Raw genomic sequence first — 57,671 nt, 5'->3', positions numbered from 1 at the left:
CGATCCGCGTCCTGGCAGCGATGCTTCGGGCCAGTAGCTCCTCTGTTTTGAAGTCGGTGAGGCAGACGACTGTCCTTTGAACTGCTCGCGTAATCCGGTGCCGTGCCGGCGGAGCCGCCATAGTCTACCTAGGTAATCAGACTGGGTGTATCCAGTCCGGTGGTATTCTCGATGGATAATAGATCTTCCGCCGCATTGATCAATGGCGCGAGAACCTGTTGCGGATCGGCATTCAACCGACCTGAGCCGTCAACGTGGCGGTCAAAATAAAGGCGAAGGGTGGCACCCTGCGTGCCAGTACCCGATAGGCGAACCACCAGACGACCTCCATCATTGAAAAAAATCCGCACCCCCTGACCCTGAGACAACGAATCGTCGACGGGATCCCGATACGCGAATTCGTCCGCATCGATGATTTGCAAACCATTGATGTCCTTGCCCCTCAGGTTGGGTAACACATCAATCAAGCCTTTTATCATGGTGCCGGCAGCATCACTATCAATGCCTTCGTAATCGTGTCGGGTGAAATAATCCCGGCCATACTGCGCCCAGTGGTCCCGCACAATCGCCGCCAATGATTGCTCTCGCGCCGCAATCAAATTGAGCCAGAACAACACCGCCCAGATTCCGTCCTTCTCACGAACGTGATCCGACCCGGTACCAAAGCTCTCCTCGCCACAGAGAGTAATTCGACCGGCATCGAGTAAATTGCCAAAGAACTTCCAACCCGTGGGTGTTTCGAAAACCGGGACACCAAGATGATCGGCGACGCGATCAACCGCTCTACTCGTCGGCATAGAGCGCGCTACCCCGGCAATGCCATCTGCATAGGCAGGGACCAGCGTTGCATTGGCGGCGAGCACGGCAAGACTGTCGCAGGGGTTCAGATAAAAATTCTCGCCCAGCACCATGTTTCGATCGCCATCACCATCAGAGGCTGCGCCAAACTGCAGCGCATCGTCCCCTGAGCACAGGGCCACCAGACCTGCAGCGTGGACTTGATTGGGGTCGGGGTGACCGCCGCCAAAATCGGGAAGTGGTATGGCATTGATGACCGTACCCCCGGCTGCTCCCAGCCGTCGCTCGAAAATCTCGATGGCATAGGGACCGGTAACCGCATGCATGGCGTCAAAGCGCATCCTGAAACCTGGCGCGCTCAGCAATGCCGCAATAGCCTCGAAATTGAACAGTGAGGCCATAAGGTCTGCGTAAGCCGCGACCGGATCGATGACCTCGACGCGGGTCTCACCCACCTGAACAGTCGCCAGTTCATCAATCGACATCGCCGGCATATCAACTCGCCAGTAGTGATCGATAGTTAGCGATGCACTGTGGATCGCGGCAGTCATCTGCTCGGTTGCAGGCCCGCCATTGGCGGCATTGAACTTGATACCAAAATCACCGTCAGGGCCACCCGGGTTGTGGCTCGCCGACAAAATGATGCCACCACAGGCGCCATACTCTCGAATAAGATGCGACGCTGCAGGGGTAGATAGAATGCCATGGCGCCCGACAAGCACCCGAGCAAATCGATTACCCGCCGCAAGGCTGACGATCCGCTGAATGGCCTGGTCGTTTAAATAGCGACCGTCACCGCCAACGATCAGGGTTTGGCCTTCGCATTGCCCGAGAGTAGAAAAGACGCTCTGGACAAAATTTTCGAGGTAATGAGGCTGCTGAAAAACAGATACCGCCTTTCTAAGCCCCGAGGTGCCGGGCTTTTGATCGCTAAATGCTGCTGTTTCCACGCGTTGTAGGGTCATGGCATCTCCAGAAATTCGGTCATCGCCGATCGGCCACGCGTGGCGATATCGAGGCAGCTCTGCGCAGACTCTTGTTCCCTTTGAAGCGGGGCTGCTGAATTGACTACTCGCTAGTGGACACCTTGCGAGTAATAAAGGCGGAACTGCCAAAGGCGCAGCTTGGAGCCGCCTCGGAATCCGATATCTTGTAGTCGGGCAGGCTCTCAATAGCTCGCTTCAACTCCTCGCTCCAGACATCCGCGATGCTTCGCGCCACCGGGTCGTCCGCTTCAACACGGCCAACATGGCCGCAGTTCAGGCTGCCCGCGCGGTAGAAATGGTAATCGAAAGGCGCACCGACGGTCAGGTTTGCCTTGACCGTGGAATCAAAACTGACCAGCAGCAGTTTCATCGCTTCATCAAAAGACAGCGCGGGATCGTAGGCCCTCACCAGAATCGGGCGGCCGTACTTCATCTCGCCAATCTGGAAAAACGGGGTATCGGTGCCGGCCTCGATAAAGTTACCTTCAGGATAAATGAGAAACAGGCGAGGCGGCCCACCCAAAATCTGCCCACCGAGAATAAACGTCGCCGAAAAGGCGCTGTCGGCGGACTGACCAGAACCTTTGTGTTGCTCAATAACAGAGACCAGGGTATCCCCGACCAGACGCGCCGCCTGAAACATGGAAGGCACGTTGAGCAGACTGGGCTCGCGCTCAGCTGTGGGGCGGGTGCGATCATCGAGCAGGCTCAGCACGGCTTGAGTGGTCGCGAGGTTACCCGCCGCCACGAGGGTGATTACCCGCTCTCCGGGAGCCTCCCAGATGTGCATTTTTCGATAGGCGGATATGTTGTCGAACCCGGCATTGGTGCGGGTATCGGACATAAATACCAGGCCCTGATCAAGCTGCATTCCAACGCAATAAGTCATCGCCGCAGTTCCCTCACTGCTGCGTCACACTAATATCGACGGTAAGGGTCTCACCCTCGCCTCCGATTTGCATTCCGCGGACCGGCGCCGCTTCGCTATAGTCGTTGCCGACGGCGACCGTGACATAACGTTTGTCAGGAGAAATAACATTGGAAACGTCGAACCCCACCCAGCCGAGATCGCCCACAAAGGCCTCGACCCAGGCATGCATGGCCTCCTGGTCTTCCATACCATCCAGGCTGAGATAGCCCGATATGTATCTTGCCGGATAGCCCATTTCTCGCGCAGCGGCTATAAAAACGTGGGCGTGATCCTGACAGACCCCGCGGCCCTCGGCCAGAACTGCCTCTGCGTCCCATTCCATTAATGACACCTTTTTCTCGTAGGCCACGGCATCGCGCACCGCCACCGACAACGCGTGCATCGCCTCCAGCCCTTCCATTCCCTTGAATTGTTTAACAAGTGCACGAATACCGGGACCACAACGTGTCAGGGTGGTCGGTTTCAGGAAATACCACATCGGTGCCGGTGCACTTTGCTTGCCGGTTATACCGTGGATGTCTTCCCGCTCAACCTCACCTTCACTGGTGACAATCATCTCGTGAGTGTCGCTACCAAAACTGATCAACTCGACGATGTTGCGGTGGTGATCCTCGAAAATAAGCTCCTTGGCCCCACCCTCGATCGTCGTGCTCCAGGACAGGACCTGCTGTCCATTGATATTTCGCGGCGTCTTACGCAATTGCTGTAAGGCGTAGGTCACCGGCGAATCAAAATGATATCGGGTCTCATGGCGAATCTTCAGGCGCATCAATTACTCATAGAATCGGTAGTCCTGTTCAATTTGAAACCCGAGAGCCGTTATCTCACCGAGTGTCTGTTGCGTATGCTCATGCAGGCCGAACTCAAAAATGGTATCGATATCGTTGACGTTATAAAACTCATCGAGGTCGCTCGCCATGGCTAGCGAGGGCTTCACTAACCCGTATTGGTCACGCAGTCTTTCAAGGTTTCGGCGCAAGCGCCGGGCACAAAATGCCAGACTTCGTGGCATTTGCTTGTCGAGAATGACAAAGCGGGCAATCTCCCGGGGCCCCACCGCGCTACTGTGCTGCATCCTGAATCCACCATGGGCAGATACCGATCGCAAAATAGTATCCCACTGCACGTTATCGAGGGAGGATCCAACCGCAGCAACCGAAGGCAACAGCACGTAGTATTTCACATCGAGAATGCGAGCCGTGTTATCGGCACGCTCCAGAAAAGTGCCCAACTGGGTGAAATCGTAGATGTCATTACGCAACATGGTGTTGTGTGTCGCGCCCTGCACAAGAGAAGCCAGGTCGCGGACCTTATCGAGCACCGGTGGCACCTCGCGCTCACTGAGCTTTCGCGCAAGCAGCTCACGAACCCGCATATACGCGTAGTTGGTGGCCTCCCAGACTTCGGGGGTTAATGCCGTACGCACCATTCTTGCATTCTGGCGCGCATTAGAGATGCAGGAGAGTACCGAGGACGGGTTGTCCTTGGACCGCATCAGCCAGTCCACCGCGGCCGTCTTGGTCAGGTCCTCCTCGTACTTCCTGAAACCCTCAAAACTCCCTGCCGAGAGTAATACTGAACGCCATTCATCGTCTCGGGTACCCGAACGGGTCAGCGCGATTCGCTGGCCAGTCTCGACCAGTCGTGCGGTGCAGTCGGCGCGCTCGAGCAACCGATACATCCAAAACAGACCATTCGCAGTTTTACCCAGCATCAGTCTTCCAGAACCCAGGTGTCTTTGGTTCCACCACCCTGCGAGCTATTCACCACCAGCGAGCCCTTCTTCAGCGCCACCCGCGTCAACCCCCCAGGTGTAATACGGATACCCCCTGGGCTGACCAGAACATAGGGCCTGAGATCGACATGACGCGGTGCAAGACCGCGGTTGGTAAACACGGGAACCGTCGATAGCGACAGCGTCGGTTGCGCGATGTAATTGGACGGCCGCGCTTTCAGTTTGTTGCGGAACGCCGCCAGATCTTTCTTGGTCGCCGTAGGGCCAATCAACATGCCATAACCGCCCGAACCGTGGACTTCCTTCACCACCAGTTCACTCAAATGATCAAGGACATAAGCGAGAGCATCCGGCTCCGAGCAGCGCCAGGTTGGCACGTTCTCGAGTATGGGCTGCTCACCGGTATAAAATTCAACAATCTCCGGCATGTAACTGTAGATCGCCTTGTCGTCGGCAATACCGGTCCCCGGTGCATTGGCAATGGTAATCCGGCCCGCGCGATAAACATCCATAATCCCGGGCACACCAAGCTGACTCTCGGGGTTGAAATTGAGCGGATCGAGGAAATCATCATCGATTCGACGATAAATCACGTCGATCGGCTGATAACCGCGGGTAGTACGCATCGCCACACGGCCATCGACAATGCGCAAATCATGGCCTTCAACCAGTTCGACGCCCATTTGATCGGCCAAAAATGCGTGCTCGTAGTAGGCCGAGTTAAAGATACCGGGCGTTAAAACCGCAACAACGGGAGCATCAGCAGCACCACTCGGCGCACAGGCGGCCAGAGAGCGACGCAGGTCGCCAGGATAGTTTTCCACGGGCTGCACACGATTTTTGAGGAATAGTTCGGGAAACATCTGCAGCATGGTCTCGCGGTTTTCGAGCATGTAGCTCACACCCGAGGGCGTTCTGGCGTTGTCTTCCAAGACATAAAACTGGTCCGGACCGGTTCTGACCAGGTCGATGCCTACAATATGTGTATAAACACCTCCAGGAGGGTTCACACCAAGCATTTGCGGCAGAAAAGCCGCATTGTTGCTGATCATTTCCTCGGGAATACGACCGGCGCGAACAATTTCCTGACGATGATAAATATCGTAGAGGAAAGCATTGATGGCGCGAACACGCTGCTCGATACCACGACTCAATCGCTGCCACTCCCGACCGGTGATAATTCGGGGAACGATATCGAAAGGAATCAGGCGCTCTTCGGCTTCTGCACGGCCATAAACGTTGAACGTAATACCGGTCAGGCGAAATAAATCATCGGCCTCGCGCTGTTTGGCGCGAAGCGTTTTTGAGTCCTCTTTCTCAAGCCAATCGTTAAAACGCTTGTAAGGACGGCGAAGACGCTCATCGCGCCCCCACATCTCGTCGAAGATGGACTCTTCAGTCATAGTAACCAGCAAACCGCAGCAAGGATTTCTCCGGGAAGTAGAGAAGTCATCCTCGGATCATACCGTGAAACAGTGCGCTGAAGCACGTGTAGATCACGCGGTAAATCTGGGAGCCAAAAAGATCTACTGGGACGGGGTAGGCTGGGGCTACAATGACCGGCAGAACCTGGGAGGAGTTGAAAAATGAGCAATTTCGGCATCGGCATACTGGTCACCCTGTTTGTGGTGGCCGTGATCATCATCTCGATTTACAACCAGCTCGTGACACTCGCCAACCGTTACAAGAATGCTTTCGCGCAGATCGAAGTACAGTTAAAACGGCGTCACGACCTCATCCCCAACTTAGTTGAAACCGCCAAGGGTTACCTGAACCACGAGCGGGAGACGCTCGAGGCAGTGATCGAGGCACGAAACGAAGCGTCATCCATTCTGCAAAGCCTCGGCGGCGGCAACATTGATAATGCCTCGATTGGCAAACTTGCCGGCGCCGAAACCGCGTTGACCGGAGCACTAGGCAAGCTCAACGTCGTTATGGAGGCCTACCCCGACCTGAAAGCGAGTGCAAACATGCAGCAGCTCTCGGAGGAGATTACGACCACAGAAAATCGGGTGTCCTTTGCCCGACAGGGCTTTAACGATGCGGTGATGGCCTACAACACCTATCGCCAGAGCTTTCCGCCTGTACTGTTTGCCGGATTCTTCGGCCACCGAACCGATGCCGAACTACTGGAATTTGAAGACAGCGCCGCTATTCAGGCGGCACCGACAGTCAGCTTCTCCTAAACCTGGGCACTGCCTGGCTGCCCATTGGATTTCTTTCGCGAACAGGACCTGGCCCGGCGCAATACCCGGCTACTGGTCCTGCTTTTTATTCTTGCGGTCATAGCCCTGATAACCCTGGTAAATCTGCTCGTCATGGGCACTCTGTTCTATCAGGAGATGCAACACACCCAAGGGAGCCCACTGGCCGGCATCATGGCCACTATCGACTGGTCACTCTTCGCGACCTGCGGCCTCGCGGTTTCAGCCATCATCGGCAGCGTCGTCGCGGTGAATTGGTGGCGTTTTGCAGAGGGTGGAAAGCCTGTGGCGGAGGCGCTGGGAGCCCGCCCCGCACTGCCCTCCTCTGACAACAACGCCGAGCGTCGCGCCCAGAATATCGTGCAGGAGCTGGCACTCGCCGCCAATATACCGGTCCCACCGCTCTATATTCTCGACGATGAACGGGGCATCAATGCGTTTGCAGCCGGTATCACGCCAGCCAACGCGGTGATCGCAATCACCCGTGGCGCCATGGTGCATTTGACCCGAGAGGAGCTGCAAGGCGTCATCGGCCATGAATTCAGCCATATTCTCAATGGCGATATGCGACTCAGCATCCGCATGGCGGCAATGATGCGCGGCATCACCTTCATGGGTGATATTGGTAGCTTGTTGTTACGCGGCGGCGCGCACCGTGCCGTTTACAGCACACGAAAAAAAAACCGGGAAAGCCAGGCAGGTCTTCTGGCACTGGGTGTCGGCCTTATGGTCATCGGCTATTTGGGTGGATTGATTGCCGGCCTCATAAAATCCGCCGTCAGCCAGCAAAAGGAGTACCTCGCGGATGCCTCCGCCGTGCAATTCACACGCAATCCGGACGGCATTGGCGATGCACTCAAAGTGATTGGCGGCTATACGCCCGGTACGCTGGTTCACAGCGCGCGGGCCGAGGAGCTCTCGCATCTGTTCTTTGCCCAGGTAAAACATCGGCTCTGGTTGCTATTTGCCACGCACCCGCCGTTGGCAGAGCGCATTCAACGCCTTGACCCCCGTTGGGATGGCGATTTCATCCACAGACGTCCTGACCATCGCAGTCTGGAACCCGATGGCAGTCGGGAATCCCGGGCGGACCAGGCCCGCCGGGCACTGGTGGCCGCCGGTGTAACCGGCACCCTTCTGGACCCCATAGATCTGGACGCGGCACCTGTCGCGGTGGAAGTCGGGATTCCGTTGGAAGAACGCCCACTGCGCCTCGCCGAGGGAGTTATTGCCGCCGCCGAAGATCCCCTGGGTGCCATGGCCCTACTACTGGGTCTGCTCTGGTGTAACGAGCGGCATAGCGAGAAGCAGCAGGCTTTGATTGATCAGGCGGGCTTCAGGGGTCTGTCTGATCTCGCGGCCCAACACGGTGAAGATCTATCTGATTTGGAGCCCCAATTGCGACTGCCGCTGGTTGAGCTGTGCCTGCCCGCGCTGAAGCTGATGTCGCCGGCGCAGTACCGTAGGTTCAAGCGACTCATGCTGGGAATGATTCGTGCCGATGGCGAAATCACTTTGTTCGAGTGGTCCCTGTATCAGTTGGTGCGCCACTATCTTGATCCCGAACTGGCCCAGGTGAGTCCGTCAAAGCCCCGATATCGAAAGCTGAGACTCGTTAAAGACAGCCTCGCAGTAGCGCTTGGAACGCTGGCAACCCTCAGCGACGACGATACCCGGACGGCCTTCGAACGCGGTGTGAAATCACTGGGAATGCGCCTGGATCTGCCTGACACCGAGGCTTTGGGCGTTGCCCAATTTGGGCGCGCCATCGATCGTCTGGCTGATTGCTACCCCCTGCTCAAAGTCGATGTGCTCAGGGCGCTGGAGGCGGTTGCCACGGCAGATGATCGACTGTCGCCGGCCGAACTAACGCTGATCAAGGCCATAGGGGCGGTTATCGACTGCCCGATACCCAATCGACTGCTGGATGCCGGTGGCCATTTGATCGCCGACCGCCAATAACCACTGTGGGGCCCACGGCGGAAAGGGCTGGATTTTTTTTAAAATCGGGGTATATTCGGAGTGTGGCGTCAAGGAAGACGGCACATCGTGATACCAGCGTCGGCGACGGACAGCCGTATAAAGCTAAAGCTGGTGGAGCGAACAATCAGGGCTGGCGCCCGCATCAAACGACAAGGAGGTCGATTATGTTGCATAAACCCCATTCCGGCACGTCTACTGAAACACTTTCATTCCACCCGTCTTTGCTACCGCTTGTTCCGCGGGTGCAGCTGCCGTCTCGCGATGGTGAAAGCAGCCCCACTAACGAACTCGCCCCCCCGGCGAATCGCTCCAGGACCGCTGCCCTGATCATGCGCATGCTCCTCAGCGGCGATCTATCTCGACTCCGCTCTGAGACCGTGGCCGATGAACTCGGGATCAGCCCGACGACACTGAGGCGGCGCCTGAGGGCAGCTGAAACCAGTTACCAGCAGTTACTCGATCGCGCACGCCAAATTCGATGTGAAGCCCAGTTACAGGAACGCTGGTTGCCTGGGAAGACCATTGCCTGGGAGCTGGGCTATGCTGAGGTGAACAGCTTCTATCGCGCCTTCCGCCGCTGGACCGGAGTCAACTACAGCGACTTCAAACAGCAGGTGGCGTGACCGCGCGAGCTACGGGCGCGCCTGGCTAGAATTTTCCGGTCAGGTCATAAACCCAATACCCGACCCATTCGTGCACCGCGCGGGTGGATCGGGCCAACCGATCCGCGGTAGGCAACCAGCCTGGTACCGTCGGCGCATATCGCGGGATTTGGTGGTCGGTAGCCACCGCCGTGACCTGCAGTCCAAAGGCCTCAAACAGGGCGACGGCCCGGCGCATATGCGCGCCACTGGTGACCAGGAGAATATGCCGGTAATTTCTGGCGTTTAGCATGTCAGCACTGTTGACCGCATTATCAAATGTCGTACGACTGGCTGGTTCCAGCAGCATGGCGCTCCTGGGAACACCCATGAATTCGAGCTTTTCCGCCATCAAATCAGCTTCAGGTCGCTGCCCCGAAGGGGCTCCGCCCGACAACAGCATATAAGGCGCCATTTTTCGCGCATAGAGTTCAGCCGCCGTGAGCAAACGATCTGCAGCGTGAGTGGCATCACCGCCCCGACCGAAACGAGATTCCCCATCGATGGCGCCGCCGAGGACCACAATCACCTCGGCCTTGGGCAACTCCTCAGGGGCAAACGCGGGATACCGCGCTTCCAGGGGCTCCATCAGGGTATTGGCACCAAATTCGGTGGAACAGAAATACACCAGTGCAAAGGCGAGGAAAGACCACAAGAATGCGCCACCTCGATTGCCCCGGAGCTGGGACAGCAGCGAAAACAGCAACAGAAGCAGGCCCAGTGAAACCGGGTAAACCAACAGGCTCAGTAACTTGGTAGTGAGTAACATAGCGCGAGCTTACCCGAAGGGATGACGCAGGACGATGGTCTCCTCACGATCGGGGCCGGTAGAGATGATGTCGATCGGCGCACCTACGAGCGTCTCGAGTCGCTCAATATAGGCTCTCGCATTGGCGGGTAATTGCGCGAGCTCCTTCAACCCATAGGTCGATTCACTCCAACCGGCCACGGATTCATAGATGGGGGTCAGGCGCTCATAGTCACTGGCATCTACCGGATTTTGTACCGCGTTACCGTCTTCGCCCTGGTAGCCTACACAGATCGAAATTTCTTCCAATCCGTCCAGCACATCGAGCTTCGTCAGACACAAACCCGAGACCGAGTTGATGTTTACCGCGGTGCGCAGTGCCACTGCATCAAACCAACCACAGCGGCGAGCCCGCCCAGTCGTCGCACCGAACTCGTGCCCCCGCTCGGCGAGACGCTGACCGATCGCATCAAATAACTCGGTAGGGAACGGCCCTGAACCCACGCGGGTGGTGTAGGCCTTGGTGATGCCAAGTACGTAGTCAAGATACAGGGGGCCGAAACCAGAACCCGTGGCAGTGCCGCCAGCTGTGGTGTTGGAACTGGTAACGTAGGGATAAGTACCGTGATCAATATCAAGCAATGAGCCCTGCGCGCCCTCAAACAGCAGCCGACCGCCGTTTTTCCGGTAATCATGAAGCAGGCTGGTGACATCAGCCATCATGGGCAGCAGTTGTTCCGCCTCGGAGATACTCTGAGCTAATACCTGCTCCGCATCGAGTGCGGGGGCACCGTAATAATGAACCAGCGCATGGTTGTGATAATCGAGGACCTCACGAAGAATCGACTCAAAGCGAGACAAATCGCGCATATCCCCAAGGCGGAGACCACGTCGTGCGACTTTATCCTCGTAGGCAGGCCCAATGCCTCTGCCGGTGGTGCCAATTTTCTGCGCGCCTCGTCGAACCTCTCGCGCTTTGTCCAGTGCAACGTGGTAAGGCAGTATCAGCGGGCAGGCCGCCGAGATCTTCAGGCGCTCGCGAACGGGCACACCGCGGGCCTCAAGCTCCGCGATTTCTTTCAGCAATGCCTCGGGCGACAGCACCACGCCATTGCCAATAAAACAACTCACACCCTCGCGCAGGATTCCAGAGGGAATCACATGGAGCACGGTTTTTTCGCCGTCAATCACCAGGGTATGTCCGGCGTTGTGCCCGCCCTGAAAGCGAACAACGGCATCCGCCTGTTCGGTCAACAAATCGACAATTTTGCCTTTGCCCTCATCGCCCCATTGGGTTCCGAGTACAACCACGTTCTTATTCATCAGGACTCCACACCATCGAGCGGCAGTACCACCCAAGCCTCGTTTTGTCGAACCAATCGATGGGAGCAACGGCTATCGGCATTACCCGCCAGTTCCCGCAATACGGTATGCCCCTCGCCACGGAGTTGATCAATCGCCTGTGACAGGGCTTCATCACCGGCCGATGGGGCAAGCACCACCTGCCCGGAGGAGGTCGCACCATCCACTGCCGCCGCGAGCGCTTTCACATCGATCGCGAAGCCGGTAGCGGGTCGCGATCGCCCAAACACAGCACCGACGTTATCGTAGCGGCCGCCCTTGGCCACCGCGGCGCCGATCCCACTGAGATACGCGGCAAACACCAGGCCGGTGTGATAACGAAAGCCACGGAGCTCGGCGAGATCAACATAAATTGCCAGTCCGGGAAACTGCTTGCTCACCCGCGCGACGACGCTATCCACCTGATCCAGCGCGGCTAGGGCTGCGGGGGATCGACTCAGGAGCTCCCGCGCCTGGGGCAAGACGTCAACGCCGCCGTGCAAATCCGCGAGGGATTGAATACTGGCCGCGGCATCCGCGGTACAGCGTGATAAGGCCTCGGCCAAATCGGGCGCCGACTTTCGCTGCAGCGCATCGAAGACCGCCTGCTCGACGTCCTCACCCAGGGCGGCATCTGCCATCAGCGCCTGATAGACACCGATGTGGCCGATATCGAAAGTGAGTGCCCGGTGCTGTGAAAGTAGCAGTGGCGCCGCGCCGAGCAGCGACAGCATCAGCTCGATCACTTCCAGATCGGCGTCGAGATCAGCGCAGCCAAAACACTCTGCTCCCAGTTGAATCGGAGAACGACCTGACATAACCGACTGCGCCGTGCTGTGTAGCGTTGAGCCGGTGTAGCACAGACGCGTTACCGCATCGTGCGGCATGCTGTGGGCATCAATTCTTGCCACCTGGGGAGTGATATCAGCGCGTACACCCAGCGTCCTGCCACTCAACTGGTCGGTGAATTTGCAGGTGAGGACGTCGAGGTCGGCACCCAGGCCCACCAAAAGGGAGTCGGTGAATTCTACCAGCGGGGGAATAACGTACTGATAGCCCCACGACGCACAGGTATCGAGCAGTGACCGACGCAGCGCCTCGACGGTAGCGGCGCGTTCGGGCAATAGTTCATCGATGCCGTCGGGCAGTAGCCAGCGGTTGTTGGAAGTCATATGAAAACCCCGTCGCGAGACGGCAACGGTCCGGTGAATCAAACGCCCGGAAGTTTACCACATCAAACCAGCGGCGTGGCTTGCCGGCCTCCCTCGCGTTGCGACGGAGGCCGGATCAAATCACTACTTACCGGATCGTTCACCCGAGGAATCACCCAGGTATTTGAAGAACTCGCTATCGGGTTGAATCAGCATGATATCGCTGCTGCCCTGGAAGGTCTCCTGGTACGCTTTCAGACTGCGCAGGAAGGAATAAAATTCCGCGTCCTCATTAAAGGCCTGCGCGTAGATACTGGTCGCCCGGGCGTCTCCTTCACCGCGGACAATCTCCGCCTCTTTCGCCGCATTCGCGGCAATGACGGTGACTTCCCGATCGGCTGCAGCACGGATCCCCTCAGCCAGTTCCTGACCCTGAGAGCGCAACTCACGCGCCTCCTTTTCCCGCTCCGCATTCATCCGGCGATAGACCGAATCGGATACGTCAGGGGGCAGATCGATCTTTTTCACACGAACGTCGATGATCTCAACACCGAGTTCGTCAGAGGCGGTATCGCTGAGCTGCCGTATAATCGCCGACATCAGTTCATCACGCTGACCCGATACCACCTCCTGAACGGTGCGGGTCGCCACCTCGTTACGGAGGCCGTTGTTGATACGCTGAGCCAGCAAGCCGGCAGCGCGAGCTTCCTCGCCGTTGGTCGCCGTATAGAACGTCGCCGTATCCTTCACCCGGAATTTGGCGAAAGAATCGACAATCAACGCCTTTTTCTCCTGGGTGAAAAATCGCTCGGGGCTTGAGTCAACGGTTAGTATCCGGCCATCAAAAATGCGGACATTGTTGACAAAGGGAACCTTGAAATGGAGCCCTGGCTTAATGTCGGGGTTAACCACCTCGCCGAACTTGAGCAAAACACCGCGCTCTGTCTCTCTGACGATATAGATGGAGTTACTGGCGACCACCAAAATGACCGCCACCAAAATTCCGAGCCAAAGTTGTCTTGGACTCATTATCGACCTCCTCGGCGGCTGGATGCATTTTCTGCTTCACGACGAAGCTGTTCAGCCACAGCATCGGTGAGTTCGCGCATCTGGCGATCACTGATGCCGCTGCGACCCGATGATCCTTCGCTACCGCCCATCGTGCGCGGTGCCAATTTGTCGAGGGGCAGGTACATCACGTTATTTCCGCCCTCGACATCAACCAGTACTTTGTTGGTGTTGGCGAAAACCGTCTGTACAGCGTCGAGGTAGAGGCGCTCACGGGTAACCTCGGGGGCCTTACGGTATTCCGTCAGTAGCTGGGTGAACCGTTCAGCCTCACCTTCAGCCAGTGCTATTACCTGGTCACGGTAAGCACTGGCCTCTTCCAGAACGCGTTGGGCACGACCTCGCGCCTCGGGAACAATACCGTTGGAATAAGACTGCGCCTCGTTCTTGACACGCTCCTCGTCCTCGCGGGCCTTGATCACGTCATCAAACGCGCCCTGTACCTGCGAGGGCGGCTTGCCTTCGTCGATATTGACCTTGGAAACAAGAATGCCGGTACCGTAGCTGTTCAGGTAATTCTGTAGCCGCTGGGTCACCTCTCCGGCGATGGCCGCACGGCCCTCGGTCAGCACGAGATCCATCGTGGTATCACCGACGACATGACGCAGCGCACTCTGTGCCGCGTGCTGTAACGAGATCTCCGGGTCGCGGACCTCGAGAATAAATTTCTCCGGATCGTCGATGATGTATTGCACCGACATGCTCACCTCGACGATGTTCTCGTCCTTGGTCAGCATCACCTCGCGGAAACCGGCGGAACGGACCTTAGTGGTGTTGACGGTAATCACCTGGTCGATTATCGGCGGATTCCACTGCAGGCCGGGCTGAAGTGTTGCGTGGTACTTACCGAAACGGAGTACAACCGCACGCTCCTGCTCGTCGAGCTGATAAAAGCCCATAACGGCCCAAACGACCAACAAGGCACCGCCAATGACACCGAAGACCGCGCGCGGAATACTACCGCCGCCACCTCCGCCGCCACCGGGCTTACCACCGAACAGACCGCGAAGGCGGTCATTGATCTTTTTGAGGGCTTCATCCAGATCCGGTGGTCCCTGATCATTGCCGCCCCAGGGGTCACGTGGGCGATTGTTATCGCCGCCGGGCTCGTTCCATGCCATTGATAAAATCCTTAGTGAAAAACGTAGAGCAGTCTAGCAAACCTGCCCGCGCATAGTAATGAAATAGCGCCGTGAACTAATTTTTCAAGCGCTCCCAATCTTTCAGCGGCAACCGAATTCGCAAACGGTTGTCACCATTGCTGTCCCACGATTCACGCTCCACAGCACCCACGTCGTAGAGCGCTGCGCGCAATCGACCTTCCGAGGGTGCCAGCGTAATTTCGTCCTGAAAAACCTGGTCCTGCAGGCGCTCGCTCAATGCCAGCTCGAGCAGGTCAATGCCGGCGCCCGTTCGCGCGGACAAATAGACGGCTTCGATCACTCCCTGCTCGTTTCGCAGTATTCGCGGCGACTGCTGGGCCAGGTCGAGTTTGTTGTAAACCCGCAGCTGTGGAATATCACCCGCGCCAATCTCAGCCAGCACCGATTCGACTTCGTCAACCAGATAATCCCTGTCCTCGGCCACGATATCGATAACATGCAGTAGCAGCGTCGCATTGAGGGTTTCTTCGAGAGTTGCCTTGAACGCCTCGACCAGCGTGTGGGGCAGATGGGCGATAAAGCCTACCGTATCCGCCAGCACCACCTTCCCCAGGTGGTCAATCTCGATCCCGCGCAACGTCGGATCGAGCGTCGCAAACAGCTTATCCGCCGCATATACCGCGGCCTCGGTAACGCGGTTAAACAGACTGGACTTACCCGCGTTGGTGTAGCCGACCAACGATACCAGCGGTATTTCGGCGCGCTGCCGGGAGCGCCTGCTCTGGGCACGCTGGGAACGGACACGCTCGAGTCGCTGCTCGATAGTGCGAATACGGGCACGCAGTAAGCGGCGGTCGGTCTCCAGCTGGGTCTCACCCGGGCCGCGCAAGCCTATGCCGCCTTTCTGTCGCTCGAGGTGGGTCCAGCCCCGAATCAGGCGCGTGCTCATGTGCCGCAACTGCGCCAGCTCGACCTGTAATTTGCCCTCATGGGTTCTCGCGCGCTGGGCAAAAATATCAAGAATCAGCCCGGTGCGCGCGATCACACGACAGCACAGCTCCTGCTCAAGGTTGCGCTCCTGACTCGGTGAGAGTGGGTGATTGAAAACCACCAACTCCGCCTCGAACGCCTCCTTGGCTTCCCGGATTTCATCGAGCTTGCCCGACCCTACAAAGGTTTTGGAGGTGGGCGCCCGGCGATGTCCTGAAATAAAAGCCACGGGCTCTCCCCCCGCAGAGACAACGAGCTCTTCAAATTCGCGTGGATCCTGGGCAGGAGCGCCGTCATCAAGCGACAGCTGAACCAATATGGCGCGCTCGCCACTTTCATGGCGTTCAAAAAACAACAGCTGACCTCGCTAACACCAGTATGGGAGAGGTCCCGGAGGACGCTCAGGCGTCGTCGGTGCCTTCTTCGTCGCCTGGCTGGGGTACCCGAACGTTTCGTGCCGGCACCACCGTAGAGATTGCATGCTTATAGACCATTTGCGACACGGTGTTCTTGAGTAGAACAACGAATTGATCGAAAGATTCAATTTGCCCCTGCAGCTTGATGCCATTGACGAGATAAATAGAAACAGGAACTCGCTCTTTTCGCAAAGCATTGAGGTAAGGGTCTTGTAACGTGTGCCCTTTTGACATGATAACTCCTTTGGACCGGCGCATAATTACGGATATGGGCCCAGTCGCCCACACCAATCAGCCCGCTAGTCTACAACTAACCCAGGACTTTTGCAGGACTTATCAGCAAGGTTTGGCACAACGACCCGAGATCGTCACCCGAGAGGGGTTTGCCACCGCTCAATGTGGAGTACAGCTTGCCCGACTGATCGACCGTCAGACGCATTAAATCCGGCCATTTACGTAACCAGGTCAGCTGGCGCTTGGCGAGCTGCCGGGTGGCTGCCCGCGCAGTGGCGCAGGCGGTCTCCCAGTCGACTTCCTGGTCGAGGTAGGCCCAGAGCTGGCGGTAACCCACGGCGCGCACGGCGGGCAAATCCACATGCAGCTCCGAACGCCGATGCAGGTTTCGCACCTCGTCGAGCAATCCCGACGCCAGCATCGCGTCAAATCGCGTCGCAATACGCTGATGCAGATCAGCACGCAGCGCAGGTTCCAGCGACAAGCTGCGAAAATCAAATTCCCCGCTGGTGCGCCCTCCTGATTGCCATTCACTCAGCGGCCGCCCGGTGAGTAACACCACTTCAAGCCCCCGACTGATCCTCTGGGAATGATTGGGATGCAACCGCGCAGCGAGTACGGGGTCGAGCTGTGCCAGTCTTTCATGCAGCGCAGGCCAACCCTGAGCCTGGGCGTCGGACTCGATCTCGGCACGCAGCCGCGGATCACTTGCAGGCATATCGTCCAGCCCGTAGAGCATCGCCCGGAAATACAGCATGCTGCCGCCCACCAATATGGCCAACTTACCGCGCTCATTGATCTGCCGAATTACCGCGCTGGCATCGGTGGCGAACTGGGCAGCGTTATAGGGGTCATCGGGCTCGCGGATATCGACAAGGTGGTGGGGATAGTCGGGCTTGGCAGTGCCGATATCGAAGCCGCGATAGACCAGGGTCGAATCAACACTTACCAACTCCCCGTCCAGTCGCTCGGCGAGATCGATGGCCAGCGCTGTCTTGCCAATCGCCGTTGGGCCCATTAAACAAAGCACCGGTATGCCGGCTTGAGGCATCAGCGACCCCGCAAAAACAACTTATCGAGCTCCGCCAGCGTCAACTGAACCCAGGTAGGCCGTCCGTGATTGCATTGGCCAGACCGCTCGGTATGTTCCATGTCCCGCAGCAATGCATTCATTTCAGTAATGGTCAGGCGCCGATTGGCACGAATCGATCCATGGCAGGCCATTGTTGAGAGCACGTCATCAAAGTGCCCACGGATTCGCTCGGAAGAGCCGTACTCCACCAGGTCCGACAATACGTCGCGAACCAGCTGATCGACATTGGAACCCGCGAGTACTGCGGGTAACTCCCGCAGCACGACCTGCTCTTCACCCACGCCATCGATCACCAAACCCATCTCGAGCAGTAGCGCCTGGTGCTCGGCAACCATACGCGCTTCCCGCGGCGAAACCGCCAGCGTCTGCGGCACCAGTAACGGCTGCCTGCGAATACCCGAATCCGCGCTGCGCTGCTTGAGGCGCTCATAGGTGATGCGTTCATGGGCTGCATGCATATCCACCAGCACCATGCCATGAGCATTCTCGGCAAGAATATAAACGCCGGAGAGCTGCGCCAGTGCAAATCCCAATGGCGGCACCTCTTCCTCACCGGAATCAGGCTCCGCAATACTTGACGGCAGAGCTCCCCGGTCAGCAGCCGGCATCGGCCGCGCATACAGCGCTGACAGCGCGCTCTGCTGGGCGGCCACCAGTTCAGGGTCCACTGCAGCCGGGGTGGGTATGTGCATGGCCGCCTGCTGCGGTGCCGCGCCCGACGACAGCGCCGCAACAATGTCCGGAGCGACCGACGGCGCCGACTCTCCGGGGCGAATATCGGCCAGCGCGCGGTGCAAGGTACTGAACAGGAAGCTATGCACTTCGCGGCCATCTCGAAACCGCACTTCGTGCTTGGTGGGATGGACATTGACGTCTACCCGTGCCGGCGGTAACGATAGAAACAGGACGTAGGCAGGATGGCGCCCATGAAACAGCACATCGCGATACGCCTGCTTGATGGCGTGACTGACCAGCTTGTCGCGTATGACACGGCCGTTGACAAAAAAGTACTGGAGATCCGCCTGACTGCGGGAAAAGGTAGGCAGGCCTACCCAACCCTGCAACATCAGCGCTCCCGCCTCGCGCTCGATAGACACGCACTGCGCCATGAACGCCTCACCACAGACGCCGGACAGACGTCTCAACAGCAACCCATCGTCGTCGGCGGCGGGTAGCGAACGAACAACCTTGTTGTTGTGGCGGAGCGTAAAACTCACGTCGCTACGCGATAGCGCCTGACGCCTGACCACCTCATCGATATGACCAAACTCGGTTTTCTCCGTTCGGAGAAACTTGCGGCGCGCCGGCGTGTTGTAAAACAGGTCCCGGACCTCGAGAGACGTCCCCCTGGGATGCGGTGCAGGGCGCAGCGTCACCGACATATCACGACCCTCGGCAACAGCGCAGCAACCATCGCTTACCGAATCGCTGGCATTCGAGGTCAATGTCATCCGCGATACCGAGGCAATGGAAGCCAGTGCCTCACCGCGAAACCCCAGCGTCGCCACGGCCTCGAGATCTTCAATGGTAGAAATCTTGCTGGTGGCATGGCGCTCAAGCGCGAGGGTCAGATCGTCGCGTCCGATGCCCAGACCATCATCGCGGACGCGAATCAACTGGCTACCCCCGGCTTCAATGTCGATATCGATTCGCCGGGCACCGGCATCGAGACTGTTTTCGAGGGCTTCCTTGACCACCGAAGCGGGTCTATCGACCACCTCACCGGCAGCAATCTGATTGGCAATGCGGGGATCCAGGCTTCGTATGCGACTCACCAAATACCTCTAACCACCCGGGATCACGAGTTTCTGACCGACTTTGATGGTGTTGCTCTTCAGGCCATTGCGGTCCTTGATGGCGCTCACACTGACGTTAAACTGCTGTGCTATCCCAGAGAGCGTATCCCCACGGGCAATGGTGTAGCTCTGGTTACCGTTCGATCGCTTTGACGCCAGCAACGTACCGGCTGGAGGGTGCGAGCTAAACCAACGTACGATACCGCGCTCGATAGAGCGTGCCATCTTATCCTGATAACTCGCACTCGCCAGGCGCTGCTCCTCCGAGGGATTTGAAATAAAACCCGTTTCTACGAGTATCGACGGGATATCCGGTGACTTCAGCACCACAAACCCCGCCTGCTCCACCTGTTTTTTATGCAGGCGGGCAATCGCGCCGATCTCCTTCAGCACGAGGCCGCCAAGATTGATACTGTTATCCAGCGTCGCCGTCATCGACAGGTCTGTGAGAACCCCAGCGAGGACATCATCCTTATCGGACAGGCGAACCCCGCCCACCAGATCCGCCGCATTCTCGCGATCGGCCAGGTATTTCGCCGTGGTTGAAGTGGCACCGCGGGTGGAGAGGGCGAACACCGACGCGCCGTGAGCCTGGGGCTTGGTAAAGGCGTCGGCATGAATCGATACAAACAAATCGGCCTGGCTCTTTCGCGCCAGTGCCCGGCGCCCGCTGAGACTGACGTAATAATCCCCTTTGCGGATGAGAAAGGGCTTGAATCCCGGGGTTCGCTTGAGTCGAGCTTCGAGCTTGCGTGCAATGGCCAGCACCACCGCCTTTTCCTTGACCCGACTGGGACCCGTCGCACCAGGGTCCTCGCCGCCGTGCCCCGCATCGATGGCAATAATAATGTCGCGCTTGTCCGATAACTGATCAATACTTTTGATAACCGGCCTTTTTTCGATGGCACCATCGGCACCGACATCGAAAAGATCGATCACCAGGCGATGACCGGTCTGCTCACTGGGGGCCAAGGCGAAGCCCTTGGGGCGCACCTCGGCGGAAAGGTCGAACACCAGCCTGAGATCAGACCCTTTGCGAATGCCAAAACGAACCCGATTGATGGGCGTATTGTCGATCGGCAGGTCATTGAGCGCGCTCTCAAAACGCGTATTCGGAATATCGACGACCAGCCGTCGAGGATTCTTTAATTCGAGAAAGGAATACTCAACCGCTTCGCTGAGATCAAGCACCACGCGGGTGTGATCTGGCGCCCGCCAGAGCCGCACATCCTTGACCTCCGAAGCCAGGCTGTTACCGCTGAACGCGGCATACAGAAGCGCCAGGGTAGCCAGCCACAAGGGATAGCGCTGAACCCGTTGAGAGCCCTCCCTCGGCGATGGCGTTTCAGACCTCATACAGCGGCTTGCCCCAGCATCAGCGACACGCTGGCATCGTAAATCTCGATATCCGCCACACGCCCCTCACCCGATGGCCGCAGGCAAACACGAATATCCGCCGCGGGCAGCCTGTGGGCACCGCGCTCCGGCCACTCGATGACCAGCACACCCTCGCGGGAGGAATAATCCCGCATACCCAAATACTCCAGCTCCTCAGGGTCGCCGAGCCGATACAAATCACAATGATAAACAGGAAATTGTTCCAGCTCGTAGGGCTCCACCAGAGTATAGGTAGGACTCTTAACGCTACCGACATGGCCAAGCCCCCGCAACAATCCTCGGGCAAGCGTGGTTTTACCGGCCCCCAGATCACCCTCCAGGTACATCACCGCCGGCGGCTTGAGCGATGCAGCCAATGCATTTCCCAGCGCGATTGTTGCGGCTTCATCTGCCAGTGGCACGGAAATCCTCGATGGCGTTTTGCGATTCATGGCGACAGTTTACTGGTTTAGATCCTGCCAGACCCCGGAATCTGTCACAATTTCCCTATGGACGCGACTGTAAATGAGCGACAAATTGAACAGCTGGTGCCGACGCTGCGCCAATGGGCAGCGGAACTCGGCTTCCAGCAACTCGGCATTACCGGGATCGACCTCAGTGAGCATGAGGCGGTACTTGAGCGTTGGCTGGCCGCGGGCTATCACGGCGATATGACGTATATGGCGCGGCACGGGACCAAGCGCAGCCGCCCATCCGAGCTGGTACCCGGCACCTGCAGTATTCTTTCCCTAAGAATGGATTACGACCCGCCCGCCGTTCCCGCGGATCAGGTATTGGCGCGCAGCGATCGCGGTTTCATATCGCGCTACGCGCTGGGCCGGGACTACCACAAACTCATGCGCAATCGTCTGTCGAAACTGGCAAAGCGGATCGAAAGCGAACTCGACGGTGGTCAGTTTCGGGCTTTCGTCGACAGTGCGCCCGTGCTTGAACGGGGAATCGCGGAGAACGCCGGGCTGGGTTGGATCGCCAAGAATACGATGCTGATCAATGAAAAGGCAGGATCCTGGTTTTTCCTGGGTGAAATCTACACCAGCATCCCCTTCCCCACCGATCCCGCCAAAACCGAAAAGCACTGTGGCAGCTGCCGCGCCTGCCTCGATGTCTGCCCTACCGCAGCCTTTGTCGGCCCCTACGTGCTCGACGCAAGGCGATGTATTTCCTACCTCACCATTGAGCACCCGGGCAGCATTGACCCTGAACTTCGGTCACTCATGGGCAATCGTATCTATGGCTGCGACGACTGCCAGCTGGTGTGCCCCTGGAATAAATTTGCGCAAACCTCGAGCGAGACCGATTTCGCACCCCGGCACCAGCTCGATGACGCGGCACTGGTCGATTTATTGGCGTGGGATGAAACGACCTTCGAGGAGAAGACCCTGGGCTCGCCGATTCGACGAATTGGTCACGAGCGCTGGTTACGGAATATTGCGATAGCGCTGGGCAATGCCACGACATCAGATGACATCGTGAACGCGTTAAAAAGCCGGTCTGACCACCCGTCCGCGCTTGTTCGGGAGCACGTTGCCTGGGCACTGGCCCAACATCAGGTCAGTTCACCCTGATGAAGTGCTCGCGATAGTGGCGTAATTCCACAATCGATTCCCGGATGTCCTCGAGCGCCTGATGCGTACCGGTCTTGGGCGCCCGTGGCAGGTCGGGGCGCCAGAGGTTGGCCAGAATCTTCAATGTGCTGACATCCAGATTTCGGTAATGAAAATACGCTTCTAGCTCCGGCATGTGCCGCGCCATAAAACGTCGATCCTGACAAATCGAATTGCCGCACATGGGCGATGCACCAGCGGACACCCACTCCTTCAGGAATGCCAGGGTTTCGCTAACGGCAGCGCCTTCATCCAAACCACTGGATTTCACGCGATCCACGAGGCCCGATCCGGTGTGAGTATTGACGTTCCACTCATCCATCTTGCTCAGTTCCGCATCGCTCTGATGGATTGCCAGCACAGGCCCCTGTGCCAGCTCATTGAGCGCGGAGTCCGTCACAATGGTGGCAATTTCGATAACCCGATGCTCTTCGGGCACCAGCCCGGTCATCTCAAGATCAACCCAGATGAGATTTTGCTCAGCCGGCATAGCGCACTCCGTGGATGTCGATCCACAGATTATTGCACACGCCAGTTCCGCTAACGCAGTACACTGGCCGCATGTCGAAACGCCGACTCAGCAAACAACAGCAGCGCCGAATAGCCGAGCGTCACCGAGAGGCGAGATCGGCTTCCCTCGACGATGCTGAAACCATGCAGCCCGGTGTGGTGATCGCGCGCTACGGCAAACAGGTGCTGCTTGAGGACGAATCGGGTACGAGGCGAACCTGCCCTATTCGCCCCAATGTGGAGGATTTGGTCGCAGGCGACCGCGTAGCCTGGCTACAGGAGCAAGATACCCCGGTCGTCGTCGCCAGACAGCCGCGACGCAGTGCATTGAGCCGACCCGACGCCCGAGGACGGCCACGCACGGTTGCTGCGAACGTCGACCTGATGCTGATCGTCATCGCACCCGAACCTGAACCCCATGCCAACCTCATCGACCGCTACCTGGTCGCGGCGGAAGACGCGGGAATCGATACGGCCCTGGTGCTCAACAAAGCCGATCTTATCGACGATAACAATCCTCTGCTTGCACTGATGGATCGCTACCGCGCACTGGACTATCCCTGCGTCGTCACCGGCCGCCAGGAACCGGATGCCCAGCAGCTCGAGGCATTGATCGATGGGCGAACCCTGGTGCTCGTGGGCCAATCGGGGGTCGGTAAATCCTCACTGGTGCAACGCCTGCTCCCCGATATCGATATTCGTGTTGGTGAGCTCTCCGCAGCCATCGCCAAAGGTCGACATACCACGACGACCGCGGCGCTCTACCATCTTCCCTCAGGGGGCCATTTGATTGACTCCCCGGGTATCCGGGAATTCCACCTGCACCACCTGCCTGCCGACGCCGTAGCGCCGGCTTTTCCGGATTTTCGCCCCTTTCTGGGCCACTGCCGCTTCCGGGACTGCCAACACAGCAAGGAGACGGGATGCGCCATTCTTGAGGCGGTTGAAGCAGGACGTATCGCACCGGAACGTCTCGACAGCTATCGGGCGATCATCAGCTCGCTGGAAGCTTGATTTTGGTGTATCGCAGGATAGCGGGGTCAAAGCGTGCCCGGTGCCTAAACCCCTGCGCTTTCAGCCATTCGCTGATGACCACACCCGCTATCTTGATATCGGTGAGACAGACGGCAGTCCTTGGAGCTGCTCGCGTAATCCGGGGCTGAGCCCCCGGGCCAAGTATGACTTCATACGCGAAGCCTATGCAGGAAGATGGACGATCCCTGAAATACGCGATGAATCTTAAGTCTCAGCGCTGTCGCTCGCTTTAGCGTCTCGTCTGAGCTCCTCCATCAGGAGAAACTCGACGCGGAGCTTGATTTGCCAGGCACCTCGACGGTCATCAAAAGGCTCGTCAATTCGCCAGTTGTAGGTGGGCTCGACTTCGAAAAACAGGTAATCCCGGTAAGCCTGAAAGCGAAAGCGGGTGCCGACTTGATAGTTCCGGACGTAATCGTACGGTTTGGTACGACCCTCTGCGCCAACGTAAAAAATGGATGCCCGCTCCTCATTGGCACGATCTGACCAACGGCTGACATAGGAAAGGTTGGCGTTCCACTCGAGGCCTTCGGTCTCCTCTCCCCACACCAGCCGAGAATTGGCACGCACCAGTTCAGACGCGCTAAGGTCGTGATCGAGATAGATTTTGGTCGTCGCAAACGCGCCGTCGTCGATCTCGTATTGCATGCGCTGTATGAATCGGTAGCGGGTTGTATCCGTGATATTGTTCCGGTAGCGAAATTTCACCCCCGGCCTGGGGCCTGAAGAGCTAAGGCCCATCGTCAGATCAAACCGGTAGTTTTTCGGGTCCTGATTGCCGACCTGAAATTCGACGCCCACCGTGCTTTGAGCGGGATCCGGGTCGTTGGCGAGGTCGGTGCGCTCCTCATCCCCGCGAAATACCAGATTTAGCCGCTTCGACACCTGTGGGAGTTTTATATTGCCACCGAGGCGTATCCGCGTATCAAGCCCGAAGCGTTCATCCCACTGCTCGGTGACTCGTAATCGCAGCCGCGATGTGGGCGCTTCCGCATCCCACTCGGGGTCGCCGAAAAAATCATCGGTCCAGCGGGTTAGCGCGGTCGCGCGCTCGGTCACATAGCCGTGGCCGCGATCAACCCAGCTCTCCTGCGCCTCGGCATCAGGTACCACCGACCGGGTCTCGATCTGCTCAGTGCTCTTGTCATCAGGTGCCGCATCGCCAGCAGCAGCCGAATCCTGAACGTCGGGCTCCTGTTCCGCGGTCTGAGCGCGTACACTAGGCGCCAGTGACAGCATCAGACAGCCGAACATGATCAGCAACATTCGCGGGGAGAACCGGCTCAAACTGATCTCTCCAAAGCGCAGAGCACCATCACATTCATAAGGCCCTACATTACCCGTGATGAAACGACTATTCATTGGTTTTCAAGCGTTAATACCACAACACGCACTGTCGCGTCTGATTGGCAGGCTGGCAAGCCTCGAACGCCCTTTTTGGCTCAAAAATACCCTGATTTGGCTGTTCATGCGGCAATATGGTGTCGAATTACGCGATGCGACTACAGAAAACCCCGAGGCGTTCCCCACCTTCAATGCGTTTTTTACGCGTGATCTCAAGCCCGACGCCCGCCCACCCGGAGACAGCCGCTACCTGCAGCCCGCTGATGGCGTGCTCAGCCAGCGGGGCTCGATAGACGATGGTGCCGCCATTCAGGCCAAGGGCCGGCACTACAGTATCGCTGCCTTATTGGGTGGATCTGACGAGAATGGGGCGCGCCGCTTCGCCGAGGGATGCTTTGCCACGGTCTACCTGTCGCCCCGTGACTATCACCGGGTTCACATGCCCATTTCGGGCACGCTAAAAAAAACCCGGTATATCCCCGGGCACCTGTTTTCGGTCAACGACACCACCGCAAACGCCATAAACAACCTGTATGCGCGCAATGAGCGCCTGGTGTGTTTTTTTGATACTGCCGACGGCGAGCTTGCGGTCGTCCTCGTCGGCGCAGTGATCGTCGCGGGCATCGAAACCGTATGGGGTGGCATCGAAGAACCCGGCGGTGACGCCCCACGAGAACGCCGGTTTGATGCGGCCGAGGCTCCGACACTGTCAGCTGGTGAAGAACTGGGGCGATTCTTTCTCGGCTCCACGGTCGTTCTGGTCACCAGCAACCCCGCATTGGAATGGCTGGCGCAGACCGGACAATCGGTCAGGGTCAAAGCGCCGCTGGCTAACTAAGAGCCCCGCTCGCTCACTAAAAAGACGCTACAAGTTCTCTTCGGCAAAGGCCGCCAGCCGCGAGCGAACAATGCCCGCGATAAACATAATGCCCGAGTGGGGGTAGTCCTTGGTCTTTTCCACCAAGTAGGTGAGTCCGGAAGTCAGTGGCGAGATGTATTTATTGTCGATCTGGGCAAGGTTCCCCAACACGACGATTTTCGAGTCCGCGCCCACTCGGCTGATGATGGATTTGAGCTGAAACTGGGTCAGGCCCTGCGCCTCATCGATGATGATATAGGCGTTATTGAAAGAGCGACCACGCATAAAGTTGAGCGACTTGAACTGGATATTCGCGCGCTCCTTCACGTAATCGATGCTGCCGTTGGAGCACTCGTCACCCCCGTGCAAAATCTCCAGGTTGTCATCAAATGCCGCCAGCCAAGGCGCCATTTTCTCCTCCTCGGTGCCGGGGAGAAAGCCGATGTCCTCAGCGATGGGAGGCGTCGATCGCGCGACGATCAGCTTGCTGTATTTTTTCTGCTCGAGAATCGCGTGAAGCCCGTAGGCCAAGGCCAAGAGTGTTTTTCCCGATCCCGCAGGGCCGGTTAAAACGGTCATGTCGATATCGTCGTCATCCAGCAATTTCATTGCCATCGCCTGCTCGAGATTCCGGGGCGCCAAGCCCCAGAACCGACGATTCATCAAATTGTCCCGGCTGTCGACGGCGAGATAGACATACTCGTCATCGACATGATGAACAAAGGCAATAAATGTTTGCTCATCGATGACGAACTCATTGGTATAGGCATCGGGCAATGCCGATCGGGGGATGCGATGCAGGGTAACGTCACCGTCACGCAGGGTATCCACGTCGTCGATACGCGACCAGAAATCGCCCTCTGTGTGGTCGGTACCGGTAGCCAGTAAATCGATATCGTCCAGTACGCGGTCGTGACGGTAGTCCTCGACCTGGCGCAGGCCCGACCCCTTGGCCTTAATCCGCATATTGATGTCTTTGGTGACGAGACAGATGAACGCGTCCGGGCTTTCCGACTGGAGACGCAGGGCCACGTTAATAATGCGATTGTCGTTGGCCTGGTCCGGGGTGCCATCCAGGAACGGAACCTCACTATGCTCATCCTTGATCAGCTGATCCGCGTAAATCGCCAGCTGTCCTTTCGGCCCCGATAGGGTCGAGCCGGGAATGTCGACGCCCTGCTGAATTTCATGCGGGCCGGCTGACCCGACCATCTTGTCAATCAACTGGATAGCGATGCGCGCCTCGCGGCTAACGGCTTTATCCCGCCGATCCTTGATGTGATCAAGCTCCTCAAGCACGGTCATCGGAATGACCACTTTATGCTCGGCGAAGGCGGATAGGGCCATCGGATCGTGCAGCAGGACATTGGTGTCGAGCACGTAAATCTTGTTACTGGCAGGGGCGGGCTGAGGTGGATTTACAGGCACTACGGCAGGTGATTCCATCAACGAATCCTCGACGGGTGGGGGACGGGTATCGGTGCTGATACACGTCGGGGGTAATGAGCTTCAGGCACGGGGCCGATTGGAATAAACGGTGTGTTCGGTGGGGTGGCAACGCTGTTCGCATGCCTAAATGCAGGTTGGGTGACCGTTTCCTGGTCTGGTATCAAGGTCAATCGGTTAGCCGTCCTACTCACATTTTTTTCGGATTACCGGTAGTTAATCCCTGCTCCACGTCGGTGTCAACGCGAGACCGGAAAAAGTCGTGCAAGCGGTAATTTCGCCTGACATGATCGACGAAATTCGCTAGCATGTTCGGCTCTTTGGGTTTGCAGGCGATCATTACCGACTGCACCTCATTAGCGATAGAACAATCATCCACCCCTATCACGCATTCAGGAGCTTCCAGCGGCCATGCTGAACAACGATGCGCTGGCCCAGCTCAAGGGCCTCAAACAACAGATTGAGGCACAAAACGAACACACCGAGGCCACGGTCAAAGGAACCCTGAACCGCTACGGTTTTGCACTGGTGGACGATGGACGCGAAGTTTTCATTCCACCGGATGAGATGCTCAAGGCGTTACCGGGAGATCGCGTCAAAATTTGTATTAGGCCCGCGACGGGTCCCAAGGCAAAGCCGGGACAAACCGTCGCGGAAATCGAGCGGCTGGTCGATTCACCGATCGATCGCTTCGTTGGCCGAATTGTGACCAAGGGTAAGGCGGTGTTCGTTGAACCCGATCTCCCCGTGTTACGGCGCTGGTTGTTTATACCGCCCCATGCCCGCAACGGTTCGAAATCTGGCGACTGGGTCGAATGCGCCGTGCTTCGACACCCCATCCGCGATGGCAAGCCGTCGGCAAAAGTGTTGCGCCGGCTCGGGGATGACACCACCCCGGGGATTGAAAACCGCTACGTCGCCTGCAGGGCTGGCATTGCCTGGGAATGGTCCGATAAAGCCGCTGCCAGTCTGGTGGAACACGCCCGGCAGAAGTCGCCACTCGAAGAGGAGAATCGGGTAGATCTTTCGCACCTCGCCTTCATCTCGATCGATGCGGTGCGAACCCAGGATATCGACGATGCCCTGTATGCCGAAGTAACCAGTGACGGCTGGAACCTCTACGTCGCCGTCGCGGATCCGACGAGTTTTCTGGGGGATCACCCCGACATTATCGAAACACTGGCAGACTGCGCCACTTCGGTTTACTTCCACGGAGATATGATTCCGATGATGCCCGAGGCCATCAGCCAGGAATTTTGTGCCCTTTCCGAGGAACAGACCCGGCCCGCCGTCGTCTGCAAAATGACCGTGAGCGATGACGGCGAAGTGGGCAGCTATGAATTTATGAATGCCGTGGTGCGATCTCGCGCCAAGCTGTCCTATGCAGCGGTCGATCGCTACGTCACTGGACACAATGATGAGCTGATTGCGTTTTCGACACCGCTGGAGGCCCTGGTGCAGGCGTACCGCGCGCTGCGAAAGCGTCGGGAGAGCCATGAACTGGTTATGGAGGATCGGCAGGAGTATCGCTGGCACCTTAACGACAAGCGCCAGATCGACCATATTGAGGCCTACGAGAAGCTGTCCTCTCAGCGCCTTGTCGAGGAGTGCATGGTTGCCGCCAATCGTTCTGCGGCGCGGTTTCTTGCCATGGCTGAGGCGCCCGGACCCTTCGTCGTGCACAGTGGATTTCGCAAAGACCGCCTCAAAGAGGCACAGGAGTTCCTGCAGCGCCACCGACCCGATCTTGCGCAGGCGTCAATAGAAACCCTCACGGGCTACCGTCAGGTCCTTTCAGCACTGGCGGAACCGGCAAACCCGCTGCCCCTGCGCGCAATGGTCAATCGCCTGCTGACCCGTGCGCGATTGAGCACCGCCCCGTCCGAGCACATGGGGCTTGCGCTCGACGCCTATACCAACTTCACCTCGCCGCTGCGAAAGGCCGTCGATTTCCTCGTGCACCTGCAGGTAAAGGCGGTATTGGCGGGCGACACGGCGACCGTGGTCACCGACGCGGTTCTCGACCGCATCTCTGCCTCGATCGCCCGTTCAAGAGACGCCACCCAGGCCGCAGAGCGTCGCCTTTCGGCGAATTATCTCAATCGGCTGACCCAGGAAGGGGTCTCCCAGTTCACCGCGCGGGTCTCCCACATCACGAGTTCAGGCTTCACGGTGCGACTCGCCGATAACGGGCTCGAAGGGCTGGTGGATATGCGCAAAGACCCCGAGAAATTCAGTTTCGACAAATGGACGGCAAGCCTCACCAGCACGACCCGCCGAGTGGAACTGAATCAGTGGGTAGAGGTGACTTACACCGGCGCGCCCGCCCAGGACGACTACCGTGCTCAGTTCACCCTGATTGAAGGCTGTGCGCTAAAGCCCGAGAAGGCAGAGGACTGATCAACTCGACCCGCGTGCTTTGCGCGGTCCTGTCACGCAAGGAAGTGAAGTATGGCCCACTGGCTCCCCATCAAATCGATCCTGGCGCAGCCTGAACTCATCGGTACCACCGTTACTGCCAAGGGGTGGTTGCGCAGCAAGCGGGACTCAAAAGCCGGTATTTCCTTTCTCGCCATCCATGATGGAAGTCACTTCGATGCCCTGCAATCCGTGGTGGCCAACACCCTGACCAACTACGACACCGAGGTTCTGCCGCTCTCTACCGGCTGTGCGGTTGCCGTCACCGGTGAACTCGTCGCTTCGCAGGGAAAAGGGCAAACCGTGGAAATACAGGCCTCCCAAGTCGAGGTAATCGGTGGTGTAGACGACCCCGAGGCCTACCCGATCGCCAAAAAACGGCACAGCTTTGAGTACCTCAGAACCCAGGCACACCTGCGCCCGCGAACCAATACCTTCGGTGCGATTACCCGTATCCGGCATGTGGCAGCGCAGGCCATTCACGAGCTGTTCTCCCGGGAAGGTTTTTATTGGGTGAACACCCCCATTATCACCGCCAGTGACTGCGAGGGTGCGGGCGAGCTGTTTCGCGTCAGCCATCTCGACTGGAACAACCTGCCGCGAAAGCCCGATGGCAGCGTCGATCAAAGCCAGGACTTTTTCGGCGACGAGGCCTTTTTAACCGTCTCGGGGCAACTTGCGCTCGAATCCCATTGCCTGGCGATGAGCAAGGTCTATTCCTTCGGACCCACGTTCCGCGCGGAAAATTCCCATACCAGCCGGCACCTCGCGGAATTCTGGATGGTCGAACCCGAAATCGCCTTCGCGGACCTCAATGACAATGCCGAACTGGCCGAGCGGCTCCTCAAGCATGTCATCGCACGAGTGCTCGATCGTTGCGAAGTCGACATGGCCTTTTTCGAGCAGCGAATTGACGACACGGTGATCAGCCGGCTTCGGAATATCCTTGATAATGCCTTCGAACGCATGACCTACACCGAGGCAATCGCCATCCTCGAACGCTCAAAGGAGCAGTTCGAGTTCCCCGTCCGCTGGGGAATCGATATGGCCTCTGAGCATGAGCGTTATCTGGCGGAGAAGCACGTCGGCCGTCCGGTGGTGGTTACCGACTACCCCAGCGATATCAAAGCGTTTTACATGCGACTCAATGACGATGGAAAAACCGTTGCCGCTATGGACGTTCTGGCCCCAGGGGTCGGCGAAATCATTGGTGGCAGTCAACGTGAGGACCGGCTCGACGTCCTCGATTCGAGGATGGAACCGCAACTGCGTGAGGATCTGTGGTGGTATCGCGACCTACGCCGCTATGGCTCGGTGCCCCACGCGGGCTTTGGGCTCGGTTTTGAGCGGCTTCTCGCCTACCTGACCGGGATGGATAACGTCCGCGATGTGATCCCCTTCCCAAGAACACCCGGCCACGCCGACTTCTAGCGCCCCGGGGAATTGATCAGACGCTGGTGTGCAGGCCGCACTCCCTACCCGAAGAGACTTTGGTGGGATCGAAGTAATGCTGGCAACTGACCAAGCCATGCTCGAGCATGTAGCTATCGATCTCGCTGTCTGACCAGTAAAAGAAGGGGGCAACCTTGATGATGCCCCGGTGATCGAGGGAAACAATATCCAGGCTGCGCCGATGGTCGGTTTCCTCAGCGCGAATGCCGCTAAACCACAACTGCGGCCGGAAATCGGCAATCGCACGACGAAACGGCTCCAGCTTAACCTTCTCGGTAAACCAGCGGTGATTGTCAGCGTCCTCCGGCAAGGGGATCCCCCCCAGCTTCGCACTGATGCGCTCCGCGGTTATCAAAGGGCTGTACACGTGCAGATTCAAGCCAAGCTGTTCGGTAACCGCATCTGCCTGTACGTAGGTATCACGGAGATTGAACCCGGTATCCACCCAAATAACCGGCAACGACGGCGCCTGCTCGACTACCGCGTGCAAAGTCGCGGCTGCATTCACACCAAAACTGGTGGTGGCGATAGCCCGTTTGTCGAGGGAAAGCGCCCAGGTTACGATTTCTGCGGGAGTAGCCTCTCGCAACGCATGGTTGGCGGCATCAATGTCGATCGCACCGTGATCTCCGCGCAGGGGCGCAGATTCAAGGGTCGGACGGGCTTTGGCAATCGCTATCATGGGCGCACTGTAGCCCCTGACACAATGGTTTTGAAATACCCGTTTTTTATTTCGATATGTTCTAACGCTTTGAGCGGCGACGCAGCCCCTTTTCCAAACGCTTGTGCAAATCCACATAGGTTTGGGTGAGCTTGTGGCTCGGTGCCAGATAGATCAGCGGACGCATCTCGTAGTGGCTTTCACGCATCTTCACCGAGCTGGTGAGAAAGGTATCGATAACCGGGAAGCCCTCGGCCTTCAACTCTTCGACCAGAGCACCCGGCAGGCGCGCCTGGGCGTTGAACTGGTTGATCACAATGCCCTCGACTTCCAGATCCGGATTGTGGTCCTCCTGTAACTCGTCGATGTTGTCCATCAACTCGTACAGACTCTGTCGGGCAAAGGAATCACAGTCGAAAGGAACCAGAACACTGTCAGCGGCGATCAATGCTGACTTGGAATAAAAATTGAAGTTGGGGGGCGTGTCGATATAAATACGGTCGTATTCGTCGTCGAGCTTGGTGAGCGCATCCCTTAACTTGTAGATTTTGTAGCGCGCCTCAAGATCTTTTTCAATCTGACCCAGGTGGGCACTCGACGGCATCAGGTAAAGGTTTTCGTAGGGCGTCTCCCAGACAAAGGAGTCGGGATTGGCGCGCATCTTTCTCGATCCCACGGTCTGCTTGAATAATCCCGCCACACCCTGGGCTTCTGCCGGAAATTGCTCGGCATCGACCTCGCCAACCAGATAGTGGGTTGAATTCCCCTGCACATCGAGGTCAATCACCAGCGTCCTCAAGCCTTGTGATGCGCCAATGGCCGCCAGGTTGCACGTAATCGATGTCTTGCCAACGCCGCCTTTCTGATTAAAAACCACCCGATGCACGGTTCTGTCTCCTCCTTTTCCTTTCAATGATGGGAATTGCGGCAGCGGGGTGCCACCGTTTCGCAGTAAATTCCGATAGTGTAGCTGGCTTCAACGCCGCCTGTAGCCCTATTTCGCCAAGGAGCCCCACAATGTTACCCACCCCCCCCATTGCACTACTGATGACCGGCGATGAGCTGATGCGCGGAGATACGGTGGACAGCAACTCAGCCACAATCGCTCAAGCCCTGGTCGCTGCGGGCCTCCGGGTCGATTATAAAATCACCGTTGGCGATGATCGTGCCCTTTTACTCAACTCGATCGGTGATCGCGTCAGTGTCAGTCGCATACTCATTATCAACGGGGGCCTGGGCCCGACTTCCGACGATCTAACCGCCGAGGTGGTGGCAGAAGCTGCGGGTCGGCAACTGGTGGAATTCCCCGAGCTTGCGGATACGATCAGAAACTGGTGCGAGGAGCGTGGCTTTCAGGCCGATACTGCCAATCTCAAGCAGGCTCGCCTCCCCGAGGGAGCGGAAGTCATCGCCAATCCGGTCGGTAGCGCCGCCGGCTTTGCGGTGATGATTGGAGCTTGCCTCGTAATTACGACGCCGGGGCCACCCCGGGAACTCGGCGCAATGCTGCCCGGCGTAATGGCCCTGGTGAGACAGCACGTGGGCGGCGGCAGCGGCTCGACCCTGCGGCTGCAGACGTTTGGGCTGGGTGAATCGGCGATTCAGGAGATGGTGCACAACGACATCGCAGACTGGCCGCCCGAAGTCACGCTGGGCTTTCGGGCGGGGCTCCCCATGCTGGAGCTCAAACTGGTGATTGAAACTCCTGAGCACGAGGCTTTGCAGCGCCGATGCCTGGAGGAAATGCACGCCTTGTTCGGCGATCACATTATCGGTGAAGCCGATGTCACCCTCGCGGCATCCCTCCAGACCCTGTTACGCGAGCGGAATATGACCATCACCTGTGCCGAATCGTGCACCGGCGGACTCATTGCTTCAATGCTCACGCAGGAGCCCGGCGCTTCCAGCGTATTTGAAGCGGGCTTTGTCACCTACAGCAATGCAATGAAGCACAAGCTACTCGGTGTGTCCGAATCTACCCTTGAAAAGCACGGTGCGGTCAGCGAGCCTGTGGTTCGGGAAATGCTTGGGGGCGCGCTGTCCGCCAGTGGCGCTGATACGGGTGTGGCGGTATCCGGCATAGCAGGTCCCGACGGGGGAACCCCGGACAAACCGGTGGGCACCGTGTGGTTCGCCTGGGGCGGTCCCAATGCGATAAAGAGCAAGCGCCTGCTGCTTCCCCTGGGCCGCGATATTTTCCAGACTGTGGTCGCTGCGGCCGCTATCGACCTTATACGCCGCGATCTGCTGGGTTTGCCCGATGTGCCCCATTACTTCCGCCGTCGGGACCCACAGTAGGATCGCCCAAAACTCAGGGCTGCAGGCGCTCCAGTATCCAGTCGTCGTCGTTCAGGGTGTAGCGCAGGCGGTCGTGCAGTCGATGCTCCCCTCCCTGCCAGAATTCGATCTGCCGGGGCATCAGGCGAAAGCCACCCCAGTGAGGCGGCCGCTCAACGTCACGATCAGCGAAGCCCTCTTTCGCCTCTTCAAACTTCTTCAGCAAAGCCCGCCGGCTGGCGATCGGTTCGCTTTGCTGGGAGGCCCACGCTCCCAGCTGGCTTTCCCGGGGTCGGCTGGAGAAGTAACGGTCTGATTCTTCCGAAGGTATCGCTTCAACGCGTCCACTGACGGTGACCTGGCGATCAAGCTCGTTCCAGGGAAAGAGCATCGAGGCACGGGAATCTGACATCAGCGCGCGACCCTTGTTGCTGTGATAATTGGTAAAGAAGACAAAGCCACCGTTGGCGACTGCCTTCAGCAACACAATGCGCTGCCATAAATTACTCGACAGATCGACGGTTGCCAACGACGCGGCGGTGGGATCGGCAAGACCCGCCTCTATCGCCTGCTGCTGCCAGCGATCAAACTGCTCCAGGGGATCGGCCGCCATCTCCTCCCGGGACAGACCACCGCGCACGTAATTGCGTCGGTATTCCTCGTACTGCACGTCGCACCTCGCTCTTGCTGACTTCACTGACAGTTTAACGAGTCTTTGCAGTCGTGTCCGAAGACCCCCACTGGTAACGTCGAGGGATTCAGTTTAGCGTTAACCCCACTCAACCGGAGACAGCACTGCCAATGGTCACATCACTGCAAACGGCGGGATTCATCATCTGCCTGACACTCGCGGCGGGGACTCCCCGCGCAGACACCGTCTCACCGAGGATCGACTATCAGACCCGGTTCCAGCCTACTGTTGGCCGGGCGGGCATGGTTGTGGCTGCCGAACCCCTCGCTGCCGAAGCGGGCCTGGCAATGCTCGAACGCGGCGGTAACGCCGTGGATGCGGCGGTGGCAACCGGTTTTGCCCTGGCGGTGACATTGCCGCGGGCAGGAAATCTGGGTGGGGGCGGCTTCATGCTGCTCCACGACAAAGAGACCAATCAACAAACCTTCATCGATTACCGAGAGAGTGCCCCGGCCTCGGCCACCCGGGACATGTATCTGAAAGCCGATGGTACGGTAGACAAGGCGCTGACTTATTTCAGCCACAAGGCAGCGGGAGTTCCCGGCACTGTTGCCGGGCTTATCCACGCGCTCAACCGCTACGGCACTCTCGATCTCAAGACCGTAGTGGCGCCGGCAATCGCTCTGGCCGAAGAAGGCTTTGCGGTATCACCGGCCCTACACGCCTCACTGAGCGCGCGAGCGGACCGGCTGGCGCGAAATCCGGAGGCGAATCGGGTCTATCTGGGTGGCGATGGCGTGGCACCAGCCATCGGAGACACCCTGCGCCTGCCCGATCTGGCGATGACACTCAAACGTATTGCTGAACAGGGCCGGGAGGGCTTTTACGGGGGCGAAACCGCGCGTCTGATCGCCGAGGACATGAGCGCCAATGGCGGACTGATTACCCTCGATGATCTGGCGCGCTACCAACCTATTGAGCGCGAGCCGGTGCACGGCACCTTCCGGGGCTACACCGTGGTTTCCTCGCCGCCGCCCTCCTCCGGGGGAGTGCACATCCTGCAGATGCTCAACCTGCTGGAACCCCTGCCAATGGCGGATTATGGACACAACAGTGCGAGCTATCTGCATCACCTGATCGAGGTGATGAAACTGGCTTATGCGGACCGCAGCCTGCATCTGGGCGATCCCGACTACAACTGGGTGCCCACCGCCGAGTTAATCGATAAGGAGTACGCCACCGAGCGCAGAAAATTAATTGATCGTAACCGGGCGACTCCCTCGGTCGACATTGCCCCGGGTAACATTCTCCCCCCCGAGGGTACCCAAACCACCCATTATTCTGTCGTGGATGCCGCCGGCAACGTCGTGAGTAATACCTACACCATCAACTTCAGCTTCGGTAACGGTATTGTTGTGCCCGGAACAGGGATGCTACTGAACAACGAAATGGATGACTTCGCGGCGCGGCCCGGATTTGCCAACGCCTATGGCCTGATTCAAGGAGAGAAGAACGCGGTCGCCCCGAATCGCCGGCCGCTGTCGTCAATGACACCGACTATCGTTTTTAAAAACGATGAGCCCTGGCTGGTGACGGGAAGCCCCGGCGGCTCGGTGATTATTACCACCGTGCTGCAAACCATCCTCAACGCTACCGTGTTTGATATGAATGTCGCGGAAGCGCTTGCGGTACCCAGGGTTCATCATCAATGGGAGCCCGATAAGACGCGGATTGAACGAGGCATAAGCGCAGACACCCAGTCGGTGCTCGAAAGCATGGGACACACCCTTGAACCGAGCCCGTGGAATCTGGGTCGCGCCACAGCAATCATGCGCGAAGGCGGCTGGCTCTACGGCTTTGCCGATATGCGTACTCCCGGTGGGCACGTCGCGACCCGCTGACCGTTTACCAGCCGCCTTGCTGGAAGGGGTGTGGGAATTCGGGTGTCTTTACACCGAGAACGGGTTTTGAGCTGCGGTTTTGGGCTGTCGCACTTTCATGGTCTGTCGAGAGAGGGCCACCAACTGACCCTCGCTATCCCATAATTCACCATCGGCCTCTATGATTCCCCGGGTCAGATAGCGCGACAAGTGACGCCCCAGCAGCGGCCCCGGTGCAGGCCGGGCCCGGCATTGCACCGTAATCTCAATCGTGGGCACCCAGCCAAAGGGACCCAGCACCGTAAATACCGGTGGGGGCATGATGTCCGCCATCATAATGAGGTCGAGGGTGTCGGCTGGCGCCGCATCACAATGCTGCAGCCAGGCGATAAACTCCCCCGTCATGGGTCGTTTGCCCTGCTCAAAGACATCAAAACCGCGCACCATTCGCATTTCCACACTGTGGTGGATTTCGAGCGCCCGCGCCGTTTGCGCTTTGAGGGCATCAAAATCCGGGACTGCCGGCGCCGCGGCGCCCAACCACTGCTCACCGCTCAGGCGGTCAAGATCGGTAAACGCCGCCGTTACGCGAACCTTTAATTCCTCGTCTTGCCACAATTCCGCCGAACCGAAGCTGGTTCCCCGACCCTCACGGAGCGAATCGGTGCGCACCAGAACCTCTCCAAGTCGGGTGGGGGCAAGAAAAAAAGCGTTTATGGTCAGCGGATCGCGGTGAGGCAGCGACTGGCGCAACGCGCGCGCTATCAACGCCAGCACATAACCGCCATTGGGAATCTCACCGACCCGCCAACCCGAGTGCAACTCACCGTGCCACTCATTGTTGGCACCCGCGGTTACCCCGGTATCTCGCGTGAATTTTCCCAAAATGCCTCCCAATGAAAACCGGGCAGCTCCAATCGTCCCAGTGGACCGTAATTAAAGAGGGGTCAAGCGGTAGCGTGGCAGCCCTGTCGGAAAGGTGACTATACTTCAGCCAGATCAATCGTTAACCGTATCTTGAGGCGTTCATGTCGGCTTCGCATCACTACAGCTCCGCGGGGATAATCCAGAGACTATTGTGGCTGTCGCTGGTCGTGACTGGCGTCGCCCCGGTGTCGGCACAGGACGAACCCTCTTCAGGGACCAGTCCCGATGATACGCCCCTGGTTATCGATATGCGTTCAGACGCCGGAGCAAGCTCGGCAGAGGCGGCGCCCCCCGAGCCCTCAATGCTGATCGAGTATCGAGAAACCATTGCTGACCTTGAATCGAACTATGGGGCCTATGCACCGGATTTGTCGCAACATCTTTTGGGGTACGGCACCGTACTGCAGCAGTTGGGTCGCCACGAAGAAGCCATCTCGGCACTCAAACGTGCGGTGCACCTCGCCCGTGTCAACGGAGGGTTATACAGCGCCGAACAAATAGCGATGCTGCGCAGCGAGATCCGAAGCCACTCGGCACTGGGTGATTACGAAACGGTTGATGAAAAGCAGCGTTATCTTTACCGGGTTGAACGCCGTGCGCTTGCGGACAGCCCTCGGTCCAGCGAGGCGCTAATGAATCAGGCCCGGTGGCAGCGCGACGCTTTTTTACTCGGTGTTGGCGACGCCGAGAGCCTCGCAACGCGGCCAATGGTCATGTGGGATCTCTACCGTCTCGCACTCACGGAAATTGTCAATCGTGACGGCAACAAGTCGACCTCACTGGTCGAGCCACTACTGGGTATGCTCCAGTCCCAGTACCTCGTCGCCGGCGTCAGAAGTTACAGAGATATGGGCCCGGGGCCTTCGACAAATGACGATGCCATCATTCTCAATGGGTTGACGTTTGATCGTGGCGAAAAGGTACTCACTGCCATAAAAGAGATCAACGAACTTCAGTATCCCGGTGACCGCATTCAGAAAGCCGAAGATCTTATCCAACTCGGTGACTGGAGTTGGTTTTTTGGTGACCGCCGGGACGGCATGGCGCTCTATCAACAGGCGCTCGCGGAACTGGCGCCCGAGCCGCCAGCCGCAGCGATAGGCGATGCCGAGGGCACAGAGGGCACAGAGGGCACAGAGGGCACAGTAAGCAGCGATACCGAGGGCAGCACACAAGCAGCGGTTGATCGCGCAGAAGCAGCTGAAACAGCTCCCGTCGAGCCGGTCTCGGACGCGCTGGATGCATTTTATCGCGCGCGGGCCTCCCAACTCTTTACCACACCCGTTCCATTGCCGGATGTTGAGGGCATCAAACCCATTCCGCCCCGGACTGAACCGGGGGATGACGCCGAGCTGCTGGTGATCAGTTTTACCGTCACGGAGTCGGGGCGGGCCATTGATGTGGAACGGATTCAAGAGCCCGATGTCGAAGATAATAAGCGCATTGTTCGGCTTTCCCGCTTAATCCGGGACACGCGCTTCCGCCCGCGTATAGTGGATGGAGAAGCCGTTGAAACAACGGGTATTATCTGGGCATTTGGCCCTTCAATCTGGGCGCCCACTGAAGTAGCGATGAATTAATGAGACCTCAATCACACCCGCCAAGTCCTATTCAACTCGCCCGAGCACTCGGTATAGCCGCCTGTGTCGCGCTTCTCAGCGGGTGCCCCTCGGCATCCAACCCGTCTCAGCCCTCGGTACCGACGCCCCCGACACCACCGAGCGCCAGCACCCCGCCATCGTCTCCGAGCAGCAGTTCGTCCAGCTCAAGTAGCTCGTCTTCAAGCAGCTCCTCCCAGAGCACGCCAAGCAGCAGCCCGCCCAGCGCCCCTTCCTCGAGCTCGAGCAGCGGTGCCGACAGTCCCGCGGGGGGTGACTTCCCGTCCCCGGAAGGCAGTACCAATGAGACGGTCGCGGATTCCAGCGACAGCTCAGGCACCACCGATTCTGCGGCGGAAACAGGTGCTGCTGACGCCTCTGAGGCGGGCGGTGAAGCAGGAGCAGAGCCCGGTTTCGGCGATACCCCCTCTGGTGGCAGTGCTGCACTGCCCGACATGCGCGATACCGAACCCATGGCCCGCGCAGGCGGGGGCAGCCCTGGCACGCGCCCACCCAATGGGGCCGGCACCCCAGGGGGCAGCGACGGTAGCGCTGAGGGTAGCGAGGGCTCGGCGATGCCTGGCGGTAATGGAACGGCTTCCTCCAGCACGGGCGGCAATGCGACCGGTACACCACAAACCCCAGGCACCCGCGCCGGAGGTGGACTTGAGCCTTTCCCCGGAACGGATGGATCACTGACGCCGGCGGAGCAGGTCGCCATTCTCGATCGCCAGCTTGAAGAAAGCACCGGTGAATTCGATGGCATTATTCTGGAGGAACAGGAGAAACAACGCGAGGCCGATCGGGAGCGCGCCGCCCAGCAGGCGGCCGAAGCCAAGGCCAACGGCGATTTTGAAGAGGCCGGAAATACCGGTGAGGGCAACAGCCCCTACCGTGGCGATGTCGCCATGGGCGGACAGGGCGCCGGTGGGGGTATTGGCGGACCGCGTGGAACGCCGCCGGAGAATACCGCGAAGTACCCACCGCCTGAGGACATTCCTGGTGGCAGCGACGATGATGTGGTGGCCCGCCAACTGCGCGAGGCAGCGATGCGCGAGCCCGATCCTGCGGTCCGGGAAAAGCTGTGGAATGAATATCGACGCTACAAAGGCATTGAGATACCTGAACAATGAGTGTGACCAAAACCTTTTCGCTATTAGTTTTCTGCTGCCTCCTTGGAGGGTGTGTCAGCCAAACCGTGAAAAGTACTTCCGTACCGCCGCTGAATACCCCATTGAGCTCCGTTCCTGAATCGCAACTTCTGGACGTCGGGGTGGCGGTGTTCGATCCCAATATTGAACAGATCGACGAAGAATTGCCGATTTACCCCGAGGTACGTCGCGCAGAAGCTCGCTATATGGCCGACCAACTATCGGGCACGCTGTTGGAAAGCGGCGCCTGGGGTGCGGTGCGTGTAGTACCGGACACCAACCAATTTACCGACCTGCTGGTCGAGGGCACTATTCTCCAAAGCGACGGTGAAAAAATAGCCCTCGCTGTTGAGGTTACCGACGCAACGGGTCAACGCTGGATTGATAAAACCTATGAAGGCGTTACCAGTAAGTACGCCTACGAACGCGGCACGCGCAGTAGCCAGGACCCCTTCCTGATGGTCTATCGTGAGATTGCCAACGATATGTTGCTGGTCTTTCAGAGTCTGTCAGCCCGGCAGCGCCGAGAGGTTCGCACCGTGGCCGAGCTTCGCTTCGCCCGAAATTTCGCAGAAGACGCCTTCGCCGATTACCTGACGACGGACAAAAATGGCAATTTTAAAATTACGAGGCTACCCGCCGAAGACGACCCCATGTTGGATCGTGTGCGGAATATACGTAACCGCCAGTACATTTTCGTCGATACGCTACAGGGTTACTACGATGGGTTCTCGGCAGATATGCAAACGCCCTACCAGGAGTGGCGCAAGCTGAGCTACGAGGAAATCGTTGCCCTACGCGAACTGCAGAATGAATCCACGGCGCAGCTAATTGCCGGTGGTGCGGCACTGATCGCCGGTATCGCTGCTCAGGGATCGAGCAACAGCGCAGCCAGAAGCGCCGGATTTATTGGCATGATGGGCGGCGGTTATCTGCTCAAGAGCGGGCTGGAAAAGCGCGCCGAAGCGAACATTCACTCGCTTGCGCTCGAAGAGATCGGACAGTCGCTTCAGGCCGAAATTACCCCCCGCGTGATCGAACTCGAAGACCGGACCGTGAGACTTACCGGCAACGTCGAGGATCAGTACGCGCAATGGCGAGAAATCATGGCGGATATCTATGCCGCCGAGATCGGAGCGCTGGATCCACGAACGCCAGATTCAAGTTCCAGCAGCGATTAATCCGGCATTATCATGAATGACCCCAGTGAACAGCCGCTTGAACCGGCAAAGTTTGATCCGAGGGAGCCCGCGGCATCACTCGAGGGTAATTCGAATGCCGGCAAATCACCGCGCTTTCTGATGATTGTTGGAGCCACCTGTGTGGCGCTGCTTTTTGTGGTGTTCGTGTTACTCCCGGGCTGGGTCGACAGCCCTGAAACCCCGGCCGCCATCGCATCCACCGAGCGCCCTGACTCGCCGAATTCCTCGCCCATGCCTGCGACACCTAAAACTAATACGGTGGCAGAATCGGCACGTAGCCCCTTTGCCGAAGCCCAGGACAGTAAAGCCCGACGCGCGGCACAGGAGTCGTTGCAGCTGATACTCGAGCTCCAGGAAACACTCGAAGCCCGCGAGGTCACCTTGTGGGCAGCTACCGAATACCAGGCTGCACTGAGCGCCGCCGAGACGGGCGATCAGGCGTATCGCGAGCGCGAATTTGATGCCGCATTGGCCGCCTACAAATCAGCAAGCGAAGCTCTTATCGCGCTGGAGACCAGTATTCCCAGCCGAATCTTGGACGCAGCGACGGCCACCGCTGAGGCCGTCGATGCCGGCGACGAACCCACCGCATTGAATAGCCTCACCATTTTGAAAACGCTCGATCCGGGCGCCGCGGCTACCGCTGCGCTGGAAACCAGAGTGGCGGCGATTAAGCCCGTACAGGAGTCGCTTTCCAGCGCCGAAACCCTCGCCGATCGCGAACAATATGCCGCGGCTATTGAAGAGGTAGAAACCGCGCTGAAACTCGATCCGGACAACATTCCCGCGAAGGAGCGCCTGACAGTGTTGCAGGAGGCCGCTCAAAACGCCCGTTTTTTACAGGCGATGAGCGATGGTTATCTCGCCCTCGAAGAGGCGCGGTTTGGCGACGCCCGACGCTTGTTCAATGCCGCACTCAACACCCGAAAGTCGGCGCCCGAGCCCGGCGCTGCCCTGCTTGAATTGGAATCCGCGGAAACCGCCGCGGAACTTCGCCGTTTGCAGCGCGAGGGTCTCGCACAAGAGGCAAATGAGCAGTGGAGCGCGGCGGTGAAAACGTATCAGCAGGCGCTCGATATCGACGGCTCGGTGGTCTTTGCGAGCGACGGTTTAAAACGCAGTGAACCCCGGGCGGAACTCAGTAAAGCCTTGGAGGGCGTTATAACCGAGCGCGAGCGTCTCGTTGATCGCTCGATTCTGGAAAAGGCAGAACAGACCCTAAAACAAGCGAACACCATCGAGGAGCCGGGGGCGAAGCTGTCCCGTCAGATTGCAGAAGTCACGGAGATACTCAATTATGCGCGTACCCCAGTCGATATGGCTTTCGTCTCAGATGGGGAAACCGACGTCACCGTATTGCGAGTCAAGCGACTGGGCAGTTTTTTGCAAACCCAGCTCACGTTGCGGCCCGGCAAATACACGGCGGTTGGCATTCGCAATGGATACCGGGATGTGCGCATCAATTTCGAAGCAACGCCGGATCAGGCGGACGGCCCGATTGCCGTGCGCTGCACTGAGGCGATATGAACTCGCAGCCACCTGACGACGACAAACCGCTCGCACCCGGCACTTTCGACCCGCCGGAAAAATCCGGCGGTGGTGACCCACTGGCAGCGGCCTCTTTCGAGCCTCTCGATGCTTCGGAGAAGGCGTCGTTCAAAGGTATTTCACGCCTCAGGCTAATGGGTGCCGCGGCGACCCTTCTTGTGGCTCTGGTGCTGTTTTTCTTACTCACCGCGCGCTCCCTGGAGGTGGTCGTCCACGTGGTAACCCCCCCCGATATTGACATCGAGGGTACTGTGGTTCCTCTCGGCGATCGCTACCTGATCCGACCCGGCGAGTACCAGATCACCGTTACGACGGCAGGTTATGAAACTTATAAAGATACCTTTACCGTTACCGACGATGCCAGCCAGGAGCTTGAGATCCACCCTGCCATCCTTCCCGGACTTGTGTCCATTGTCACCAATGTGGCTGAAGCAACCGTTTTACTGGATGGCGAGGCACTGGGCGTTGCGCCCATTGAGCAGCGAAAGATAGCCGCTGGAGAACACCAACTCACGATTACCGCACCGCGTTACCAGCGCATTACTGAGACCATCGCGATTACGGGCAGAGGGGTTGCACAGCAGTTTGGATTTGATCTGTTACCCGATTGGGCAACGGTTAACATCGAAACCGATCCGGATACCAGCCGTGTGCTGGTAGATGGCGAACCCCTGGAGCCCAGCAATGGACACTATGAGATTCTGTCTGGCGAGCGGGTCGTAACCATCACCGCTCCGGGGTTTCAGGACGAGACTCGTGAACTCATCGTCATGGCCCAGGAGCCTCAGGATCTTGGCCTGATACGCCTTATTCCAGCCGATGGCGTCATCGACCTCACTACCACACCCAGCGGCGCCAATGTCACAGTGAACGGTGAATTCCGTGGCCGAACCCCGCTGGCTATTTCGCTGAAGCCCGACCGGGAACATCGGGTGCAACTCTCCAAGGCCGGTTATCAGCGCCAATCACGTACGCTCAACGTTGACCGCGGTACCAGCGACACCCTGTCGTTAACGTTGCAGCCCGAACTGGGCAAGGTCGAGTTTCAACTTTCCCCACCCGAAGCTGAGCTACTGATCGACGGCAGGGTCGTGGGGGCCGGCTCGCAAACCCTGTCACTACCGGCCTACGAGCATCGCGTCGAAGTTCGCCTGCCGGGCTACGCGCCGCAGCGCACCAAAGTACAGCCGCGGGTGGGCATCAAGCAGCGCATCGATATCGCACTGCTAACAGAAGCAGAGGCGCGCAAAGCTGCACTGCGGCCCGAGGTCACTTCCCCGCTGGGGCAAACCCTCGTACTGATAGACCCGATCGCGGCTCCTGTTAACGAGTTTACGATGGGCGCCTCACGCCGGGAGCCGGGCCGGCGCTCCAACGAGGTGCTGCACACCGTTCGGCTCGAGCGCGGGTTTTATCTGGCAACGACTGAAACCACCAACGCCCAGTTCAGGCAATTTCTTGCGACCCATGACAGCGGCCAAATCGAGGGCAATACGCTCAATCGAGAGCATCAACCGGTAGCGGGTATCAGCTGGCAACAGGCCGCACGCTTCTGCAATTGGCTCAGCAGCCGCGAGGGCCTGCCGCTGTTTTACCGCGAGCAGCAGGGCATTATCACGGGTTTCAATCCGTCGAGCACCGGTTACCGACTGCCGACCGAAGCCGAATGGGCCTATGCCGCGCGCATCGATGGCGAAGGCCAACGTCGCTTCGCCTGGGGTGAAGACTTCCCGCCAACGCAGGCGGTAACCAACGTTGCGGATAATACGTCTGCCTTTGTTACCGGAAGAATCTTGAACGGTTATGCCGATGGTCATATCGTCAGCGCGCCGGTAGCCAGCTTTCCAGCCAATCACCGCGGCCTGTATGACATGGGGGGCAATGTCGCTGAGTGGGTACACAATGTTTACGAGATCCCCTCGGCCAACGCCGAAGTGGGTATCGACCCCCTCGGCCCCCAGTCCGGTGATAACTACACGGTTCGCGGGGCTAGCTGGGCGTTGAGCCGGCTGTCCGAATTGCGCCTGTCCTACCGCGATTACGGACAATCGGGTAGAGATGATCTCGGTTTTCGTATCGCTCGTTACGCGGAGTAACCCGGTGATTGAGACGGCACTAAAACACATCGTTTTGGCGTTATTCATGGCCACCGTCCCACTGGCCACGGTTGTAGCCCAGACAGAGCGGCCCGATGCCGAAGCGGAGCTACCCGACCCTGAGCCAGCCGCCACCCAGAGCGCGGGGATTGAAGCGCGCGAGGAAGAAACCGAGGAGGCACCGAAAGAATCTGCCGACAGCGGTTTGTCCCCCCTGGATTACGAACCTAGCGAATCGATTTCAGAAGACCGGTCGGTCTCCTTTCCCGTCGATATTTAACTTACACAGGATATGGCAATGCAGTTGCGACAACCTACCGAGTTCCTCTATCAGGCCATTGCGCTGGTGCTGGCGATCATCGTTGTCCACGGCGCCTATGTGGGCGTTATTCGGCCCACTGCCAGTGAGCAACTGCAGGAGCAGGCAGCAATGCAGGCAGCGGGTGAGGATTTTGTGCCCGAACGAACGTTGTCGATCGTCATTCGGGATTTCGAACAGGAGGCCTGTTTCATTCTCCTGTTATGGGCGCTTGCGATTATGGGGCACAAGGCCTATCGCACCCGCAATGAGCAGGCCATGCTCAAGCGTTCACTCGTCGAAATCCCCGAAGGCACCTCGCTGTTACCACAGGATGCTCGCGAATACTCCCGTTCTCTCGAGGTCCTGCCCGATGAGGAGCAGGACTTCCTGCTACCTCGCGCGCTGCTCAATGCGCTCCAGCGCTTTACGACAACCAATAGCATCACTGCAGTCTCGGAGGCTGTGCGGGAACAATGTGATATCGAAGCCGATCGTCTCGATTCGGAGTTGTCGATGGTGCGCTACATTTCATGGGCGATTCCTTCAATCGGCTTTATCGGCACGGTGCGCGGCATCGGCGACGCACTGGGACAGGCCTACAAGGCAGTGGAGGGCGATATCTCGGGCGTGACTGTCAGCCTGGGTGTCGCCTTCAACAGCACCTTCGTGGCATTGGTGTTGAGCATCATCATTATGTTCGCGCTGTATCAACTCCAGCTTTCCCAGGAACGACTGGTACTGAATACGCAGCGTTACATTGACCGCAAGTTATTACGTCATCTCGCAGTACCGCGCTCATGACTGCCATTATCGATATCAATGATGCCACTCTGGGTTGCTGGTCCAACGACCACTGGGAACGCTCTCCAGCCTACGCCTGGTTCGACGGGGGCCACTATCATTACGGTGAGGCGGCCGCGCGCACCGCCCGGCTTACGCCGCGGTCGGTCAATACCCGATACTGGTGGCAGCTGAGTACCGATCCATTGACACCGGCGCTGGGACCCGCGCGCCACACCGCCGACCTGGTACACGGTCATCTGAAGTCACTATATGCCGCCGCCGGACATCCCGATTCAGTGGTTATTGTCGCCCCTGGAAGTATGTCTCGGGCGCAGTTGTCTTTGCTCCTGGGTATCGCCGGTACATTGCCTTTCAGCATCGAGGCTATTATCCACCGCAGTGCACTATTTTCCGCCGCGCTGGGTACCACGCGGTCGCCGCATGTGGAATTGCAATTGCACCAGACGCTGGTCACCAGTACCGAACGCCGCAAGGGTGTCAGCCACGCCGGTGAATCGCAGCAATTACCAGGACGCGGTCTACTCGCGCTTCAGGACCGCCTCGCGTCGATCATCGCCGGTCGCTTTGTCGAGCAGACCCGTTTTGATCCGCAGCGCAAGGCCGCCAGCGAGCAAACGCTTTTTGATGCGCTGTTCGATTTGCTGGCGGACATCAAACAACGCGGCGAGGCCAGGCTCACCATAGACGGTTATCAGGCACGGATTACCGCGAAAGACCTTCAGTCTATTGGTCAGGAATTGTCCACAGCGATCGCCACACTGATTCCCGAGGATTCCGAGACCATCGTGCTCGATTCGCTTCTCGGCATGATCCCTGGCTTCAGCCTGCCGTTCCCCACCGTACTGCCAGGGGAGCAGGCATTGCCGGAGGTGATCGAAGAAAAAATGGCAGAACTGCGACAGCCCGCGGACAGTCTCAGCTTTCAGCGGGCCGTGCCCATCAGCGGCAGACACGTCGAGGGCACTTCCCTCGAAGCCCCTGCAGATATCGAGCAAGCCGGGGTATTGGCAACGCATTTGCTATCTGAGGACACGGCGCGAGCGCTCGGTTGTGAACTGGCGTTATTCGGCACGGCCATCAAGCAAGCCGACGGCAAGCAGCTGATATTGGACGGCCCGGTGCCCGCAACACTGGAGGTGAATGGAGCGCGCGCAGAACCCGGGCAAACTCTGCGCCTCGGCGACGTACTGAGCAATGGCGACGTCGAAGCCCGTCTGGTTCGTGTAGAAGACTGACATGCCGCGTAAGAAGCGCCAGGCCTCAACATTCAACCTCAGCTTTCTGGACATCATGTCCTGTGGCTTTGGTGCCGTTGTGCTGGTGTTTTTGATCATCGACCATTCGATGGAAGTCGAGAGCAAAACGCTCAATGCCGAAGTACTCTCCGAAATCAATCTGCTCGATGAGGATATTCGCGAGGGCGAGGCAGGTCTGGTGCGTCTTCGCAATGCGCTGGAAGGCATCGATGACGATATTGTAGAAACCCAGGGCCGGGCCCGACGTGTGACCGAGGAAATCGATGATTACGAGGCTTTGATTGCCTCCCTGGAAGCCGACGGCTACACCACCGATGACGATGTCGAGGCACTGAAGGCCGAAGTAAATCGTCTGCAGGAAGAGGTCAAAAAACTGCAGGAGGCTGCGGATAGCGAAGCGGGCCGGAGCGCGCGCGAATTTGTCGGCGAAGGGAATCGGCAGTACCTGACCGGACTCAACCTCGGAGGCAACCATATCGCTATTCTGGTCGATACCTCAGCGAGCATGTTGTCAGATCAGTTAGTCAACGTTATCCGCCTGCGCAATATGCAGGAAAACGTGCAGCGAGAGGCGGCGAAGTGGGTCCGCACCCTCGATACCATTGATTGGCTGACCGCCCAGTTGCCGATTAATGCCCGCATCCAGCTCATCGGCTTCAATACCAAAACTACCTTTCTTAACGACCAAGGCCCGGGTCAGTGGCTGGAAGTCGCCGACACCCCTCGCCTGGAAGCCGCCACGCAAGCGCTGCGGGCGACATTGCCCGCAGGCGGAACCTCGCTCCACAACGCCTTTGATGCGCTCGGGCAACTCACGCCTTCACCGGACAATATTTTCCTGATTACCGACGGCCTGCCAACCCAGGGTGATTCGCCTCCCAACAGCACCACCGTGAGTGGCAACGACCGCCTCCGCCTGTTTCGCCAGGCGGTTCGCAAGCTGCCCCAGGGCGTCCCGGTCAATATCGTTCTTGCGCCAATGGAAGGAGACCCCATGGCCGCATCCGAGTTCTGGCAGCTCGCTGGCGTTACGGGAGGCTCTTTCATGAGCCCCTCCAGTGACTGGCCGTAGGTGGAGTAAGTATGCGCCAACGTCGCCCCAATCCTGAGTTTTCGATCTCCTTCCTTGACGTTATTTGTTGCGGCTTCGGTGCGGTGATCCTGCTGTTGATGATCACCAAGACCGTGCAGCCCCAGATCCTGGAAAAATCCACAGTGGTTGCCGAAGGCCGTGTCGCGGAATTGACCGAACAACTCTTCGAAATCCGCGGCGAGACCCGAATTCTGAATCGCGACCTCGCAGCCCGACAGGAGCAGCTGTCTGACTATCGCGAAAAACTGGCCATTCTTCAGGGTGCAAGAGCTCGCGCTGAATCACGCTTTGACGCCCTCGAAACGACCCGTAACAGCAACAGTATTATCAAACAGGAGCTTGCAATAGCGCGGCAACGGCTGACCGATGAGCAGAAACGTCTGCTCGGTAGCAACTTCGAGAAGAAAAATCAGCTGATTGGCGGTATACCGGTAGACAGTGAATACATCATTTTTATTATCGATACCTCGGGCTCTATGTTTTCCTACGCGTGGGAACGCATGCTGCTTGAAATGGAGGCGACGCTCAATATCTATCCCAATGTGAAGGGGATTCAGGTCATGAACGATATGGGCAACTATCTCTTCAGTCGCTATCGGGGACAATGGATTGAAGATACACCGGCACGACGCAGCCTCATTCTCCGCAATCTGCGCAATTGGAATGTGTTCTCCAACAGCTCGCCTGTTGAGGGTATCACTGCCGCGGTCCGTAGTTTCTATGACCCCGACAAGAAAATTTCGATCTATGTCTTCGGTGATGAATTTACCGGGCAATCCATTCGCGATGTGGTCCTGACGGTCGATCGACTGAATCGTGAAAACTTTGATGGCGAGCGCCGTGTGCGCATCCACGCGGTAGGCTTCCCCGTACAGTTCATAAGACCCCCCCAGTTACAGGTGACGGGTGTACGTTTTGCTACACTCATGCGTGAATTGACTTATAAAAACGGTGGCACGTTTGTCGGCCTCAATGATTTCAGACCCTAGTTGCTCGATAAGAAACCTGTTGGCGACCCTATGCGCCCTGCTGGTCCTCGCCGGATGTGGCGCCAAGCAGGTTCAGGTTAAGGGCAATTTTCCGAAACCGGTTGTCGAGCCCCTGCCGATTACTGTGGGTGTTTATTACTCCGACGAATTTGCGGCCCACGAGTTTTTTGACGAAGCCAAGGGCCGCAATGAGTCTCAGTGGCTGGTAAAAACGGGCGAGGCGCAGGTCGCCTTCTGGGACAAGCTATTTGCAGGCGCTTTCCGTAAGACAATACGGATTTACGATCTTGATCAATTGAAGAAACGGCGTAAAGAGCTGGATGCCGTCATCGTCCCCAGCATTCAGGATTTGCAATACACCATCCCGCTTCATACCAACATCAAGATCTACGAGATCTGGATGCGCTATGGTTTCCAGTTCATATCAATAGAGGACAAGGAGATTAGCCGATTCGCTTTGACCGCCTACGGGAAAACCCCCACCGCTTTTCTGCAGTCCGATGAGCAGGCCGTTAATCTTGCCGCTGTCGTCGCGCTGAGGGACGCCGGTGCGAACTTTATCACCAGCTTTGAGCGAATCCCGGAAGTCAACGACTGGCTGCAACAGCGATCAAACAGGCCGAAAACCGTGCCCGCTCCCGTAGCAGCGGCCGCAACGCTTCCTGCAAAGCCACCAGAACCCATGGAGAGTACACCACCTGAATCCGAGGTCCAGCCATGATGAATCGCACGCTGCTGCTTGCCCTCACCGTCGTTCTCGGCGGCTGCGTAAATGCAACCGTCGATGAAATGACCTTCAATGAACCCACCGCTGGCGTGGGTGACGCATCGGTAGTGATTCTGGGGCGCCGACACGCCGCCGATTACGACACCGAGTTTGACTTCATCGAGTGCGTAGGCGATCACATTCGCCGGGGTGATAAGACGATTCGGGTGGTCGATGAGCTCGAGTTCATCAATTCCCTCTATCCCTGGTTCGAACCGCGAACCGCGCCGATGCGTACGCAGGATATCAATCGGTTGACCGATATACCGCCGGTGGCAAAGCGGTTTGATGACCTGGATCTCGAGTACATGATCTGGGTTGATGGGAAGACTATCGAGACCAACAGTGCGGGCTCTATGACCTGCGGCGTGGGTCCCGGTGGCGCCGGCTGTTTTGGTTTTGGCACCTGGGGTAATGCCTCAGATTACGAAGCCACCATCTGGAACTTCACCGATCGCGCCGAAGTCGGCCGCGTGGCCGCCTCCACCAGCGGTCAAAGTTATATGCCGGCGGTCATCGTTCCGATTCCCATTATCGCGCCAGTGCAGGATACGGCCTGTGAAAGTCTCGGCGAGCAACTTCTGAAGTACCTGTCGGCAAACCACTGATATGTCACGCTTACTCACTGTATTTTTTGTCCTGGCCTTAACCGCCTGCGGAAGTACATCTACGGTATCGGTGGGCGGCCGGGCCGTTGAAGTACCCTCAGTAACCGCTGAGGAACACGAAAAGCTGCTTGCCTCCATTGGCATCTACGACGATCCAGAGCTCGCCGAATACATCAACCGGATCGGTCAGCGCCTGGTCGCCAACTCGAGCATGCCCGATGCCGAATTCACCTTCACCCTACTCGATTCACCGGACATCAATGCCTTCGCCCTGCCCGGCGGTTTCATCTACGTTAATCGCGGGTTGCTCGCCTACCTTGAGACCGAGGCGGAGCTGGCCGGCGTGATATCCCACGAAATCGGCCACATCACGGAAAATCATCACGGGCGCCGCAAGTCCCAGCAAATGACGTCCACGGTAGTGTCCACTACCGCCTATATTCTCACCGGTAGTGGCGAGCTCTATGACGCCGCGCAAATGTACGGTGCTGAAGTGATCAGTGGTTTCGGGCGCGAGATGGAACTCGAGGCCGATGCGGCCGGAGCAGAGTTCATGCACCGCGCCGGTTATGACGCCGATGCCCTGCTATCGGTGATTGGGGTGCTCAAAGACCAGGAAATGTACCGGCGGGCCCAGGCCAAGGCCTCGGGAAAACCCACTGGGACCTATCACGGACTGTACGCCAGTCACCCGCGCAATGATTTGCGCCTGCAGACGGTCATCCGCACCGCGAACACCCTCGATATCGACGAGCAGGCAGAGGACCCGGCACAGCCTGGAGAATTCCGGCGTCAGATTGAAGGCATGGTATTTGGCGCCAGTGCCCAGGCGCAGGGGGAAGAAAACCGTTATTACCACAATAAATTGTCATTCACCTTCGAACACCCCAAGGGCTGGACCGTGAAGGCGGGGGCTCAGGCAATAGTCGCAACCTCTCCCGACGGTACCAGTGAAATGACGATTACCCTGACCCGTCGCGACGAGGCTTTATCCACCGAAGAAACGCTGAAGGGTGGCGCCAAGGGTGAGCTCAGCGAATTGCGCGAATTGGATAAGTTCGGCCTCACCGGCACGACGGCCATCGCCTCAAGCAATGGTGTCAGCAAGCGCCTCGGCGTGATCGACCACAAATACCGCTATCTGTTTGAGGGTTCGAGCAACGACTTCGCCGCTAATGATCCCGCGTTGACCACCATTATCGAGAGCTTCCGCCCGCTGTCACCCCGTGAGAGAGTCACCGGTGAAAGCCGAACACTGCACTACGTGCAGGTACCTCGGGGAGCCACGATGGAAACACTGTCGAGTAGCGCTCGCATCTCCAACGCCGAAGACCAACTGCGCCTCATCAATGGGTATTACCCCAGTGGCGAGCCGCGTATCGGCGATTGGGTAAAGATTATTCGCTGAGTTCCGGGCCGTCGTGACCGACTGACTGGCTTTATCCGAAGCGGGTGTCAGCGACGAAGGGATTGGTGCGACGTTCCTGACCAAACGTCGAATTGGGGCCATGGCCGGGCACGAACGTAATATCATCGCCCAGCGGAAAAAGGCGTTCTCTGATCGACGCCACCAACTGATCATGATTGCCCCGGGGAAAATCACTGCGACCGATAGACCCGGCGAACAGCACATCCCCGACAAAGGCTATCTTGTCATCCTCGTGAACAAAGACGACGTGTCCCGGGGTGTGGCCGGGGCAGTGCAAAACCTGCATTTCCGCATCACCCACCGTTACCCTATCGCCCCCCTCGAGCCATCGATCGGGCACAAACGCATCAGCGACAGGCAACCCCATTGCCCGGCAGTTTTCGGGTAACTGATCGAGCCAGAACAGATCGTCGCGGTGAGGCCCCTCGATGGGCACACCCAGTTGCTCCCGAAGTAACCCCGCCGCTCCAACATGATCCAAATGCCCATGGGTAAGCAGGATTTTTTCGACTTCGCCGCCCAGCTGCTCGATCGCCGACTGCAACCGCTCGATATCACCGCCGGGATCAACCAATGCCAGCTTACCGCTACTGCGACATTTGACGACCGAGCAATTTTGCTGGAAGGGTGTCACCGGGACAATGGTGACGGCAAGGCTCATGGCTTCATCTCCTTTATTTTCTCACTGGGATCATCGGGGTCGTGATCGGCGAGGGGATCGTTGTAAATCGCCTCGTTGAGTTGGCCTTCCCGATAGCCGACAATCGTGGCGACAGTGGCGTCTCCGGTAATATTCACTGACGTTCTGATCATATCGAGTAGTCGATCCACACCAATAATCAGCGCTACGCCTTCCACCGGAAGACCTGCCTGCTGCAACACCAAAGACAAAGTAATCAGCCCCACGCCCGGCACTGCTGCGGTTCCGATCGACGCCATGGTTGCGGTGACAATAACCATAACCAGTTGGGTGAGGCTGAGGTCAATGCCGTAGACCTGGGCGATAAAAACGGTGGCCACGCCCTGCATGATGGCGGTGCCATCCATATTGATGGTGGCCCCCAACGGCACCGAAAAACCGGCGACGCTTTTACTGACACCGAGGCGCATCTCAACAGTGCGCAGCGTGACCGGCAGCGTGGCACCCGAGGACGCGGTACTGAAGGCAAAGGCCCACGCCCGACGCATCTTGACCAGCAACTTGCGCGGATCGAGAGGGGTCAGCGTCCGAATCAACAGGGGGTAAACCACCACGCCATGCAGTATCAGTAGTGTTGCCAGGGTAAAGAAATACGCCGCCAGATCGAGCACCGTCCCAAAACCCATCGTGGCAAAAAGCTGGGTCAATAAGGCAAAAACGCCCCAGGGCGCCAGCTCGATCAGCACGGCGACCATTTTCATCACCACTGCCTCCATATCGCGGAACCAGTTAGCAATGCGTTCACCCGATTCGCCGGCACGGGTCAGCGCAAAACCCACCAGCAGCGCAAAAATTATGACCTGAAGCATCTCTCCCTCGACCATTGCCCGAAACGGGTTGGTCGGGAACATGTTGACGAGTACTTCGGTAAAGGGCGGCGCCGGCTTGGGCTCGAAGGACGCATCGGCAACCACCGAAATGCCCTTTCCAGGACCCACCAACAGGGCGCCCGCGAGACCGAGGGTTACGGCCATACCTGTGGTGACCAGGTACAGACCGATGGTCTTACCGGCAATGGAGCCCATTCGTGCACTGTCAGACAAGGCCGTCATACCACAAATCAATGACACCAGAACCCGCGGGACGACCAACAGTTTCAATGAGGCAATGAACACGCGGCCGGCGACATCAAAAACGCCGTCAACCAACCAGGTCATGATGAATTGATACAGTAGCGAATCAGGCGATAATCGGGTCAGCAGGGCCTCCAGCGCGGAACCCAGCGCAATCGCCAGGCCCATTGCCAGCAATATTCGATTGGTCAGGGACATCAGGGCACCACGCAGGCGTTGGGCCGATGTGCGATGACCGCTATATCGGCGCAGGCATTGCATCCCGACGCATAGTCTTTGCTGCCGCCTGCTTTGAGCTCAGCGCACACCGGTCGATATTCCATGGTACAGACCTGCGGCCGCGGCTCGTTACACACCACGCGACCATCGTCGAGCTCCGCTACCGCTGAATCGTCAGGGGTCGCAGCGCAGCCGGCGAGCAAGGTGAGCGTAATGGCAAAGACCCCAGGTAAATACCTGGCAATGTTCATAGACACGGTAACTCGCTCCTTTGCGGAAAATAATGTCATTACAAAAACGTACCGCGCTGATAGTCGGTGATCGCGCGATCAATCTCTTCCCGGGTATTCATGACAAAGGGACCGTAACCCACGACGGGCTCTCGAATGGGTCGCCCGCTCATGACCAGAAGACGGGCTTCAGTATCCCCGGTCAACAACGACCAATCTGACCCCGCGCCCGTGATCAGTACGTTACCCGCGTCAATAATGCGTTCGCGGGCCACGATAGCCCCATCGTAAAGGTAGGCCAGCGCAGTGTCATCCTCCCCGGTATCGAGGGTGACCTCAGAGCCGGGCTCAATAGTAAGATCCACCAGTGAACCCAGTGGCGCCAACTCGGTCAGGGGTCCGGCCCCGGACACACCGTTGATCCGCCAGTGGCCGGCAATCAGTGTCGCCGCGAAGCCCCTGCCCTGAATGGCGGGCAGCGCATCGCCGCCGATATCCCGATAGCGAGGCGGATCCATTTTATTGGCTGCAGGTAAATTGAACCAAAGTTGGAATCCGTGCAGTCCGTGAGTATCGAGTGTAGGCATTTCGGAGTGGATCACACCGCGCCCGGCCGACATCCACTGCACGCCGCCACCAGAGATTTCGCCGCGATTACCCAGGCTATCCTCGTGAACAATCCCGCCCCGCTTCAGGTAGGTCAGTGTCTGCATGCCCCGATGTGGGTGGGGCGGGAACCCACCGGAAAAGTCATCCCGGTGCTCCGATCTCAACTCATCGATCAGTAATACGGGATCAGTTCCGGCATGCCCCATCAGCGACACTCGCTGTATGGAGACCTGATCGCCGTCGCGACTGGGGCGGCTCGGCTGTATCTCAATAATGGCTCGTTCGGACATTTGTTTGCTCCTGCTGTCAGACCACCAGCGGCGCCAGTAGTCTATCCCGAAGCGCCAGTGCCTCTGCCCGGCGCTCCGCGATATCAGCGGCACCTTCGAGCGGGCGATATCCTGCCATCGCCCGCGTGAGACGACGCCTAGCCTGCGAATCCGCCTCGGGTAACTGCTCGGCAATCCCGCGCATCACCGCCATATCGCCCCAGCAATTCAATGCCACATCGCAGCCCGCGCGCAGCGCCTCGCTTGCCAACTCAGGCACACTACCGTGCAATGCCTTCATGTCGAGGTCGTCGGACATGAGCAGGCCGTCAAATCCTACCTGTCCGCGGATAACGTCCCTGATAATCGTCGCTGACAGGGTGGCACACTGGTCGGTATCCCAGCAGGGGTAACGAATATGCGCGGTCATTGCCATTGGCGCACCGGCGAGGGCCTGAAAAGGGGCCAGATCCCGCGCTAATTCCTCACGGGAAACGTTCACGACAGGCAACTCCTGGTGGCTGTCGGCCTCCGCTCTACCGTGCCCTGGAATGTGCTTGATTACACCCACGACGCCCGCGTCGGCGAGGCCTTCGAGAACGGCCCCTCCCAGCAACCCTATTTGCTCGGGAGTGGTGCCGAGTGCGCGATCGCCGATCACCGAGTGGGCACCCGCCGCGGGCACATCGAGCACCGGCGCGCAATCCACCGAAATACCGACTTCGGCAAGATCAAGGCCCAGCGCCCTGTAATTGTGGCGCATAGCGGCAAGGGTAGCCTCCGGGTCACGATCAAACAGCGCGGCTATCTTCCCGGCTGCGGGATACGTGGACCATTCGGGTGGACCCATTCTCGCTACCCGACCGCCTTCCTGGTCGATAAGAATGGGAACATCGCTGCGCCCCGAGATATCCCTCAGCGAGGCTGTCAGCTGCTTCAGCTGCGTCCTGCCGACCACATTACGCGCAAACAGGATATAGCCCAGCGGGTCGACTTGCCGGAAAAATGCGCGCTCTTCAGGAGTGAGCTCCGGACCTGAAAATCCAAATATCGCGGGCAGCAAATCGGTTCTCCCTCAGTACTTGTCAGCCCATTGGCACAAGCCGCTCACGTGGACCTCCCAATGCTCGCGGGTATCAATAACTCAGCGGCCTCGTCGGGATCATCGGTCAACTCGAGGAACCCCACGTCTTCAGGATCGATATACCCCAGCCCGCCCTGAACGTCCATGACCCAATCAATGACATCACGCCAGAATGCCGTACCCATCAAGACCAGTGGACGACGCTCCGTACGCTCGGTGTTGTAAAGCACCAGCAGCTCGAACAACTCATCGGCGGTGCCGAATCCACCGGGAAATACCGCAAAACCCATGGAATAGCGCGTCAGCATGAATTTTCGCGTCAGAAAATAGCGAAACGACGTCACATGCGTGAGGTACGGATTGGGTTGCTGCTCTGTCGGCAACTCGATATTCAGGCCCACCGACACTCCCCCCTGCTCATGGGCTCCACGGTTCGCCGCTTCCATAACGCCCGGCCCCCCTCCGGTAATGACCGGGATACCTGCTCGGGCGAGATGACCACCGAGCACCCCGGCAGCGCGAGCCTCCCAGCTATCTGGAGAGGAACGCGCGCTGCCGAAAACGGTGACCGCTGGCGCCAGGCCGTCGAGCACCTGGGCGGCGCTGAGAAGCTCCTGCTGTATGCGCTGAAACGTCACCGCATCGGCGGGCATAAAATCGGCGGCCGAAGCCGCCTTCACATCAATACTGACCACGGTGCTATCTGATTCATCCCTGAACGGAGGCTCAGTCATTACTTCAGCACAAACAGGTGATATTTCTTTTTTCCCAGGCGGAGCAAGAAGTAGCGGTTGTGCAGCGACGCAACCGGGTTGAAACAGGTCCGCGGATCATTGTTCTGGCCAGCGTCTACGGACACGCCGTTGATGAGAACCGCCCCGCGACCCAGGGCATCCTTGACCTGCTTACCCGATGCCACAACACCGGCTTCGGTGAGTAGTTGCGTCAGCGTGGGCGGCATCGCCGCCGCAGTAATCTCGCTGGAA

At 58.3% G+C, this 57,671-nt stretch carries 55 protein-coding genes (2 of these 55 cut by a window edge); 24 read left to right on the top strand and 31 right to left on the bottom strand.

Annotated features, from left to right (window positions below; translation table 11 throughout):
• A protein-coding gene (locus tag NOR51B_RS07595; protein ID WP_009019343.1) for an efflux RND transporter permease subunit crosses the window boundary here: on the top strand, window positions 1-37 show its 3' portion. It extends 3,125 nt beyond the left edge of the window; the window shows 37 of its 3,162 coding nt (coding positions 3,126-3,162); the start codon falls outside the window, past its left edge; its stop codon occupies window positions 35-37.
• Window positions 38-128: 91 nt separating this feature from the next.
• Here NOR51B_RS07595 and NOR51B_RS07590 read toward each other — a convergent pair whose 3' ends face one another.
• The 5 genes from NOR51B_RS07590 to NOR51B_RS07570 form a co-directional block, all read right to left on the bottom strand.
• Entirely contained in the window at window positions 129-1,763 is a 1,635-nt protein-coding gene (locus NOR51B_RS07590) for an alpha-D-glucose phosphate-specific phosphoglucomutase (protein ID WP_009021667.1), read from the bottom strand.
• Between the two features lie 103 nt (window positions 1,764-1,866).
• Window positions 1,867-2,673: a peptidase gene (locus NOR51B_RS07585; RefSeq protein ID WP_230198426.1), complete on the bottom strand. Its 807-nt coding sequence runs from the start codon at window positions 2,671-2,673 to the stop codon at window positions 1,867-1,869.
• Between the two features lie 13 nt (window positions 2,674-2,686).
• A complete protein-coding gene (locus NOR51B_RS07580; protein WP_009020709.1) occupies window positions 2,687-3,484 on the bottom strand; it encodes a transglutaminase family protein in 798 nt (265 codons plus the stop codon).
• 3 nt (window positions 3,485-3,487) lie between these two features.
• A complete protein-coding gene (locus tag NOR51B_RS07575) occupies window positions 3,488-4,429 on the bottom strand; it encodes an alpha-E domain-containing protein (RefSeq protein ID WP_009021572.1) in 942 nt (313 codons plus the stop codon).
• Window positions 4,429-5,853, bottom strand: coding sequence for a circularly permuted type 2 ATP-grasp protein (locus NOR51B_RS07570; protein ID WP_009020112.1), 1,425 nt, complete (start codon window positions 5,851-5,853; stop codon window positions 4,429-4,431). The genes NOR51B_RS07575 and NOR51B_RS07570 overlap by 1 nt, the downstream gene beginning before the upstream one ends.
• A gap of 183 nt (window positions 5,854-6,036) precedes the next feature.
• On the opposite strand from NOR51B_RS07570, the gene NOR51B_RS07565 reads away from it, so the two are divergent.
• The 3 genes from NOR51B_RS07565 (at window position 6,037) to NOR51B_RS15520 (ending at window position 9,260) form a co-directional block, all read left to right on the top strand.
• Complete coding sequence (locus tag NOR51B_RS07565) at window positions 6,037-6,636, top strand: LemA family protein (RefSeq protein ID WP_009021313.1); 600 nt, start codon at window positions 6,037-6,039, stop codon at window positions 6,634-6,636.
• Between the two features lie 24 nt (window positions 6,637-6,660).
• On the top strand, window positions 6,661-8,616 hold the full coding sequence (locus NOR51B_RS07560) for a M48 family metallopeptidase (protein WP_009020780.1): 1,956 nt from the start codon (window positions 6,661-6,663) through the stop codon (window positions 8,614-8,616).
• A gap of 185 nt (window positions 8,617-8,801) precedes the next feature.
• Window positions 8,802-9,260, top strand: coding sequence for a helix-turn-helix domain-containing protein (locus NOR51B_RS15520; protein ID WP_195891483.1), 459 nt, complete (start codon window positions 8,802-8,804; stop codon window positions 9,258-9,260).
• Between the two features lie 25 nt (window positions 9,261-9,285).
• Here the strand turns inward: NOR51B_RS15520 and NOR51B_RS07550 are convergent, their stop codons facing one another.
• The 11 genes from NOR51B_RS07550 to tsaE all read right to left on the bottom strand — a co-directional run bounded on the left by NOR51B_RS07550 (window position 9,286) and on the right by tsaE (window position 21,047).
• Window positions 9,286-10,047: a YdcF family protein gene (locus NOR51B_RS07550; protein ID WP_009019805.1), complete on the bottom strand. Its 762-nt coding sequence runs from the start codon at window positions 10,045-10,047 to the stop codon at window positions 9,286-9,288.
• A gap of 9 nt (window positions 10,048-10,056) precedes the next feature.
• Window positions 10,057-11,349 (bottom strand): adenylosuccinate synthase, encoded by a 1,293-nt coding sequence (locus tag NOR51B_RS07545; protein WP_009021411.1) that lies wholly within the window; start codon window positions 11,347-11,349, stop codon window positions 10,057-10,059.
• On the bottom strand, window positions 11,349-12,539 hold the full coding sequence (locus NOR51B_RS07540) for an ATP phosphoribosyltransferase regulatory subunit (protein WP_009020692.1): 1,191 nt from the start codon (window positions 12,537-12,539) through the stop codon (window positions 11,349-11,351). Before NOR51B_RS07540 ends, NOR51B_RS07545 begins: the two co-directional genes overlap by 1 nt.
• A gap of 123 nt (window positions 12,540-12,662) precedes the next feature.
• Window positions 12,663-13,547, bottom strand: a complete 885-nt coding sequence (gene hflC / locus NOR51B_RS07535; RefSeq protein WP_040481918.1) for a protease modulator HflC — start codon at window positions 13,545-13,547, stop codon at window positions 12,663-12,665.
• Window positions 13,547-14,707: an FtsH protease activity modulator HflK gene (gene hflK / locus NOR51B_RS07530; protein WP_009020415.1), complete on the bottom strand. Its 1,161-nt coding sequence runs from the start codon at window positions 14,705-14,707 to the stop codon at window positions 13,547-13,549. Before hflK ends, hflC begins: the two co-directional genes overlap by 1 nt.
• Window positions 14,708-14,783: 76 nt before the next feature.
• Window positions 14,784-16,034 carry a ribosome rescue GTPase HflX gene (hflX, locus tag NOR51B_RS07525; RefSeq protein ID WP_009021376.1) on the bottom strand — a complete coding sequence of 417 codons (1,251 nt, stop codon included), beginning with the start codon at window positions 16,032-16,034 and terminating at the stop codon, window positions 14,784-14,786.
• Between the two features lie 46 nt (window positions 16,035-16,080).
• On the bottom strand, window positions 16,081-16,329 hold the full coding sequence (gene hfq, locus NOR51B_RS07520; protein WP_009018956.1) for an RNA chaperone Hfq: 249 nt from the start codon (window positions 16,327-16,329) through the stop codon (window positions 16,081-16,083).
• 76 nt (window positions 16,330-16,405) lie between these two features.
• Window positions 16,406-17,380, bottom strand: a complete 975-nt coding sequence (gene miaA / locus NOR51B_RS07515; RefSeq protein WP_154647641.1) for a tRNA (adenosine(37)-N6)-dimethylallyltransferase MiaA — start codon at window positions 17,378-17,380, stop codon at window positions 16,406-16,408.
• The gene (gene mutL / locus NOR51B_RS07510; RefSeq protein WP_009018938.1) at window positions 17,380-19,197 is read right to left on the bottom strand and encodes a DNA mismatch repair endonuclease MutL; all 1,818 of its coding nucleotides are present in this window, start codon (window positions 19,195-19,197) and stop codon (window positions 17,380-17,382) included. Before mutL ends, miaA begins: the two co-directional genes overlap by 1 nt.
• A 9-nt stretch (window positions 19,198-19,206) precedes the next feature.
• Entirely contained in the window at window positions 19,207-20,574 is a 1,368-nt protein-coding gene (locus NOR51B_RS07505) for an N-acetylmuramoyl-L-alanine amidase (protein WP_009021690.1), read from the bottom strand.
• Window positions 20,571-21,047 (bottom strand): tRNA (adenosine(37)-N6)-threonylcarbamoyltransferase complex ATPase subunit type 1 TsaE, encoded by a 477-nt coding sequence (gene tsaE, locus NOR51B_RS07500; protein WP_009020474.1) that lies wholly within the window; start codon window positions 21,045-21,047, stop codon window positions 20,571-20,573. The genes NOR51B_RS07505 and tsaE overlap by 4 nt, the downstream gene beginning before the upstream one ends.
• Window positions 21,048-21,104: 57 nt before the next feature.
• Between tsaE and queG the strand changes: the two genes are divergently transcribed.
• Window positions 21,105-22,181, top strand: coding sequence for a tRNA epoxyqueuosine(34) reductase QueG (gene queG, locus NOR51B_RS07495; protein WP_009019712.1), 1,077 nt, complete (start codon window positions 21,105-21,107; stop codon window positions 22,179-22,181).
• Here queG and orn read toward each other — a convergent pair.
• Complete coding sequence (orn, locus tag NOR51B_RS07490) at window positions 22,168-22,710, bottom strand: oligoribonuclease (RefSeq protein ID WP_009018882.1); 543 nt, start codon at window positions 22,708-22,710, stop codon at window positions 22,168-22,170. The two genes, queG and orn, sit on opposite strands and share 14 nt — an antisense overlap.
• A 71-nt stretch (window positions 22,711-22,781) precedes the next feature.
• On the opposite strand from orn, the gene rsgA reads away from it, so the two are divergent.
• Window positions 22,782-23,744, top strand: a complete 963-nt coding sequence (gene rsgA, locus NOR51B_RS07485; RefSeq protein ID WP_009019562.1) for a small ribosomal subunit biogenesis GTPase RsgA — start codon at window positions 22,782-22,784, stop codon at window positions 23,742-23,744.
• A 225-nt stretch (window positions 23,745-23,969) separates the two neighbouring features.
• On the opposite strand, the gene NOR51B_RS07480 is transcribed toward rsgA, so the two are convergent.
• Window positions 23,970-25,127, bottom strand: coding sequence for a hypothetical protein (locus NOR51B_RS07480; RefSeq protein ID WP_009020384.1), 1,158 nt, complete (start codon window positions 25,125-25,127; stop codon window positions 23,970-23,972).
• Here NOR51B_RS07480 and asd point away from each other — a divergent pair.
• Complete coding sequence (gene asd, locus NOR51B_RS07475; protein ID WP_009019336.1) at window positions 25,111-25,947, top strand: archaetidylserine decarboxylase; 837 nt, start codon at window positions 25,111-25,113, stop codon at window positions 25,945-25,947. The genes NOR51B_RS07480 and asd overlap by 17 nt on opposite strands.
• A 27-nt stretch (window positions 25,948-25,974) precedes the next feature.
• Here asd and NOR51B_RS07470 read toward each other — a convergent pair whose 3' ends face one another.
• A complete protein-coding gene (locus NOR51B_RS07470; protein WP_009020135.1) occupies window positions 25,975-27,414 on the bottom strand; it encodes a PhoH family protein in 1,440 nt (479 codons plus the stop codon).
• A gap of 411 nt (window positions 27,415-27,825) precedes the next feature.
• On the opposite strand from NOR51B_RS07470, the gene NOR51B_RS07460 reads away from it, so the two are divergent.
• Window positions 27,826-29,814, top strand: coding sequence for a ribonuclease R family protein (locus NOR51B_RS07460; RefSeq protein ID WP_009021015.1), 1,989 nt, complete (start codon window positions 27,826-27,828; stop codon window positions 29,812-29,814).
• 51 nt (window positions 29,815-29,865) lie between these two features.
• Window positions 29,866-31,263 carry an asparagine--tRNA ligase gene (gene asnS / locus NOR51B_RS07455; RefSeq protein ID WP_009019191.1) on the top strand — a complete coding sequence of 466 codons (1,398 nt, stop codon included), beginning with the start codon at window positions 29,866-29,868 and terminating at the stop codon, window positions 31,261-31,263.
• A gap of 16 nt (window positions 31,264-31,279) precedes the next feature.
• Here the strand turns inward: asnS and NOR51B_RS07450 are convergent, their stop codons facing one another.
• Both NOR51B_RS07450 and NOR51B_RS07445 read right to left on the bottom strand, forming a co-directional pair.
• Window positions 31,280-31,966, bottom strand: a complete 687-nt coding sequence (locus NOR51B_RS07450) for a phosphoadenosine phosphosulfate reductase domain-containing protein (protein ID WP_009019628.1) — start codon at window positions 31,964-31,966, stop codon at window positions 31,280-31,282.
• A 61-nt stretch (window positions 31,967-32,027) separates the two neighbouring features.
• The gene (locus NOR51B_RS07445; RefSeq protein WP_009020961.1) at window positions 32,028-32,831 is read right to left on the bottom strand and encodes a ParA family protein; all 804 of its coding nucleotides are present in this window, start codon (window positions 32,829-32,831) and stop codon (window positions 32,028-32,030) included.
• Window positions 32,832-32,962: 131 nt separating this feature from the next.
• Between NOR51B_RS07445 and NOR51B_RS07440 the strand changes: the two genes are divergently transcribed.
• Complete coding sequence (locus tag NOR51B_RS07440) at window positions 32,963-34,243, top strand: CinA family nicotinamide mononucleotide deamidase-related protein (RefSeq protein ID WP_009020130.1); 1,281 nt, start codon at window positions 32,963-32,965, stop codon at window positions 34,241-34,243.
• Window positions 34,244-34,256: 13 nt separating this feature from the next.
• Here NOR51B_RS07440 and pdxH read toward each other — a convergent pair whose 3' ends face one another.
• Window positions 34,257-34,892, bottom strand: coding sequence for a pyridoxamine 5'-phosphate oxidase (gene pdxH / locus NOR51B_RS07435; protein ID WP_009019036.1), 636 nt, complete (start codon window positions 34,890-34,892; stop codon window positions 34,257-34,259).
• 131 nt (window positions 34,893-35,023) lie between these two features.
• On the opposite strand from pdxH, the gene ggt reads away from it, so the two are divergent.
• Window positions 35,024-36,754: a gamma-glutamyltransferase gene (gene ggt, locus NOR51B_RS07430; protein WP_009021391.1), complete on the top strand. Its 1,731-nt coding sequence runs from the start codon at window positions 35,024-35,026 to the stop codon at window positions 36,752-36,754.
• Between the two features lie 48 nt (window positions 36,755-36,802).
• Here ggt and NOR51B_RS07425 read toward each other — a convergent pair whose 3' ends face one another.
• The gene (locus NOR51B_RS07425) at window positions 36,803-37,618 is read right to left on the bottom strand and encodes a thioesterase family protein (RefSeq protein ID WP_009021615.1); all 816 of its coding nucleotides are present in this window, start codon (window positions 37,616-37,618) and stop codon (window positions 36,803-36,805) included.
• Between the two features lie 143 nt (window positions 37,619-37,761).
• On the opposite strand from NOR51B_RS07425, the gene NOR51B_RS07420 reads away from it, so the two are divergent.
• Entirely contained in the window at window positions 37,762-39,240 is a 1,479-nt protein-coding gene (locus tag NOR51B_RS07420) for a tetratricopeptide repeat protein (protein ID WP_040481914.1), read from the top strand.
• 106 nt (window positions 39,241-39,346) lie between these two features.
• Here NOR51B_RS07420 and NOR51B_RS07415 read toward each other — a convergent pair whose 3' ends face one another.
• Window positions 39,347-39,715 carry a hypothetical protein gene (locus tag NOR51B_RS07415; protein ID WP_154647640.1) on the bottom strand — a complete coding sequence of 123 codons (369 nt, stop codon included), beginning with the start codon at window positions 39,713-39,715 and terminating at the stop codon, window positions 39,347-39,349.
• On the opposite strand from NOR51B_RS07415, the gene NOR51B_RS07410 reads away from it, so the two are divergent.
• The 12 genes from NOR51B_RS07410 (at window position 39,714) to NOR51B_RS07355 (ending at window position 52,480) form a co-directional block, all read left to right on the top strand.
• Complete coding sequence (locus tag NOR51B_RS07410) at window positions 39,714-40,391, top strand: hypothetical protein (protein ID WP_154647639.1); 678 nt, start codon at window positions 39,714-39,716, stop codon at window positions 40,389-40,391. The genes NOR51B_RS07415 and NOR51B_RS07410 overlap by 2 nt on opposite strands.
• 65 nt (window positions 40,392-40,456) lie before the next feature.
• Window positions 40,457-41,590, top strand: a complete 1,134-nt coding sequence (locus NOR51B_RS07405) for a hypothetical protein (RefSeq protein ID WP_230198425.1) — start codon at window positions 40,457-40,459, stop codon at window positions 41,588-41,590.
• A gap of 12 nt (window positions 41,591-41,602) precedes the next feature.
• Entirely contained in the window at window positions 41,603-43,138 is a 1,536-nt protein-coding gene (locus tag NOR51B_RS07400) for a tetratricopeptide repeat protein (protein ID WP_040481911.1), read from the top strand.
• A complete protein-coding gene (locus NOR51B_RS07395) occupies window positions 43,135-45,255 on the top strand; it encodes a PEGA domain-containing protein (protein ID WP_009020984.1) in 2,121 nt (706 codons plus the stop codon). The genes NOR51B_RS07400 and NOR51B_RS07395 overlap by 4 nt, the downstream gene beginning before the upstream one ends.
• Before the next feature lie 4 nt (window positions 45,256-45,259).
• Window positions 45,260-45,535, top strand: a complete 276-nt coding sequence (locus NOR51B_RS07390) for a hypothetical protein (protein ID WP_009020058.1) — start codon at window positions 45,260-45,262, stop codon at window positions 45,533-45,535.
• Between the two features lie 18 nt (window positions 45,536-45,553).
• Window positions 45,554-46,357, top strand: a complete 804-nt coding sequence (locus NOR51B_RS07385) for a MotA/TolQ/ExbB proton channel family protein (RefSeq protein ID WP_040481910.1) — start codon at window positions 45,554-45,556, stop codon at window positions 46,355-46,357.
• The gene (locus tag NOR51B_RS14970; protein WP_009020949.1) at window positions 46,354-47,595 is read left to right on the top strand and encodes a hypothetical protein; all 1,242 of its coding nucleotides are present in this window, start codon (window positions 46,354-46,356) and stop codon (window positions 47,593-47,595) included. The genes NOR51B_RS07385 and NOR51B_RS14970 overlap by 4 nt, the downstream gene beginning before the upstream one ends.
• Window position 47,596: 1 nt before the next feature.
• Window positions 47,597-48,688 (top strand): vWA domain-containing protein, encoded by a 1,092-nt coding sequence (locus NOR51B_RS07375; protein WP_009019514.1) that lies wholly within the window; start codon window positions 47,597-47,599, stop codon window positions 48,686-48,688.
• Between the two features lie 11 nt (window positions 48,689-48,699).
• Window positions 48,700-49,698, top strand: a complete 999-nt coding sequence (locus tag NOR51B_RS07370) for a hypothetical protein (protein ID WP_009020072.1) — start codon at window positions 48,700-48,702, stop codon at window positions 49,696-49,698.
• A gap of 19 nt (window positions 49,699-49,717) precedes the next feature.
• Window positions 49,718-50,419 (top strand): hypothetical protein, encoded by a 702-nt coding sequence (locus NOR51B_RS07365; RefSeq protein ID WP_195891482.1) that lies wholly within the window; start codon window positions 49,718-49,720, stop codon window positions 50,417-50,419.
• Window positions 50,416-51,072, top strand: a complete 657-nt coding sequence (locus NOR51B_RS07360) for a hypothetical protein (RefSeq protein ID WP_009019757.1) — start codon at window positions 50,416-50,418, stop codon at window positions 51,070-51,072. Before NOR51B_RS07365 ends, NOR51B_RS07360 begins: the two co-directional genes overlap by 4 nt.
• A 1-nt stretch (window position 51,073) precedes the next feature.
• Window positions 51,074-52,480, top strand: coding sequence for a M48 family metalloprotease (locus tag NOR51B_RS07355; protein WP_009020124.1), 1,407 nt, complete (start codon window positions 51,074-51,076; stop codon window positions 52,478-52,480).
• 31 nt (window positions 52,481-52,511) lie between these two features.
• Here the strand turns inward: NOR51B_RS07355 and NOR51B_RS07350 are convergent, their stop codons facing one another.
• The 7 genes in view from NOR51B_RS07350 to tyrS are tightly spaced (at most 44 nt apart) and all read right to left on the bottom strand, a layout consistent with a single transcriptional unit that may run on beyond the window.
• Window positions 52,512-53,162, bottom strand: coding sequence for an MBL fold metallo-hydrolase (locus NOR51B_RS07350; RefSeq protein ID WP_009020246.1), 651 nt, complete (start codon window positions 53,160-53,162; stop codon window positions 52,512-52,514).
• A complete protein-coding gene (locus tag NOR51B_RS07345; protein ID WP_009021466.1) occupies window positions 53,159-54,472 on the bottom strand; it encodes a dicarboxylate/amino acid:cation symporter in 1,314 nt (437 codons plus the stop codon). The genes NOR51B_RS07350 and NOR51B_RS07345 overlap by 4 nt, the downstream gene beginning before the upstream one ends.
• Entirely contained in the window at window positions 54,472-54,744 is a 273-nt protein-coding gene (locus NOR51B_RS07340) for a hypothetical protein (protein ID WP_009019196.1), read from the bottom strand. The genes NOR51B_RS07345 and NOR51B_RS07340 overlap by 1 nt, the downstream gene beginning before the upstream one ends.
• A gap of 38 nt (window positions 54,745-54,782) precedes the next feature.
• Complete coding sequence (locus NOR51B_RS07335; protein WP_009020817.1) at window positions 54,783-55,622, bottom strand: pirin family protein; 840 nt, start codon at window positions 55,620-55,622, stop codon at window positions 54,783-54,785.
• A gap of 16 nt (window positions 55,623-55,638) precedes the next feature.
• Window positions 55,639-56,664, bottom strand: a complete 1,026-nt coding sequence (gene nagZ, locus NOR51B_RS07330; protein ID WP_009021289.1) for a beta-N-acetylhexosaminidase — start codon at window positions 56,662-56,664, stop codon at window positions 55,639-55,641.
• A gap of 44 nt (window positions 56,665-56,708) precedes the next feature.
• Window positions 56,709-57,419 (bottom strand): LOG family protein, encoded by a 711-nt coding sequence (locus NOR51B_RS07325; protein WP_009020948.1) that lies wholly within the window; start codon window positions 57,417-57,419, stop codon window positions 56,709-56,711.
• Window positions 57,419-57,671: the 3' portion of a tyrosine--tRNA ligase gene (tyrS, locus tag NOR51B_RS07320; protein WP_009021503.1), read on the bottom strand. 1,040 nt of this gene lie beyond the right edge of the window; the window shows 253 of its 1,293 coding nt (coding positions 1,041-1,293); its start codon lies beyond the right edge, outside the window; it ends in the stop codon at window positions 57,419-57,421. The genes NOR51B_RS07325 and tyrS overlap by 1 nt, the downstream gene beginning before the upstream one ends.

The sequence above is a fragment of the Luminiphilus syltensis NOR5-1B genome, from assembly GCF_000158175.1.
Lineage (GTDB): Bacteria > Pseudomonadota > Gammaproteobacteria > Pseudomonadales > Halieaceae > Luminiphilus > Luminiphilus syltensis.
The sequence above is the reverse complement of the archived record's forward strand: the minus strand, read 5'-3'. Positions and strand labels throughout refer to the sequence as shown.

What these genes read in the sequence shown, in the direction of transcription:
- NOR51B_RS07575 (WP_009021572.1), bottom strand. Translation starts at nt 4,429, where the DNA reads ATGCTGGGTAAAACTGCGAATGGTCTGTTTTGGATGTATCGGTTGCTC.
- NOR51B_RS07545 (WP_009021411.1), bottom strand. Translation starts at nt 11,349, where the DNA reads ATGAATAAGAACGTGGTTGTACTCGGAACCCAATGGGGCGATGAGGGC.
- rsgA (WP_009019562.1), top strand. Translation starts at nt 22,782, where the DNA reads ATGTCGAAACGCCGACTCAGCAAACAACAGCAGCGCCGAATAGCCGAG.
- NOR51B_RS07580 (WP_009020709.1), bottom strand. Translation starts at nt 3,484, where the DNA reads ATGCGCCTGAAGATTCGCCATGAGACCCGATATCATTTTGATTCGCCG.
- NOR51B_RS07335 (WP_009020817.1), bottom strand. Translation starts at nt 55,622, where the DNA reads ATGTCCGAACGAGCCATTATTGAGATACAGCCGAGCCGCCCCAGTCGC.
- NOR51B_RS07420 (WP_040481914.1), top strand. Translation starts at nt 37,762, where the DNA reads ATGTCGGCTTCGCATCACTACAGCTCCGCGGGGATAATCCAGAGACTA.
- NOR51B_RS07325 (WP_009020948.1), bottom strand. Translation starts at nt 57,419, where the DNA reads ATGACTGAGCCTCCGTTCAGGGATGAATCAGATAGCACCGTGGTCAGT.
- NOR51B_RS07540 (WP_009020692.1), bottom strand. Translation starts at nt 12,539, where the DNA reads ATGACTTCCAACAACCGCTGGCTACTGCCCGACGGCATCGATGAACTA.
- NOR51B_RS07360 (WP_009019757.1), top strand. Translation starts at nt 50,416, where the DNA reads ATGATGAATCGCACGCTGCTGCTTGCCCTCACCGTCGTTCTCGGCGGC.
- NOR51B_RS07565 (WP_009021313.1), top strand. Translation starts at nt 6,037, where the DNA reads ATGAGCAATTTCGGCATCGGCATACTGGTCACCCTGTTTGTGGTGGCC.
- NOR51B_RS07440 (WP_009020130.1), top strand. Translation starts at nt 32,963, where the DNA reads ATGTTACCCACCCCCCCCATTGCACTACTGATGACCGGCGATGAGCTG.
- hflC (WP_040481918.1), bottom strand. Translation starts at nt 13,547, where the DNA reads ATGAGTCCAAGACAACTTTGGCTCGGAATTTTGGTGGCGGTCATTTTG.
- NOR51B_RS07370 (WP_009020072.1), top strand. Translation starts at nt 48,700, where the DNA reads ATGCGCCAACGTCGCCCCAATCCTGAGTTTTCGATCTCCTTCCTTGAC.
- NOR51B_RS07395 (WP_009020984.1), top strand. Translation starts at nt 43,135, where the DNA reads ATGAACTCGCAGCCACCTGACGACGACAAACCGCTCGCACCCGGCACT.
- NOR51B_RS07550 (WP_009019805.1), bottom strand. Translation starts at nt 10,047, where the DNA reads ATGTTACTCACTACCAAGTTACTGAGCCTGTTGGTTTACCCGGTTTCA.
- hfq (WP_009018956.1), bottom strand. Translation starts at nt 16,329, where the DNA reads ATGTCAAAAGGGCACACGTTACAAGACCCTTACCTCAATGCTTTGCGA.
- queG (WP_009019712.1), top strand. Translation starts at nt 21,105, where the DNA reads ATGGACGCGACTGTAAATGAGCGACAAATTGAACAGCTGGTGCCGACG.
- NOR51B_RS07505 (WP_009021690.1), bottom strand. Translation starts at nt 20,574, where the DNA reads ATGAGGTCTGAAACGCCATCGCCGAGGGAGGGCTCTCAACGGGTTCAG.
- NOR51B_RS07350 (WP_009020246.1), bottom strand. Translation starts at nt 53,162, where the DNA reads ATGAGCCTTGCCGTCACCATTGTCCCGGTGACACCCTTCCAGCAAAAT.
- NOR51B_RS07570 (WP_009020112.1), bottom strand. Translation starts at nt 5,853, where the DNA reads ATGACTGAAGAGTCCATCTTCGACGAGATGTGGGGGCGCGATGAGCGT.
- NOR51B_RS07460 (WP_009021015.1), top strand. Translation starts at nt 27,826, where the DNA reads ATGCTGAACAACGATGCGCTGGCCCAGCTCAAGGGCCTCAAACAACAG.
- NOR51B_RS07345 (WP_009021466.1), bottom strand. Translation starts at nt 54,472, where the DNA reads ATGTCCCTGACCAATCGAATATTGCTGGCAATGGGCCTGGCGATTGCG.
- asd (WP_009019336.1), top strand. Translation starts at nt 25,111, where the DNA reads ATGAAACGACTATTCATTGGTTTTCAAGCGTTAATACCACAACACGCA.
- NOR51B_RS07470 (WP_009020135.1), bottom strand. Translation starts at nt 27,414, where the DNA reads ATGGAATCACCTGCCGTAGTGCCTGTAAATCCACCTCAGCCCGCCCCT.
- NOR51B_RS07410 (WP_154647639.1), top strand. Translation starts at nt 39,714, where the DNA reads ATGCGCGATACCGAACCCATGGCCCGCGCAGGCGGGGGCAGCCCTGGC.
- NOR51B_RS14970 (WP_009020949.1), top strand. Translation starts at nt 46,354, where the DNA reads ATGACTGCCATTATCGATATCAATGATGCCACTCTGGGTTGCTGGTCC.
- miaA (WP_154647641.1), bottom strand. Translation starts at nt 17,380, where the DNA reads ATGCCTCAAGCCGGCATACCGGTGCTTTGTTTAATGGGCCCAACGGCG.
- NOR51B_RS07480 (WP_009020384.1), bottom strand. Translation starts at nt 25,127, where the DNA reads ATGAATAGTCGTTTCATCACGGGTAATGTAGGGCCTTATGAATGTGAT.
- NOR51B_RS15520 (WP_195891483.1), top strand. Translation starts at nt 8,802, where the DNA reads ATGTTGCATAAACCCCATTCCGGCACGTCTACTGAAACACTTTCATTC.
- NOR51B_RS07340 (WP_009019196.1), bottom strand. Translation starts at nt 54,744, where the DNA reads ATGAACATTGCCAGGTATTTACCTGGGGTCTTTGCCATTACGCTCACC.
- NOR51B_RS07385 (WP_040481910.1), top strand. Translation starts at nt 45,554, where the DNA reads ATGCAGTTGCGACAACCTACCGAGTTCCTCTATCAGGCCATTGCGCTG.
- hflK (WP_009020415.1), bottom strand. Translation starts at nt 14,707, where the DNA reads ATGGCATGGAACGAGCCCGGCGGCGATAACAATCGCCCACGTGACCCC.
- NOR51B_RS07450 (WP_009019628.1), bottom strand. Translation starts at nt 31,966, where the DNA reads ATGATAGCGATTGCCAAAGCCCGTCCGACCCTTGAATCTGCGCCCCTG.
- NOR51B_RS07375 (WP_009019514.1), top strand. Translation starts at nt 47,597, where the DNA reads ATGCCGCGTAAGAAGCGCCAGGCCTCAACATTCAACCTCAGCTTTCTG.
- NOR51B_RS07590 (WP_009021667.1), bottom strand. Translation starts at nt 1,763, where the DNA reads ATGACCCTACAACGCGTGGAAACAGCAGCATTTAGCGATCAAAAGCCC.
- asnS (WP_009019191.1), top strand. Translation starts at nt 29,866, where the DNA reads ATGGCCCACTGGCTCCCCATCAAATCGATCCTGGCGCAGCCTGAACTC.
- orn (WP_009018882.1), bottom strand. Translation starts at nt 22,710, where the DNA reads ATGCCGGCTGAGCAAAATCTCATCTGGGTTGATCTTGAGATGACCGGG.
- tsaE (WP_009020474.1), bottom strand. Translation starts at nt 21,047, where the DNA reads ATGAATCGCAAAACGCCATCGAGGATTTCCGTGCCACTGGCAGATGAA.
- NOR51B_RS07355 (WP_009020124.1), top strand. Translation starts at nt 51,074, where the DNA reads ATGTCACGCTTACTCACTGTATTTTTTGTCCTGGCCTTAACCGCCTGC.
- NOR51B_RS07400 (WP_040481911.1), top strand. Translation starts at nt 41,603, where the DNA reads ATGAATGACCCCAGTGAACAGCCGCTTGAACCGGCAAAGTTTGATCCG.
- ggt (WP_009021391.1), top strand. Translation starts at nt 35,024, where the DNA reads ATGGTCACATCACTGCAAACGGCGGGATTCATCATCTGCCTGACACTC.
- NOR51B_RS07415 (WP_154647640.1), bottom strand. Translation starts at nt 39,715, where the DNA reads ATGTCGGGCAGTGCAGCACTGCCACCAGAGGGGGTATCGCCGAAACCG.
- NOR51B_RS07585 (WP_230198426.1), bottom strand. Translation starts at nt 2,673, where the DNA reads ATGACTTATTGCGTTGGAATGCAGCTTGATCAGGGCCTGGTATTTATG.